The organism is Thalassospira sp. MCCC 1A02898 (assembly GCF_001618185.1).
GTDB classification, from domain to species: Bacteria; Pseudomonadota; Alphaproteobacteria; order Rhodospirillales; family Thalassospiraceae; genus Thalassospira; species Thalassospira tepidiphila.
Genome location: NZ_LPXK01000009.1, coordinates 1 through 57671, shown reverse-complemented (window position 1 = coordinate 57671; position 57671 = coordinate 1). Strand labels below are relative to the sequence as shown.

General features: G+C 55.6%; 51 protein-coding genes and 1 riboswitch. Of the genes, 23 read left to right on the top strand and 28 right to left on the bottom strand.

Annotated features, from left to right (window positions below):
• Nucleotides 1–167: 167 nt before the first annotated feature.
• Nucleotides 168–1694, top strand: coding sequence for a UbiD family decarboxylase (locus AUQ41_RS06955; RefSeq protein WP_063087999.1), 1527 nt, complete (start codon nt 168–170; stop codon nt 1692–1694).
• A 51-nt stretch (nt 1695–1745) separates the two neighbouring features.
• Here the strand turns inward: AUQ41_RS06955 and AUQ41_RS06950 are convergent, their stop codons facing one another.
• On the bottom strand, nt 1746–2339 hold the full coding sequence (locus AUQ41_RS06950; RefSeq protein WP_063087322.1) for a hypothetical protein: 594 nt from the start codon (nt 2337–2339) through the stop codon (nt 1746–1748).
• A gap of 224 nt (nt 2340–2563) precedes the next feature.
• Between AUQ41_RS06950 and AUQ41_RS06945 the strand changes: the two genes are divergently transcribed.
• The gene (locus AUQ41_RS06945; RefSeq protein WP_063087321.1) at nt 2564–3913 is read left to right on the top strand and encodes a TldD/PmbA family protein; all 1350 of its coding nucleotides are present in this window, start codon (nt 2564–2566) and stop codon (nt 3911–3913) included.
• A 90-nt stretch (nt 3914–4003) separates the two neighbouring features.
• On the opposite strand, the gene AUQ41_RS06940 is transcribed toward AUQ41_RS06945, so the two are convergent.
• Nucleotides 4004–6001 carry a methyl-accepting chemotaxis protein gene (locus tag AUQ41_RS06940; RefSeq protein WP_168173420.1) on the bottom strand — a complete coding sequence of 666 codons (1998 nt, stop codon included), beginning with the start codon at nt 5999–6001 and terminating at the stop codon, nt 4004–4006.
• Nucleotides 6002–6314: 313 nt separating this feature from the next.
• Complete coding sequence (locus AUQ41_RS06935; RefSeq protein ID WP_063087319.1) at nt 6315–7262, bottom strand: diacylglycerol kinase family protein; 948 nt, start codon at nt 7260–7262, stop codon at nt 6315–6317.
• A gap of 218 nt (nt 7263–7480) precedes the next feature.
• On the opposite strand from AUQ41_RS06935, the gene AUQ41_RS06930 reads away from it, so the two are divergent.
• Nucleotides 7481–8398: a UDP-2,3-diacylglucosamine diphosphatase gene (locus tag AUQ41_RS06930; RefSeq protein ID WP_008891533.1), complete on the top strand. Its 918-nt coding sequence runs from the start codon at nt 7481–7483 to the stop codon at nt 8396–8398.
• Nucleotides 8395–9537 carry a glycosyltransferase family 1 protein gene (locus AUQ41_RS06925; protein WP_063087318.1) on the top strand — a complete coding sequence of 381 codons (1143 nt, stop codon included), beginning with the start codon at nt 8395–8397 and terminating at the stop codon, nt 9535–9537. The genes AUQ41_RS06930 and AUQ41_RS06925 overlap by 4 nt, the downstream gene beginning before the upstream one ends.
• A gap of 11 nt (nt 9538–9548) precedes the next feature.
• Here the strand turns inward: AUQ41_RS06925 and AUQ41_RS06920 are convergent, their stop codons facing one another.
• Nucleotides 9549–10346, bottom strand: a complete 798-nt coding sequence (locus AUQ41_RS06920) for a hypothetical protein (RefSeq protein WP_063087317.1) — start codon at nt 10344–10346, stop codon at nt 9549–9551.
• Nucleotides 10347–10521: 175 nt separating this feature from the next.
• Here AUQ41_RS06920 and AUQ41_RS06915 point away from each other — a divergent pair, with 175 nt between their 5' ends.
• From AUQ41_RS06915 to AUQ41_RS06890, 6 genes are all read left to right on the top strand, one after another.
• Nucleotides 10522–12330, top strand: coding sequence for an ABC transporter ATP-binding protein (locus tag AUQ41_RS06915; protein WP_063087316.1), 1809 nt, complete (start codon nt 10522–10524; stop codon nt 12328–12330).
• Between the two features lie 62 nt (nt 12331–12392).
• Complete coding sequence (locus tag AUQ41_RS06910; RefSeq protein ID WP_063087315.1) at nt 12393–13124, top strand: lysophospholipid acyltransferase family protein; 732 nt, start codon at nt 12393–12395, stop codon at nt 13122–13124.
• Nucleotides 13121–14413, top strand: a complete 1293-nt coding sequence (locus tag AUQ41_RS06905; RefSeq protein ID WP_063087314.1) for a 3-deoxy-D-manno-octulosonic acid transferase — start codon at nt 13121–13123, stop codon at nt 14411–14413. Before AUQ41_RS06910 ends, AUQ41_RS06905 begins: the two co-directional genes overlap by 4 nt.
• Nucleotides 14406–15377, top strand: a complete 972-nt coding sequence (gene lpxK, locus AUQ41_RS06900; RefSeq protein ID WP_063087313.1) for a tetraacyldisaccharide 4'-kinase — start codon at nt 14406–14408, stop codon at nt 15375–15377. Before AUQ41_RS06905 ends, lpxK begins: the two co-directional genes overlap by 8 nt.
• On the top strand, nt 15370–16269 hold the full coding sequence (locus AUQ41_RS06895; RefSeq protein WP_063087312.1) for a lauroyl acyltransferase: 900 nt from the start codon (nt 15370–15372) through the stop codon (nt 16267–16269). The genes lpxK and AUQ41_RS06895 overlap by 8 nt, the downstream gene beginning before the upstream one ends.
• Nucleotides 16270–16369: 100 nt before the next feature.
• A complete protein-coding gene (locus AUQ41_RS06890) occupies nt 16370–16963 on the top strand; it encodes a hypothetical protein (RefSeq protein ID WP_063087311.1) in 594 nt (197 codons plus the stop codon).
• A 1-nt stretch (nt 16964) separates the two neighbouring features.
• On the opposite strand, the gene AUQ41_RS06885 is transcribed toward AUQ41_RS06890, so the two are convergent.
• From AUQ41_RS06885 to xseA, 3 genes are read right to left on the bottom strand one after another with little or no spacing between them, the layout of a single operon-like run.
• Complete coding sequence (locus AUQ41_RS06885) at nt 16965–18503, bottom strand: gamma-glutamyltransferase family protein (RefSeq protein WP_063087310.1); 1539 nt, start codon at nt 18501–18503, stop codon at nt 16965–16967.
• 15 nt (nt 18504–18518) lie between these two features.
• Nucleotides 18519–19373 carry a M23 family metallopeptidase gene (locus AUQ41_RS06880; protein ID WP_063087309.1) on the bottom strand — a complete coding sequence of 285 codons (855 nt, stop codon included), beginning with the start codon at nt 19371–19373 and terminating at the stop codon, nt 18519–18521.
• Nucleotides 19373–21049: an exodeoxyribonuclease VII large subunit gene (gene xseA / locus AUQ41_RS06875; RefSeq protein ID WP_063087308.1), complete on the bottom strand. Its 1677-nt coding sequence runs from the start codon at nt 21047–21049 to the stop codon at nt 19373–19375. Before xseA ends, AUQ41_RS06880 begins: the two co-directional genes overlap by 1 nt.
• A gap of 115 nt (nt 21050–21164) precedes the next feature.
• Here xseA and purD point away from each other — a divergent pair, with 115 nt between their 5' ends.
• Entirely contained in the window at nt 21165–22448 is a 1284-nt protein-coding gene (purD, locus tag AUQ41_RS06870; protein WP_063087307.1) for a phosphoribosylamine--glycine ligase, read from the top strand.
• A gap of 38 nt (nt 22449–22486) precedes the next feature.
• Here the strand turns inward: purD and AUQ41_RS06865 are convergent, their stop codons facing one another.
• From AUQ41_RS06865 to AUQ41_RS06855, 3 genes are read right to left on the bottom strand one after another with little or no spacing between them, the layout of a single operon-like run.
• The gene (locus AUQ41_RS06865) at nt 22487–23287 is read right to left on the bottom strand and encodes an ABC transporter ATP-binding protein (RefSeq protein WP_063087306.1); all 801 of its coding nucleotides are present in this window, start codon (nt 23285–23287) and stop codon (nt 22487–22489) included.
• Nucleotides 23284–24360: an iron ABC transporter permease gene (locus AUQ41_RS06860; RefSeq protein WP_083952830.1), complete on the bottom strand. Its 1077-nt coding sequence runs from the start codon at nt 24358–24360 to the stop codon at nt 23284–23286. The genes AUQ41_RS06865 and AUQ41_RS06860 overlap by 4 nt, the downstream gene beginning before the upstream one ends.
• Before the next feature lie 40 nt (nt 24361–24400).
• Nucleotides 24401–25426 (bottom strand): ABC transporter substrate-binding protein, encoded by a 1026-nt coding sequence (locus tag AUQ41_RS06855; protein ID WP_083952831.1) that lies wholly within the window; start codon nt 25424–25426, stop codon nt 24401–24403.
• A gap of 225 nt (nt 25427–25651) precedes the next feature.
• A riboswitch (cobalamin riboswitch) is annotated at nt 25652–25855 on the bottom strand.
• Nucleotides 25856–26027: 172 nt separating this feature from the next.
• Between AUQ41_RS06855 and AUQ41_RS06850 the strand changes: the two genes are divergently transcribed.
• Nucleotides 26028–27629: a glucan biosynthesis protein gene (locus AUQ41_RS06850; protein ID WP_063087993.1), complete on the top strand. Its 1602-nt coding sequence runs from the start codon at nt 26028–26030 to the stop codon at nt 27627–27629.
• Between the two features lie 2 nt (nt 27630–27631).
• Here the strand turns inward: AUQ41_RS06850 and AUQ41_RS06845 are convergent, their stop codons facing one another.
• Nucleotides 27632–28549 (bottom strand): AraC family transcriptional regulator, encoded by a 918-nt coding sequence (locus tag AUQ41_RS06845; RefSeq protein WP_063087305.1) that lies wholly within the window; start codon nt 28547–28549, stop codon nt 27632–27634.
• A gap of 194 nt (nt 28550–28743) precedes the next feature.
• Between AUQ41_RS06845 and AUQ41_RS06840 the strand changes: the two genes are divergently transcribed.
• Nucleotides 28744–29478 carry an SDR family oxidoreductase gene (locus AUQ41_RS06840; RefSeq protein WP_063087991.1) on the top strand — a complete coding sequence of 245 codons (735 nt, stop codon included), beginning with the start codon at nt 28744–28746 and terminating at the stop codon, nt 29476–29478.
• Nucleotides 29479–29561: 83 nt separating this feature from the next.
• A complete protein-coding gene (locus AUQ41_RS06835; RefSeq protein ID WP_232308325.1) occupies nt 29562–29828 on the top strand; it encodes an Atu4866 domain-containing protein in 267 nt (88 codons plus the stop codon).
• A gap of 33 nt (nt 29829–29861) precedes the next feature.
• On the opposite strand, the gene AUQ41_RS06830 is transcribed toward AUQ41_RS06835, so the two are convergent.
• Nucleotides 29862–30314 carry a nucleoside deaminase gene (locus AUQ41_RS06830; protein WP_044826992.1) on the bottom strand — a complete coding sequence of 151 codons (453 nt, stop codon included), beginning with the start codon at nt 30312–30314 and terminating at the stop codon, nt 29862–29864.
• Nucleotides 30315–30593: 279 nt separating this feature from the next.
• Between AUQ41_RS06830 and AUQ41_RS06825 the strand changes: the two genes are divergently transcribed.
• The 6 genes from AUQ41_RS06825 (at nt 30594) to AUQ41_RS06800 (ending at nt 36671) form a co-directional block, all read left to right on the top strand.
• The gene (locus AUQ41_RS06825) at nt 30594–31316 is read left to right on the top strand and encodes a gamma-glutamyl-gamma-aminobutyrate hydrolase family protein (RefSeq protein ID WP_063087303.1); all 723 of its coding nucleotides are present in this window, start codon (nt 30594–30596) and stop codon (nt 31314–31316) included.
• The gene (locus AUQ41_RS21035; protein ID WP_063087302.1) at nt 31313–32611 is read left to right on the top strand and encodes a pseudouridine synthase; all 1299 of its coding nucleotides are present in this window, start codon (nt 31313–31315) and stop codon (nt 32609–32611) included. Before AUQ41_RS06825 ends, AUQ41_RS21035 begins: the two co-directional genes overlap by 4 nt.
• Before the next feature lie 5 nt (nt 32612–32616).
• A complete protein-coding gene (gene rsmD, locus AUQ41_RS06815) occupies nt 32617–33186 on the top strand; it encodes a 16S rRNA (guanine(966)-N(2))-methyltransferase RsmD (protein ID WP_063087301.1) in 570 nt (189 codons plus the stop codon).
• 68 nt (nt 33187–33254) lie between these two features.
• Nucleotides 33255–33836, top strand: a complete 582-nt coding sequence (locus AUQ41_RS06810) for a helix-turn-helix domain-containing protein (protein WP_063087300.1) — start codon at nt 33255–33257, stop codon at nt 33834–33836.
• A gap of 112 nt (nt 33837–33948) precedes the next feature.
• Nucleotides 33949–35127, top strand: coding sequence for a CynX/NimT family MFS transporter (locus AUQ41_RS06805; RefSeq protein ID WP_063087299.1), 1179 nt, complete (start codon nt 33949–33951; stop codon nt 35125–35127).
• An 86-nt stretch (nt 35128–35213) separates the two neighbouring features.
• Complete coding sequence (locus AUQ41_RS06800) at nt 35214–36671, top strand: serine hydrolase (RefSeq protein WP_063087298.1); 1458 nt, start codon at nt 35214–35216, stop codon at nt 36669–36671.
• A gap of 18 nt (nt 36672–36689) precedes the next feature.
• Here AUQ41_RS06800 and chrA read toward each other — a convergent pair whose 3' ends face one another.
• The 4 genes from chrA to AUQ41_RS06780 all read right to left on the bottom strand — a co-directional run bounded on the left by chrA (nt 36690) and on the right by AUQ41_RS06780 (nt 40886).
• Nucleotides 36690–37922: a chromate efflux transporter gene (chrA, locus tag AUQ41_RS06795; RefSeq protein ID WP_063087990.1), complete on the bottom strand. Its 1233-nt coding sequence runs from the start codon at nt 37920–37922 to the stop codon at nt 36690–36692.
• A gap of 202 nt (nt 37923–38124) precedes the next feature.
• Complete coding sequence (locus AUQ41_RS06790; RefSeq protein WP_008891503.1) at nt 38125–39600, bottom strand: AMP nucleosidase; 1476 nt, start codon at nt 39598–39600, stop codon at nt 38125–38127.
• Nucleotides 39601–40114: 514 nt separating this feature from the next.
• Nucleotides 40115–40357, bottom strand: coding sequence for a hypothetical protein (locus AUQ41_RS06785; RefSeq protein ID WP_063087297.1), 243 nt, complete (start codon nt 40355–40357; stop codon nt 40115–40117).
• Nucleotide 40358: 1 nt separating this feature from the next.
• Nucleotides 40359–40886, bottom strand: coding sequence for an RNA polymerase sigma factor (locus AUQ41_RS06780; RefSeq protein ID WP_063087296.1), 528 nt, complete (start codon nt 40884–40886; stop codon nt 40359–40361).
• A 344-nt stretch (nt 40887–41230) separates the two neighbouring features.
• Here AUQ41_RS06780 and AUQ41_RS20670 point away from each other — a divergent pair, with 344 nt between their 5' ends.
• Nucleotides 41231–41440, top strand: coding sequence for a hypothetical protein (locus AUQ41_RS20670; RefSeq protein ID WP_143588740.1), 210 nt, complete (start codon nt 41231–41233; stop codon nt 41438–41440).
• Between the two features lie 76 nt (nt 41441–41516).
• On the opposite strand, the gene AUQ41_RS06775 is transcribed toward AUQ41_RS20670, so the two are convergent.
• Both AUQ41_RS06775 and AUQ41_RS06770 read right to left on the bottom strand, forming a co-directional pair.
• Entirely contained in the window at nt 41517–42071 is a 555-nt protein-coding gene (locus AUQ41_RS06775; RefSeq protein WP_232308324.1) for a YqaA family protein, read from the bottom strand.
• A gap of 133 nt (nt 42072–42204) precedes the next feature.
• On the bottom strand, nt 42205–42660 hold the full coding sequence (locus AUQ41_RS06770; protein WP_063087294.1) for a hypothetical protein: 456 nt from the start codon (nt 42658–42660) through the stop codon (nt 42205–42207).
• Between the two features lie 228 nt (nt 42661–42888).
• Here AUQ41_RS06770 and AUQ41_RS06765 point away from each other — a divergent pair, with 228 nt between their 5' ends.
• Both AUQ41_RS06765 and AUQ41_RS06760 read left to right on the top strand, forming a co-directional pair.
• Entirely contained in the window at nt 42889–43392 is a 504-nt protein-coding gene (locus tag AUQ41_RS06765) for a Dps family protein (RefSeq protein ID WP_063087293.1), read from the top strand.
• Between the two features lie 76 nt (nt 43393–43468).
• Entirely contained in the window at nt 43469–44851 is a 1383-nt protein-coding gene (locus tag AUQ41_RS06760) for a diacylglycerol kinase family protein (protein ID WP_232308323.1), read from the top strand.
• 57 nt (nt 44852–44908) lie between these two features.
• On the opposite strand, the gene ftsY is transcribed toward AUQ41_RS06760, so the two are convergent.
• The 10 genes from ftsY to AUQ41_RS06710 all read right to left on the bottom strand — a co-directional run.
• Nucleotides 44909–45844: a signal recognition particle-docking protein FtsY gene (ftsY, locus tag AUQ41_RS06755; RefSeq protein ID WP_008891495.1), complete on the bottom strand. Its 936-nt coding sequence runs from the start codon at nt 45842–45844 to the stop codon at nt 44909–44911.
• Nucleotides 45841–47088, bottom strand: a complete 1248-nt coding sequence (gene mtaB, locus AUQ41_RS06750) for a tRNA (N(6)-L-threonylcarbamoyladenosine(37)-C(2))-methylthiotransferase MtaB (protein WP_063087291.1) — start codon at nt 47086–47088, stop codon at nt 45841–45843. The genes ftsY and mtaB overlap by 4 nt, the downstream gene beginning before the upstream one ends.
• Nucleotides 47089–47315: 227 nt before the next feature.
• The gene (locus AUQ41_RS06745) at nt 47316–48338 is read right to left on the bottom strand and encodes a diguanylate cyclase (RefSeq protein ID WP_063087290.1); all 1023 of its coding nucleotides are present in this window, start codon (nt 48336–48338) and stop codon (nt 47316–47318) included.
• A 150-nt stretch (nt 48339–48488) separates the two neighbouring features.
• The gene (argB, locus tag AUQ41_RS06740; protein WP_008891492.1) at nt 48489–49418 is read right to left on the bottom strand and encodes an acetylglutamate kinase; all 930 of its coding nucleotides are present in this window, start codon (nt 49416–49418) and stop codon (nt 48489–48491) included.
• Nucleotides 49419–49457: 39 nt separating this feature from the next.
• The gene (yihA, locus tag AUQ41_RS06735; protein ID WP_008891491.1) at nt 49458–50120 is read right to left on the bottom strand and encodes a ribosome biogenesis GTP-binding protein YihA/YsxC; all 663 of its coding nucleotides are present in this window, start codon (nt 50118–50120) and stop codon (nt 49458–49460) included.
• Nucleotides 50121–50191: 71 nt separating this feature from the next.
• Entirely contained in the window at nt 50192–51898 is a 1707-nt protein-coding gene (gene yidC / locus AUQ41_RS06730) for a membrane protein insertase YidC (protein ID WP_063087289.1), read from the bottom strand.
• A 45-nt stretch (nt 51899–51943) separates the two neighbouring features.
• Nucleotides 51944–52252, bottom strand: a complete 309-nt coding sequence (yidD, locus tag AUQ41_RS06725) for a membrane protein insertion efficiency factor YidD (RefSeq protein ID WP_008891489.1) — start codon at nt 52250–52252, stop codon at nt 51944–51946.
• Complete coding sequence (gene rnpA / locus AUQ41_RS06720) at nt 52249–52710, bottom strand: ribonuclease P protein component (protein ID WP_063087288.1); 462 nt, start codon at nt 52708–52710, stop codon at nt 52249–52251. Before rnpA ends, yidD begins: the two co-directional genes overlap by 4 nt.
• A 4-nt stretch (nt 52711–52714) precedes the next feature.
• A complete protein-coding gene (gene rpmH / locus AUQ41_RS06715) occupies nt 52715–52849 on the bottom strand; it encodes a 50S ribosomal protein L34 (protein ID WP_007091264.1) in 135 nt (44 codons plus the stop codon).
• 159 nt (nt 52850–53008) lie between these two features.
• Nucleotides 53009–57671: S-layer family protein (locus AUQ41_RS06710; RefSeq protein ID WP_232308322.1), on the bottom strand; the 4663-nt coding region annotated here is incomplete at its 5' end.

The following is a 57671-nucleotide window of genomic DNA, read 5'->3' as shown; positions in this document are numbered from 1 at the left end:
CAAAACCGCAAAATTATGCATCTCCCTGCAACGCAGCATTGTCAAATCATGTAGGGATGGATCGATGCGGTTACAAATGACGTATTTGACAACAGCAAGGTTGTCCCGTTTCGCTCCGCGGCGTATGAAGACAATCAGGTTTCAAAGCTTTGCAGATGACAGGTGCCATGCCCTATCAATCCCTTCGTGACTTCATGGATGCGCTGGAAAAAACCGGCCGTCTTGTCCGTGTCACTGAACCGGTTTCCCCCAATCTTGAAATGACGGAAATCCAGACCCGCCTTCTCGCCGAAGGTGGCCCGGCGGTTCTGTTTGAAAATGTTGTCGGTGATGACGGCAAAAAATATGACATGCCGGTTCTGGTCAACCTGTTTGGCACCGTGGACCGCGTGGCCGCGGGCATGAACCGCAAACCCGAAGAACTGCGCGAAGTGGGTGAAACGCTGGCATTCCTCAAACAGCCTGAACCACCCGCAAGCATCCGCGAAGCTTTTTCGATGCTGCCGCTTGCCAAAACCGTGATGGCGATGAAGCCCAAAACGGTTTCCAAGGCGCCGTGTCAGGAAGTGGTCCTTCAGGGTGATGATATCGATCTTTCGAAAATTCCGGTGCAATCCTGCTGGCCCGGCGAACCCGGCCCGCTGATCACCTGGCCGCTGGTCGTGACCCAGGGGCCAAGTGCTGGCACCAAGGGTGGTGACAAGCGCGATGTGTTTAACCTTGGCATCTATCGCATGCAGGTGTTGGGCAAAAACAAGACCATCATGCGCTGGCTGAAACATCGCGGTGGCGCGCAGCATCATGCCCGCTGGAAACAGGAAAAGCGTGAACCGCTGCCAGCTGCCATCGTTCTGGGCGCAGATCCGGGCACGATCCTTGCCGCGGTCACCCCGGTTCCCGATACCCTGTCGGAATATCAGTTTGCTGGCCTTCTGCGCGGCGAGAAAGTCGAACTGGTCGATTGCAAAACCGTGCCGCTCAAGGTCCCGGCCACGGCCGAGATCATTCTTGAAGGCTATGTCTCGCTTGAGGAATATGCGCCCGAGGGGCCGTATGGCGATCACACCGGTTATTACAACTCGGTCGAAGATTTCCCGGTCTTTACCGTGACCGCCATCACCATGCGCAAAAAGCCGATCTATCTGTCGACCTTCACCGGCCGTCCGCCAGATGAGCCGTCGGTTCTGGGTGAAGCATTGAATGACGTGTTCGTGCCGCTTCTGCAGCAACAATTCCCGGAAATTGTTGATTTCTGGTTGCCGCCAGAGGGATGCAGCTATCGCATCGCGGTTGTCTCGATGAAGAAGGCCTATGCCGGTCATGCCAAGCGCGTGATGATGGGCGTCTGGTCGTTCCTGCGTCAGTTCATGTACACCAAATTCGTCATTGTCGTGGATGACGACATTGATGTCCGTGACTGGAAAGACGTCATGTGGGCGATCTCGACGCGGATGGACCCGGTACGCGATATTACCACCGTCACCGACACCCCGATTGATTACCTTGATTTCGCATCCCCGGTTTCGGGCCTTGGCGGCAAGCTTGGCCTTGATGCCACCAACAAGCTGCCCGGCGAAACCAACCGCGAATGGGGCGAAAAGATCTATATGGATGATGACATCATCGACCGTGTGGATCAGAAATGGGAACGCTATGGCCTGCCCGGATCAGGCAAGAAAATCTGGCGGGACTGAATGACAAAGGCGGGTTTCAAACCCGCCTTTTTTCTGACCTGAAAGCTCTTTCTAGTTTCTGAAAAACATCCAGTGATCACCATCTTCATCGGGCTTTTCGGAATAGAAAAACTGCGGCGCGTCACACATGAAATCATCAACGCGGATGGCGAAATTGCACATATCCGCATCCCCCATAACTTCGGCCATGTATTCAGTACTGTTTTCCTGCCAGCTCAGCACTGGTGGTGCCGTTTCATCAAAGACACAGAGCGCAAACTGCTCGGACTGCTTGAACGGAATGTAACGGATTTCACTGTGATCTTTCGCACCATGGTTGGTGACAAACAACAGTGCGAAAAACGGGCCATCAGGGTTATCAAGGTCAACCCAACCGGCGATGCGATCGAGCACGCCGTCACAGGTAAAATCACCGGTCAGCATCTGATGGCGGTAGTTTCGGGCATATTGCCCCCCTTGCCAGCGCATTTCGTAATAGAACTGTGCGCTTGAAACCGGATCGGTTTCGCCATTCGCATTCAGCTCCCACACGCCATTTTCATCCCAGCCTTTCATGACAGTCTTGCTGTCATCTGCGAATGCAGGGCTGAGCAATCCAATCAGAAAAGCCACACTAAGCCCGGAAAGAATTTTCTGCTTGTTCATCGCGTTCCCGTTTATCTGGCACCAGTAGCACTTGTTTGTTCGACTATAACAGAAAGCCGTTTGAAATCTGTCATTGACCGGGCCTTGCCATTCGGCCCTCGTCCTGCCACCTCTGAAACAAGGCAGGAATTTTAGACCAAAACCAGCTTTTTGTTTCGGGTCTATGCGAAAACGTTCGTGCCCCCTATAACGTAAGAAACACATTCCGATACAAGGGAGCCTCCATGCCCAAGACCGACATGACACTTGATCGCATCAATGACCTTCTCGCACAGGCAAAAAAGGCCGGTGCAGACGATGCCGATGCCGTTTATGTCGAAGGCACATCGCTTTCGGTTGCCCAGCGTCTGGGCAAGATGGAAAAGCTTGAACGTTCCGAGGGGGCCGATCTTGGCCTGCGGGTTCTGATTGGCAAGCAACAGGCAGTTGTATCGTCATCTGATACCAGCGACGCCGCCCTTGCCGAGCTGGTCGAACGTGCGGTTGCGATGGCCAAAAATGCCCCGGAAGATCCCTATTGCGGTATTGCCGACCCAAGTGAACTTGCCGAAACCTTCAATGTCGAAGCACTTGAACTGTGCGAGCCGGGCGAAGTTGATCAGGGCAAACTGATCGAATGGGCCAGCGCGTGTGAAGAGGCCGCGCGTTCGGTCGAGGGCATTACCAATTCCGAAGGATCAGAAGCTGGTTGGGGCCGCCATCAGATCACACTGGCCGCCACCAACGGCTTTGCCAATTCCTATGCCGGGTCGGGCAGCCATATCTCGGTTTCCGTATTGGCGGGCACCGGCACAGGTATGGAACGCGATTACGATTATGACAGTGCAGTGTTTTCGACCGATCTCCGCGATCCGGTCGATATCGGCAAAAAGGCCGCCGAAAAAACCCTGCGTCGCCTGAACCCGCGCAAGGTCAAAAGCACGCAAGTTCCGGTGATCTATGATCCGCGCGTTTCCGCATCTATTGTTGGTCACCTGTCATCGGCGATCAACGGTTCCGGCATCGCGCGCGGCACCAGCTTCCTGCTTGATGCCATGGGCAGCGAAATCTTCGCGCCCCATATCAACATCATTGATGATCCGCATCGCAAACGTGGTCTGCGTTCCAAACCGTTTGATGCCGAAGGGGTCGCAAACCAGAAGCGCCATCTGATCGAAAACGGTGTTCTGAAAACCTGGATCATGGATCTGCGTTCGGCCCGCCAGCTTGGCCTGAAATCGACCGGTAACGCATCGCGCGGGGCCGGAAGCCTGCCAGCGCCATCGACCACCAACCTTTACATGGAACCGGGCACCATTTCGCCCGAAGACATGATCAAGGATATCAAGTCGGGCCTTTACATCACCGAGATGATCGGCAGCAGCGTAAATGGTGTGACGGGCGATTATTCGCGCGGTGCGTCGGGGTATTGGATTGAAAATGGCGAACTGGCCTATCCGGTGTCCGAAATCACGGTGGCGGGCAACCTTAAAGACATGTTCAAAACGGTCGTCCCGGCCAATGACCTGACATTCAAATACGGCACCAACGCGCCGACCCTTCGCATTGACGGCATGACTTTGGCCGGGCAGTAACCGACCTTCACTGTTCCCCAATCAAAAAAAGAACGCCCGGTCCATTTTGGCCGGGCGTTTTGCGTTTGCGTATCTGAAAATCCGGTGTGTCTAGGCCGACCGGATGGCATTGACGAAGTTGTCCGTCGCACCTTTCAGGGTGGCAAAGTTCTCGGACAAAGTGCTGACCGCGGTTAAAACGTCGCTTGATGCTGTGCCTGCATCGTTTACAGCCTGTGAAACCGTAACAATGTTGGAACTGACAACCGTTGTCCCGGTCGCGGCCTGTTCAATGTTAAAGGCGATTTCACGGGTTGCTGCCGATTGTTCCTCCACCGCCGAGGAAATGGTCGCAACAATGCCTTCCATTTCGCTAATCGTTTGGCTGATCAGTTCGATCTGGTTGGCGGCAAAGCCGGTGCGGCTTTGGACACTGTCAACCTGGGCGCGGATTTCTTCTGTTGCCTTGGCCGTTTGGGCCGAAAGGGTTTTGACCTCATTGGCGACAACCGCAAAGCCCTTGCCTGCATCACCTGCCCGCGAAGCTTCAATCGTCGCATTGAGCGCAAGCATGTTGGTCTGGTCGGAAATATCGGTAATCAGTTTGAGAACATGATCGATATTGTTGGATGCCTCGACCAGTTCCTTGATACCGCGCATGGTTTCGCGGGCCTGATCAACAGCCTTTTTGGCGATTTCATTTGAAAAGACAACCTGACGATTGATCTCCTCAATCGAACTGTTGAGCTCCTCAGTGGCCGAAGCAACAGAATCAACATTGCCACTTGCCTCTTCACTGGCCGAGGCAACAGCCGTCGTTTGCTCTGACGCCGAATTTGCGATCTGGGACATGCCGGTGGCCGTTGCCTGTAACTCGACTGCGGCGGCAGCGACCGCTTCGATAATGGTCCCGACACTTGTCGTAAAGCTGTCCGCCGTCTGGTTCATGAACCGCCGCTGTTCTTCCTTGGACCGTTCTTCCTGCGCGCGGGCTTCGGCTTCGAGTTCATCATTGCGGATGGCATTGGTTTTAAACACCTGAACTGCCTGTGCCATCTGGCCGATCTCGTCCTTGCGGGTCTGTCCGGGAATTTCAACGCCCAGATCATGATCGGCCAGCCTGCGCATGATGGTCGTAATCGCAGTGATCGGACGCGACAAGCGATCCCCCATGACCCAGGCCAGAACCATCCCAAGAACGGCACCAGCAATCGATGCGATCAGGATTTCCTTTTCTGCCAGAATGATTTCGGCGACGACCTTTTCAAAAATGTTGTGCTCTGCCACCGCCAGTTCCTGTTTCAGGGCCTCGGCGTCGGCAATGATACCCTCGGATGCTTCGCGCATGGTCCCGTGGACCGTGGCGACAATTTCCAGTTCGTCGGCACGGATCTTGTCGAAGACTTCGCGGTAATCAGCAAACAGGTTCTTGGCATCATCCAGCACAGCTTTCAGGTCACCCGTAAGCGGTTGATTACCGATTTGCCCCAATGCGGCCTCAAGCTTTGCAAATTCATCGGCGGATTTGGCGCCAAAGCTGTCATCCTGACGGCCAATCAGGATATTGGCATACAACCTTGCCAGAAGTGCATGTTCACGTGCCGCGACTGAGCGTTTGAGGAGTTCAAGATCGCCGGTATTCTGCGCATGGGCAACAAGCTTGTCGAGATCGGCAACGATCTTGATCCCGTCAGGTTCAAGGCGATCCAGGATCAGGGAATGGTATTCGTCGCTCAGGTTTTTGGCCGAGGCGAAGCTTGCCAGATAGGCATCAAGCTCTTCGGCGATGTGTTCAATGCGGCTTCGATGTTGTTCGCCAATGAACTTCTCACGGGCGTCATCAAGCATCAGATCAAGCTGCTTGGCATAGGTGAACACGGCTTCGGCATCTGCCGGATCAGCCGTATTGGCAAATTCACGCGCGTGACTGTTAAAGCGTAGGAACTGCGTTTCAATCTCGCTGATCAGCGCGGCTTCTTCAACATAATGGGCATATTCATCCACATCGTGTGAAACAGCAACAAAGGTGAAATACGCAAAGGCAAGTGCCGAAATGAGAATTGCCAGCACCACGGCAAAACCAGCCAGAATTTTTGTTTTTATCTGCATGTCAGCCAACACACCTGAGTTGAGAACCAAAGCAGAGGACCCCGAAACCATCGTCAATCTCCCTGAATGGCGATGATCTTCATCAACGCTGTTCGTCAAATTTCGAAGCAAGTTTCGCGATTCAAAATCCACCCAAATTCCCTCTGATCGGGAGGTACAAGTCACGCGCACTACGTTAAAATCAAGGTGGGGAACAGAAATACAACTTCAAGGACCCGTTGATAATTCATCATGAGTACTTGAAAAATCCCGAAAGTCCGGGCATTTGCCCGAGGCAACCGAACAATCCGTGTAACGACTTTGGGGTGTGCTTTTAATCCGCAGCGATCCGAAGCAGATCAGGTGATGGGTGATCGGTCTTCGAAGACAATTCGGCATAAGCCGGCGGCACCATCAATCGCACAGGATAGGGGGACAAGCTGATCTCGCACGGCAGCTTACCGGCACTTTCCCCGTCAATCTGAAGCGGGGCCGGGCCGCAATGACTGGTGATCGTGATGCGCTCTGCCCGAACCACCGAAACGTCGCTTTGGGCATGCAACCGATTAAGTGTCAGTGCCAGACCATAACGTGACAAGGCCCCGATACCGTTGCCTGGCATCAGCACCACATCAAGGCTGTTGGCGGTCAGGCTGGCATCGGGCGAAATGACAAATGCCCCGCCATAATGTTGCGCATGGGTTACAACCACGCCCGACACCCGATAATTTTCCCGACCGATACTGACTTCAAAATCACGATGACGCGGGAAAAAGATGTTGCGAAGGCCTTCCAGAACATAGGCCCCCTTGCCAATCAGGCGCTTGAGCCGCAGCGAAACATTGGCGACCGTATCGGCATCGGCCCCCATGCCGACCATCAAAAAGAACGCCCGGCCATTGACCAGTCCTGGACGGACCCAGACCATACCGGGATTGTTGATATAGTCGGCAATTGCGCGTGCCCGGATTTCAAGCCCGACTTCAACCGCAAGCACATTGGCCGTTCCAAGCGGGATGATGCCAAGTGGCGGGACCTCGTGCCCGTCAATCTGGGCATCAAGCAATCCGTTTAATGCCTCGTTAAGCGACCCGTCGCCACCGGCAACAAACAAACGTTGATGGGCACGGACCTTGCGGGCCAGTTCACGGGCGTGACCGGGATGGGTGGTTTGCAGCAACTCCACCTTGATGCCGGCATGTTGCAATATCTGGGATAAAAACCGCTGTTTATTGCCACCGGCCCGTGGATTGAAGATGACAGTCACATCCGCATCGGTCATTTGGACCCACTTCTGAAATAAAAATGAAATAAATTTTTCACAGCATCTACCATATGAAATAAAACATGTAACAGTTGCTTTACAGAACTGCGAAATTTCTGTGAACGGGTTATATAATCGAACGATTTGTTTTAAACCGATACTGGCTTGGAACAGTATTCGGCAAGACAAACTGTCGAATTCCAGCCATCCTTTTGGCAGGATACGGAGGAGCGGCAATGACAGCGATGACGCTGCAACCGCATTACCGCACGGTCTGGATTTCAGACGTCCATCTGGGGACACGTGGATGTCAGGCAGACCTTCTATTGGATTTCCTCAATGAAGTGACGGCAGACACTTATTATCTGGTGGGTGACATTATTGACGGCTGGCGCCTTAAGAAAAGCTGGTACTGGCCGGAAAGTCATCATGCCGTGATCACGACAATCATGGAAAAGGCAAAGAATGGCGCCAAAGTCATCTTCGTCCCCGGGAACCATGATGAATTCGCCCGCGAGTTTGTCGATATGACTTTTGGCCATGTCGACGTTAAAATGAACGATATCCACGTCACCGCCGATGGCAAGCGCCTTTTGGTCATCCATGGCGATGAGTTTGACGGGGTCGTCAAATACGCCAAGTGGCTGGCCTATCTGGGTGACACCGCCTACAACCTTGCCATTACACTCAACCGCTATTTCAACGGCGTTCGCCGTCGGCTTGGTTACGGATACTGGTCGCTTTCGGCTTATCTTAAGAACCGAGTAAAGAACGCGGTTCAGTTCATCTGCAACTTTGAAAATGCCGTCGCCCACGAAGCCGCCAAACGCAAGGTGGATGGCGTGGTTTGCGGCCATATCCATCACGCCGAAAAACGCAAGATCGGCGATGTGCTCTATTGCAATGATGGTGATTGGGTTGAAAGCTGTACGGCCCTTGTCGAAGACAAGGAAGGCAAGCTTGAGCTGCTGCACTGGGCCGAAATGCGCCAGATGGCAATGAGCCATTCAAGCCCCGGTCACGATGCGGCAAGCGCCCCGTCGCTTGGCCTTGGCAAATTGATTTCCATGTTTCGTATCGCCCATGAAGCGGGCAACTCTGCATCGGGCTCTTCGAAAAAGGGCAATGATGCACCGATTGGAAAGACTGCATGAAAATACTGATCGTAACCGATGCCTGGTATCCGCAGGTCAACGGTGTTGTCCGTACCCTTGAAACCGTACGGGGCGAGTTGGGTGAGATGGGACATGACGTGCATGTCATCTCGCCCGATCAGTTTAAAACCATCCCCTGCCCGACTTATCCGGAAATCCGGCTGGCGCTTTTTGCCAAACGCAAAATGGCCAAGATGATCGAAGCCCTTCATCCGGTCGCGATCCATATTTCCACCGAAGGCCCGCTGGGTCAGGCCGCACGGGCCTATTGCCTTAAGCGTGGCATTCCGTTTTCGACCGCCTATCACACGCGCTTCCCGGAATATATTCACGCCCGCTGGCGCCTGCCGCTTTCGATCCTTTATCGCGGCATGAAGCATTTCCACGGCAAATCGCAATCCGTCATGGTGGCAACCGAAACCCTGCGTCAGGAACTCTCCGACTGGGGTTTTAACAACCTGCAAATCTGGTCACGCGGTGTGGATCTGGACCTGTTCCGCCCCCGCCCGGACGCCAGTTTTGGCGATTTCCCAAAACCGCACTGGCTGTTTGTCGGCCGGGTTGCGGTAGAAAAGAATATCGGCCATTTTCTGGATCTTGACCTGCCGGGCACAAAGTTTGTCGTTGGCGATGGCCCGCAGCTAAATGAGCTCAAGGGCAAGTATCCCAACGCGCAGTTTCTCGGCAAAAAAATTGGTGAAGAACTGGCAACGGCCTTTGCCGCAGCCGACGTCTTTGTCTTCCCCAGCAAGACGGATACTTTCGGCCTTGTGATCCTTGAAGCCCTGGCATCGGGCACCCCGGTCGCGGTTTTCCCGGTTCAGGGACCAGCCGATATCGTGCGTGGCACCAAGGCCGGCGCCATCGATGCCGACCTGCGCGAGGCCGCCTTGGCCGCGTTGGAACTTAAAAGTGACGATGCCCGCGCATTGGCCGAACAATATAGCTGGCGCAATTCCGCCAACCAGTTCTTGCACAATCTGGCACCGTTTTCCGGTGGGTTTGATGGCGTTGAGGCAACCCGTATTTCACTGGATGACGCGGCAAACACCAGCGCAGCAACATCAAAGGTCGCAGAACCGGATCACGCGCCTGAGACCGCCGCAGGCAAGGCACCTGTTGGGCAACCAGCCCAATAGGTCGCGCCTGATCAGCGATAAAGGCTTTTTCGCAAGGTGCGATATGCCCAAAGACCGTTGAGCGCATCCGTACCCAGCCAGCGACGGAACGGGCGGAGCATCAGATAGACCGGGCGCAAAAGCCTGATCACCTTGCGCAGCGGCACTAATTGCGGTGTGGTTTCGCCAGCAGCCTCGACATAGGCCTGCCATCCGGCGCGCAGTAATTCCGGACGTTTTTTAAATTCACGCTGGATGGAAAAAACAAACAGCAAGATGTCGCGCGCCTGGGCATCAATCACCGGCATGCGGGCGTTCGGGTCTTCTTCGAAATCAATAAAGCCGATCTGATGATCGTCGCGCAGTGTCATATTGCGAAGCAACGGCGCACCATGTGCTACCCCTTCACCATGCAATCTTGCCAGGGCCGCACCGGCGTCGACAACATGGCGACGGATGGCATCATCATTGCCCTTGTCGACATCATCTTCGATGCAGGTTTTAAGGATGCGGCCATTATCGCCAATGGCAATCCAGTTTTCTCCGACATCAATCAGATCCGGGACCAACACACCAAGGGCGGCAAGCTTGCGCAAGGTCGCGGCCTCGCTTTCAAGGCCCTTTTGCCCACCGGGCGATACGGTCGGGCGCAACAATGGAATACCGGTAATATTGGCAGCAAAGCGCTGAACGCTGTGCCAGACTTTATGTTTGGCCGGAACTGCCTGTTTGACCCAGATGCGCCGGTTATCCCAGCGCAGCGGGAAAACCCGTGCACCGACACCCTGGGCCACGGTGCGTTCGACAAGTGCGTGGAGTTGCTCGTTCATTTATTTGTCTTATATGTCGCAGTTGGCAATCTGCTGTTATGCAGACCATTTTTGTGTCCGTTAAAGCGTCTCAGCAGCTTGCCGCCCTTGTCCGAGCGTGCTAGCAACAGCGCGAGTATTTTACTTTTATGATGCCGTATCCATAACGATAGTATCAATTTGATACAATCTGGAAATGGCGAAGAAGGCCGGGATCAAATCATTGCCAAAGAATTCGTTGGATCATACTGCAGAACACTGGGGTACCTGGCCGCTGGTCAAGCGTATCGTGCGAGATGCGGTTGCCCCCTATCTTGGCAAAATACTGCTTGCGCTTCTCTGCATGGCGCTAATGGCCGGGGCGACTGGCCTTTACGCGCTTTTGATGGATCCGATCATCAATGATGTGTTCATCAACAAGAAGGAAAACATGCTGGTGCCCGTCGGGGCGGCGGTTCTTGGATCCTTTGCCCTCAAAGGCTTTGCCAACTATGGGCAGACGGTTTTGATGAGCTATGTCGGTGGGCGTATTCTGGCCGATCTGCAAAACAGCCTGTATGAGCACGTCATTCGCCTTGATATCGGCTTTTTCCACAGCACGAATACCGGCAAGCTGATCACACGCTTTACCAGCGACATCACGTCAATGCGGGCGGCGGTTTCAAACTCGCTGACCGGTTTTGGCAAAGACCTTCTGACTGCGGCCGTCCTTGTCGGCGTGATGTTCTACAAGGACTGGTTGCTTGCGATCATCGCCTTTACCGTATTTCCCGCTGCGATCTATCCGATTGCGCGACTGGGTAAACGCATGCGCAAGGTGTCTGCCAACACCCAGCAACAGATTGGCGAATTCGCCACATTGCTTGAACAAACCTTCCAGGGCATTCGCCACGTGAAGGCATATGGCATGGAGCCCTATGAATGTTCGCGCATGGGCAAGCTGGTGGAAACCGTCTTCAAACTGAGCTTCAAGGCCTCGACGGTTAGCGCGCGTTCCTCCCCCATCATGGAAACGCTTGGTGGTGCGGCGATTACCGCGATCATCATTTATGGCGGCAACCGCGTGATCGACGGAGCAAGTGACCCCGGAAGCTTCTTTGCCTTTATCACGGCATTGCTGCTGGCCTATGAGCCGGTCAAACGTCTGGCCAATATCAACATCACCTTGCAGCAAGGTCTTGCCGCATCCCAGCGCGTCTTCACGGTTCTTGATATCGAACCGGAAATCAAGGACGCACCGGATGCCAAGGAGCTCGCGGTTTCGGGTGGCAACATCAACTTCAAAAACGTTGCCTTTGCCTATACCCCTGAAATCACAGCACTCCGCGAGATTGACCTTGATATCAAGGCGGGCGAAACCGTTGCCCTTGTCGGCCCGTCGGGGGCTGGTAAATCGACCATCCTCAACCTGATCCCGCGTTTCTATGACATTGATCAGGGTGCCATTACCATTGATGGTCAGGATATCCGCAACGTGACGCTTGAAAGCCTGCGCAAGGCAACAGCCCTCGTCAGTCAGGAAATCACCCTGTTTGATGATACGGTGCGTGCCAATATCGCCTATGGTCGCGCTGGCGCATCGGATGCCGAGATCGAACAGGCCGCACGTCAGGCCGCAGCCCACGACTTTATCGGACAGCTTCAACATGGCTATGACACGATTGTCGGCGAACATGGTGTGAAGCTGTCGGGTGGCCAACGCCAGCGTATTGCGATTGCGCGTGCGATGCTGAAAAACGCGCCGATCCTGTTGCTGGACGAAGCAACCTCTGCCCTTGATACGGAATCCGAACGCCATATTCAGGGGGCTTTGGCCGAACTGATGAAAGGCCGGACGACCCTTGTTATTGCGCACCGTCTGTCGACCATCATTGATGCCGACAAGATTTGCGTTGTCAGCAATGGTCGGGTGACCGAACAGGGCAAACACGAAGAATTGCTAGCACTGGGAGGGGCTTATGCGCACCTCTATAACTTGCAATTCTCGGAAGAAAACGGAAACTGATCCGGACAACTTCGGGAATATCGGGCGTGCAGTGGCATAAACGGATCATAAAAAGCGATACAATGCGCAGCACACTGTGCTGGCTGGCGGCGTTTTATGTGCGCCTGATGCGTGCCACAGGACGCTGGCGCACCAAAGGTGGTGACCATCCGGCCCACTACCTGACAGAAGGCAAACCGTTTATCGTTGCCTTCTGGCATCAACGTCTTTTGATGATGCCCTATACCTGGCGATCGGTCGGCGGTGACCGCCCGTTTAACATGCTGATTTCATCACATCGTGACGGGGAAATCATTTCTCGGACGATTGCGCGCTTTGATATCAAGACCATCGCCGGATCGACCGGCAAGGGTAAAGGCGGTGCCGCGGCCCTGCGCCAGATTCTCAAGGTGCTGAAAGCCGGCGAAGTTGTCGGCATGACGCCAGATGGGCCGCGCGGCCCCCGCATGCGGGCATCAGACGGTATCATTCAGGCCGCCCGTATGGCCGGTGTTCCGATTTTCCCGCTGACCTATTCGGCCTCCAACCGCAAGGTCATTCAAAGTTGGGATCGCTTCATTTTGCCCCTGCCCTTTTCACGCGGTGTTTTTCACTGGGGCGATCCGATCTTTGTCGACCGCAGGCTTGATGACGAAGGCATGGAAGCCAAACGGATCGAGCTTGAAAACGCCCTGACCAAGCTCACGCAGGAAACCGATCGTGAACTTGGTCTCGCGGTGATCCCGCCTGCTGCCCCCGATGAACTGCCCAAGCAAAAGCGATCTGCCATCGCGGCGGGGGAAACCGGGTCATGAGCCTGTTTTACGCCTATCGCGCGGCAACCCGCCTGCTTGGTCCGGCGCTAAACCTTTATCTGAACCGTCGCAAAAACCGCGGCAAGGAAGACGCAGGCCGGATCGGTGAACGCTTTGGTCATCCGGGTGCTGCCCGCCCCAAAGGACATCTGGTGTGGATCCATGGGGCCAGTGTGGGAGAATCCCTGTCTGCCTTGCCGGTGATTGATGAAATCCGTCGGCTTTATCCATCGGCATCCATCCTGGTGACGACCGGCACGGTCACATCGGCGACCATGATGCATGCTCGCCTGCCCAAGGGCGTCATTCACCAGTTCGTCCCGATTGACCGTCAGGTTTGTGTCGCGCGTTTCCTGCATCACTGGAAACCTGATGTCGCGCTTTGGCTTGAAAGCGACTTCTGGCCAAATCTTCTGACCAAGGCCAAGAAGGCCGGTGTCAGCCTTGCATTGCTCAATGGGCGCATTTCGGAAAAAAGCTTTAAGGGATACTCACGCTATCCGTCTTTTATCCGGCCGGTTATTTCTGCGTTTGATCTGATCCTGACCCAAAGCCGCGACGAAACCACGCGATTTGAAAGCCTCGGTGCGACATCGGTCCGGGCTGTTGGCAATCTTAAATTTGCCGCCCCGCCCCTGCCTGCCGATGAAACTGATCTGGCCAAGCTTCAAGAACAGATTGGTCATCGTCCGGTCTGGCTCGCCTCAAGCACCTTTAAGGGCGAAGAACACATTGCCGGCGACGTTCACAAAAAACTCGCCCGCGATCATAGTGGTGTGCTGACCGTCATCGTGCCGCGTCATCCCGACCGCGCCGATGATATCGAAGCCGATCTGGTCGCACAGGGCCTGCAGGTATCACGCCGAAGCCTTGGCCACGACATCACACCGGGCACTGATGTCTATCTTGCCGATACCATGGGTGAACTTGGCCTGTTTTATCGCATCGCGCCAATCGTCTTTATGGGCAAAACCCTGTCTGCGGGTGGCGGACAGAACCCGCTGGAACCGGCACGACTGAACTGCGCTATTTTGCACGGCCCGGATATGAGCAACTTTGCCGCCATCAGCACCGAAATGCTGGCAAACGGCGCCTGCCGCCCGGTGACCGATGCCGATGATCTTGCACGACAGGTTGCCGCCCTGCTTCGCGATCCTGACTCCACAGGGAAAATCGCCAAAGCCGCACTTGATTACGCAAACTCCAAGGCCGAAGTGCTGGATCGAACGCTTGATGCCTTGCGCCCGTTGTTGGCGCAAAAGGGCATCAAGGAGGCCCGCGATGCGTGATCCGGAATTCTGGCAGCATGACGGTGTCATTTCCAAACTTCTAAGCCCGCTTTCTGCTGCATGGCGGGCGGGCACCTGCTTTCGCAAACTGACAACCACGCCGCGCCATCCTGGCTGCCCGGTTTTCTGCGTCGGCAATTTCACCGTGGGTGGTGCCGGAAAAACACCAACTGCGGTCGCACTTTACAATCTTCTGACAAGCCTTGGCCGCACGCCGCATTTCGTCAGCCGCGGCTACGGCGGTTCCCTTGAAGGTCCGCACCGCGTCAATCCGGGCGTTGATACCGCGGACAAAGTCGGCGACGAACCACTTTTGCTGGCCCAGCATGGCCCGGCGTGGATTTCACGCAATCGTGCCCTTGGCGCCGAAATGGCGGTTGATGCCGGTGCAAATGCGATCATTCTTGATGACGGATTGCAAAATCCAACCCTGATCAAGGATTGCAGTTTTGCTGTGATCGACGGCAACTATGGCATTGGCAATGGCCGCGTCATGCCGTCCGGCCCCATGCGCGAACCGCTGATCAGCGGGCTGGAAAAAGTGCGTGCCATCATTCTGATCGGCGACAAGACGCCCGACTTCATCACGCGCCTTCCGGCTTCCGTTCCGGTGTTGCGCGCATCGATTGAGGCGATCAACGCGGGTGATTTCAATCAATCCCGTGTTCTGGCGTTTGCCGGGATTGGCCAACCATCGAAATTCTATGACAGCCTCCGAAAGGCTGGCGCGCAAATCATCCAGACACGTGATTTTTCAGATCACCACCCCTTCACGGTGCAAGAGCTTGGCGATCTGCGTGCTGAGGCAGAAAAGCTTGATGCCAGACTTGTCACCACCCAAAAGGATCTGATGCGCTTGCCATTAACGGACCGGGACGGCATAAGCAGTCTCGACATTCGTCTGGTGTTCGAGGCACCAGATCAGCTCGCAAAGATTGTGACATCAGTACTTGCCGATGGATAAGAACAGCCAACTTTACAAAATGCGCCAGAAATACATCTCCCACCCGCTTCAGGGTTTCGGGGCGTATCTGGTCTACTGGATGTTTGCGCTGATGCCCGTGGACATGGCATCGGCGGTTGGCGGTTGGCTTATGCGCACCTTGGGCCCCAAAGTCGGTCAGACCAAAAAGGCACGCAACAATCTGGTTGCGGCGTTCCCGGAAAAATCCCCCGAAGAGATCGAGCAGATCATTGTTGGCATGTGGGACAATCTTGGTCGTTCGGCTGCCGAAATTCCTCATCTGCATAAAATGCGCCCGGGTGGACCGCGCATCGAGATCGTTGGCATTGAAAATGGCCTTGCCACCAAGACCGATGAAAAGCCCGGCCTGTTCTTTTCCGGTCACATCGGCAACTGGGAAGCGACCATGTGCATCGCCGAGGTGCTTGATATGGACATGATGAGTGTCTATCGCGCGCCGGATAATCAGTGGGTAGAAGGCCTGTTCATGCGGGCGCGCAAAACCTTTAAGGGGAAACTGGTCAAAAAGGGGCCGGAAGGCGCACGTAAACTCACGCGCTATCTAAAAGATGGCGGTCATGCCTGCATGCTGGTCGATCAAAAAATGACAGATGGTATCGCCGTGCCGTTTTTTGGCCGGGATGCGATGACAGCCCCGGCACTGGCACAGTTTGCCCTTAAATACGATGCGCCAATTATTCCCGTGCGTTCAGAACGCCTGAGTGGTGCGCATTTCCGCGTCACGTTCTATCCGCCACTTGAAGTCACCAAAACCGGCGACCGCCGCGCCGATACTCTGGCTATCATGACCGATGTGAACGCCACCATGGAACACTGGATCCGCGAACGGCCCGAACAATGGCTTTGGCTGCATCGCCGCTGGCCGAAGTAAATCCGACTGGCGTTTTGATCTGGCATTAACCGAATAGGAACCCTGTTGGCGCAGACTGGCATTTCGTCCGCTGTCGAACGCGTCTTCGGAGCCCGCCTTTTTGCGCCGCTTGCTGATCATTTTCTGTCTTATTCTGGCCGGCTCGATCTTTGTCGTCTGGCCGACAATGGCGCTTGACCAGGACGACACGACCATTCGTGAAACGGCACGCGACATCCGGTTGCGGATTTCCGAGCTTGATCAGCAGCTTAAGGAACATCTGAAGCGTGCCCTTGAAGAATTCGGCAGTCGGCAAGTCGAATGCACCTCTGATCAACCCCGAAAGTCGTTGTCGCAATGTATCGAAGAAGATGCGCGCGATCTGACGCGAACAACCATCACAATCGCCTCGGCCGGGAAGGATGATAAAAATCTTCTTGATGATCTGGCCGACACCGAAGAACGGTTTGCCCTGTTCACCCGCGAGATGAACAAAACCAATGATCTTCTGGCACGCGCAGGTGCAAGGCTTTACCTCAACAGTCTTGATGTTGCACCGGAAATGGACCAGTTGCGCCGTGATGTGATTGTCTTTGTCGAACGCAAACAGGCCTATGAACTGCGTACCAAACAGGCGCTTCTGATCGCAACGGTTGCCATCATTCTGATCGCGATCTTTTCACTGATCTTCGCCGTTATTCAGCGTTTCAGATAAATCAAACAATGATCTGATGACCATTGCGTCGCCCATCCCCGGTCGCCGAAAGCATATCGCCCGCGCGATTGACCTTGGCCGCGTGCACGCCGCCAAAGAACATGTCCTCGCAATCCCAGCGCTGTTGATTGCCAAGGCTGAGCCCATCAAGCAAAGCGTCATCAAATCCGGGCTCGACCGATAACAGTTCATCTTCAACATGCATTCGGGGTGCTGAAATCGCCCCGTGCAGGGTCATGTCAAACGCATCGATATTAAGCAACACCTGAAGCATGGTCGACCGGATCCGGTTTGACCCGCCAGAGCCCAGCGCAACCGACGCCCCGTCCTGCCCAAGATAAAGCGACGGGGTCATCATCGATGTCATGCGAACACCACACGGCCAGTTATGGAAACCATCCGGCGACAGATCGGCTTCGCCCAGCATGTTGTTCATCATGATCCCGGTGCCCGGCACAACCCGCCCAGATGTTGAGCCGTTTGAAATCGTCGCCGCGGCAAGATTACCGTGCTGATCAACCACCGAAATATGGGTTGTGCCATTCTGACTAAGCGGGCGTTCGCCAATCATCAGACGATAACGTTCGCATAGCTCGTCAGCCAGGATTGCCGGGCGTGCACCATATTCGCCGCGTGCCAAGCCGGTGGCATGAATGATCCGCGATACCGCTTCAAGATGGCGTTCCGAGCCAAAGGCGCCCAATGCCATTTCCCGCGCAAGCTTAAGGCCAAAACCGACCAGAACCCCACCCGATGCCGGTGGCGGGTTCAGGACAAACCGCCCCTTGCGTCCGGAGACCAAAAGTGGATCACGCAGAAGCACCCGATAGCCCGCCAAATCCTGTGCTGTCAGATATCCGCCATGCTCGGCACATCCGCGCACAAGGGCGGCACCAAGGTCGCCTTGATAAAATCCTTCTGCCCCGTTCTCGACCAGATAGTTGATGCTGTCTGCCAGATCGGGTTGCCGATGAAGCACACCGGCATCAAGCAGCTCAAACTCATCGGCACCGGTTTTGCCTGCCTTGCCAAACACCTTGCGGCTTTCGGCGCAAAAGCCCAAAAGCGGCTCGACAATCCCCATGACATAGCGTTGAAAGGCATCAAGTTCGACGCCATCGCGCGCCGCACGGATCGCCGGCTCCGCCAGTTTTGCCATCGGCAGTTTGGCAAGATCGTCATGGACGGCAAAAAGCCCCGCCACCACACCCGGCGTTGCCACCGATCCATAGCCACCATGAAATTCCTGGGTTACGCCACCGGCAAAGGTCGCAAGGCGGCTTTCAAATTCAAGGTTTTCACGCGATCGCTTTTCAAGCGGGGTTTCGACAAAGAAATCATACAGCCTTGGCGTTTGCCCGGCTGGCCTGGCCATGACAAACCCGCCGCCGCCAAGCGATGCCAGAACCGGCTCTGCCACACAGGCGGCCCACATCGCGGCAATAACCGCGTCAAAGGCATTGCCACCCTCGTCAAGCACACGGGCCGCCGCATCTGCGGTAACGGCGTGTCCTGCGGCAACGGCCCCGTGGGTTTTCATGGCTTGTGTTTCCCGTTACTGACTGGCGTTCGCGGTCTTTTGCGCTTCTTCCATCGGTGGCACCAGCAACTGTGCATCAACCCGTGCCGCCCCGACATTGACCCGCCAATCCAGATGCGGCCCGGTCGCACGACCTGACTCACCGATTTTACCGATCAAATCGCCCTGTTTGACGACGTCGCCGACCTGCACATCAATTTCCGACAGATGCAAAAACGCCGACACCACACCAAGCCCATGATCGATAAACAGTGTCGCACCGGAAAAATACATATCGGGATGCGCCAACGTCACAATCCCATCCGCCGGGGCAACAACCGGGCTTCCGGTCGGAAGCGCAATATCAACACCCCAATGCGGTGCGCGCGGTTCGCCATTCAGAATGCGTTGTGATCCATAAACCCCGCTGATCGGGCCAACGGCTGGCCAGATAAAGCCGTTTTCGAGGAAATTCTCGGTAAACCGTTCGGTGCGTGCTTCGCGGGCCTGGCGTGAATCATCCTGAATGCGGCTGATAACTTCCGGATCGGGCGTCACCATTTTGGTTGCCAGCCCGTCAATCCGTTGAACGTTGAATTCGCGATCACCGATCTCGTAACTGAACGCCTCGACACTGCCATCGGCATGCCGGATGCTGACCCGTGCCGGGCCTTCGTAATCGCGCGCGAACCCCAAAACAAACCGGCCATCGGGTGCTATGGTATCAATCGCCTCGTCATCCAGAAGCACTTCCGATCCGGCATCTGTCTGCCCGAACACAATCCCGCCCTGAACAAATTGCCCCTGATAGGTCGGCTCGGCCGCCTGAACAGAAAGACTAACCGCCAAAAGGCCCGCTGCGGCCAGCATGCCGGAAATGGTCATACGCATTACAGTAGGCTCCCTTGTCTGTCATCGTCTTTGGGACTTGGATTTTTCTTCTTCGCCGGTTTGGGTTTGGCGGACTTTTCGGGCGCAGATATGGCGGCGTTTTGATCTGCGATGGTAGCGCTATCATCCCTGCCCGGCACGGGCTTTGACGTCGCAACACCTTCGCCCGCCGTCACCGGGGTAATGCCATCGCCCATCTCAAGATCATAAGTCTGACCTGTGACGAGATCGGACGATTTACCAACAAGATTGCCGTCCCCGTCGCGCACAACGGCAAACCCGCGTTTCAACACATTGCGATAGGAATAGCTTTCCAAAAGCCGGTCATAGCGTGCAAGTCCCTCTGCCTCACGCGTCAGCGTATTGCGAACCGCCCCCTGCAAACGCGCGCCAAGATCAATGATCTGTTTGTCGGCGCGGGCAATGTCGCGTTTGGCGTCACTGGGCCGAAGGCCCGCAGTTGCCCGATCAAGGCGGGATTTCTGCATCTGAAGGGCGGATTTCATCGCACCATCCAGACGCAATGCCGCATTTTCCAGACGTCCGCGCTTTTCTGAAAGCTGTTCACGCGGGCTGACCAGTCGGGCACTTGCCTCGTTCAATCGTGCGCGGGCTTGTTGCGTGACATTGACGGCTGCGCGCGGCAAACGATCTGCCCAGTTATCAAGGGTCTGGCTGCGTTCCTCAAGCATGCGTTTGGGATCGCCCAAACCACGGGCCAGACTTTCAAGCGCTGTTTTCTTTTCAACGCCCAAACGCCGGACGGCTTGGGCCAGACGAAGGCCGTCTTCCTCGACCTGACCAATCAGCTCGACGCGGACCGGTACGGCCTTTTCCGCCGCCCCGGTGGGCGTCGGTGCCCGCAGGTCCGAAACAAAATCAATCAGGGTGGTATCGGTTTCATGGCCGACCGCCGAAATTACCGGAATATCAGACTCGGCCACAGCACGGGCAACGACTTCTTCGTTAAACGACCACAAATCTTCAAGCGATCCGCCACCGCGCGCAACAATCAGAACATCCGGGCGCGGGATCTGGCCATAAGGCAGAAGATCATTAAAGCCCCGCACGGCTTCGGCCACCTGTTCGGCCGCCCCCTGCCCCTGCACAAGCACCGGCCACAGCAAAACCCGGCGCGGGAACCGATCGCGCAGGCGATGCATGATATCGCGGATCACAGCCCCGGTTGGCGATGTGACAATGCCAATCACATCAGGCAGGAACGGGATCGGCTTTTTGCGGTCGGGATCAAAAAGCCCCTCGGCGGCGAGTTTCTTTTTGCGTTCTTCCAGAAGCTTTAAAAGCGCGCCTTCTCCAGCGACTTCCATCGTCTCAATCACGATCTGGTATTTTGAGCGGCCCGGGAATGTCGTCAGGCGCCCGGTAACGATGACTTCCATGCCGTCTTCGGGAACAAGGCCGAGCTTGGCCGCCTGCCCGCGCCAGCAGACGCCATCAATCACCGCCTTGTCGTCTTTCAGCGCAAGGTACATATGCCCGCTGCTGGCGCGTTTGAACCCGGAAATTTCGCCGCGCACCCGCACGAACGAAAACGCATCCTCCACAGTCCGCTTCAGCGCGTTTGACAGGTCGGAAACCGAAAATTCGGGCGCATTTCCCGATTTTACAGGCGTTTCGGGAACCGGGGCATAAGGGTCGAACAAATCTTGCGTCATCAAGGGTACTTTATGCTAAAAGCCCGCCTAATAATTTTGCGGGGTGGCAATTGGGTCTAGCCTAGTTCATCGCGCATGGACCATCAAGCAATCGGACAAGTCGAAGGATAAAGTCATGAAGGTTCTGGTCGTTGGCGGCGGCGGACGTGAACACGCATTGTGCTGGGCAATTGCGCGCAGCCCGCGCATTTCCAAACTGTGGTGTGCACCGGGCAATGCCGGTATCGCGGATTCGGCAGAATGCGTTGCGATTTCCGATGGCGACATTGATGGTCTGGTAAATTTTTCTAAGGACAACGCAGTTGATTTGGTCGTTGTCGGCCCCGAAGCCCCGCTTGTTGCGGGCCTTGTTGATGCACTGGATGCCGTGGGCATCAAATCATTCGGCTGTTCCAAGGCAGCCGCGCAACTTGAAGGCTCCAAGGGCTTCATGAAGGACATGGTGGCAAAGTTCGGTGTGCCGACCGCTGCCTATGGCCGTTTTACCGATCCCAAAGACGCCAAGGCATTTGTCGAAAAGCAGGGCGCACCGATTGTCGTCAAGACCGATGGTCTGGCGGCGGGCAAGGGTGTGACCATTTGTATGACAAATGACGAAGCCTTTGCTGCGATTGAAGAATGCATGGTTGGCGGCAAGTTTGGCGATGCTGGCGCGGAAATCGTGATCGAGGAATTTCTCAAAGGTGAGGAAGCCTCATTTTTTGCTGTTTGTGATGGCGAAAACGTCATTCCGCTGGTCGCAGCCCAAGACCACAAGGCGGTTGGCGAAGGCGACACCGGCCCCAATACGGGTGGCATGGGTGCTTATTCCCCGGCCCCGGTCTTTACCGATGCGGTCGAAGCCAAGGTCATGGATCAAATTATCATCCCGACCGTCAAGGGCATGGCCAACGAAGGCCATCCGTTCAAGGGCGTGCTGTTTGCCGGTCTGATGATTGACGATGCGGGCAACCCGAAGCTGATCGAATACAACATTCGGTTTGGCGACCCGGAATGTCAGGTGCTGATGACCCGTCTGAAATCAGACGTGCTTGATATCCTTGAAGGGGCTGCCACCGGTACCCTCGATAAAGTCAAACCGGAATGGCACGATGAAACCGCCATGGTCGTTGTCATGGCCGCCAAGGGGTATCCGGGATCCTACGAAAAAGGCACCGAGATCAAAAACGTTCCGGCGGCGGACGCCGTGGACAAGGTCAAGGTCCTGCATGCCGGTACCAAGATGGATGGCGACAAGCTGATTGCGACCGGTGGCCGCGTTCTTGGTGTGACCGCGCGCGGTGCGACGGTGACCGAAACGCAGAAACGTGCCTATGAGGCGGTTGATGCGATTGATTGGGATGGTGGTTTCTGCCGCCGCGATATCGGCTGGCGCGCGGTTGCCCGCGAACAGGGCTAAGCCGCAAGCAAACCAAGCTACCAAAATCGAAGACCGGGTTACGCAACCCGGTCTTTTTTTATGGCCAAAGATTTCTGGTTTCCGGCGTGATAGCGGATGTGGCAGCGACCCTGATCATCGATCTCGATATCGGCGGCAACCCCGAAAACATCGCGAAGGTTTTGCGATGTCAAAATCTGTTCGGGTGTACCAAGTGCAATCAGCTTGCCACCATCCATCATCGCAATCCGGTCACAAAACATCGCCGCATGGTTCAAGTCGTGCAAAGCAGCCACCACGGTTACCGGCAGTGCACTCACCAGTTCAAGCAAGCCCAGCTGATGATGGATATCAAGATGGTTGGTCGGTTCATCAAGCAACAAGAAATCGGGTTGCTGGGCCAAGGCACGGGCAATGTGAACGCGCTGCTTTTCACCGCCCGAAAGCGTATGCCACATCCGGTCCGCAAACGGCCCCATTTCAACACTGGCAAGGGCTTCACACACTATGGCGTCGTCGTGCCCTGACCATGGTGTCAGCAAACTAAGGTACGGCGTTCGACCAAGCGCGACGGCATCGCGCACGGTAATACGGTCGATGGTATCGGCCTGTTGTTCGACAAAGCCGATATGACGGGCAAGGTTGCGCCGACCGATTTTCTTCATCGGTTGGTCCCCCAGCAATGCCTGCCCGGTCGACGGCGCACGAATACCGCCCAAGACCGACATCATACTGGTTTTGCCAGATCCGTTTGGCCCGATCACACCCAGGAACTCTCCCCGTGTCACGCGAAGCGACACGTCGCTGATGATTTTTTTGAATCCGGCATTCCAGCCGACATTGCGTAATTCAAGGCTCATCGCAATACCCGCCCATGACACAGGATGATCGCAAAGGCCGGTGCACCGATCAGCGCCGTGATCACCCCGATGGGCAGGACCTGACCATCAAGAATGATGCGCGATACAATATCGGCCGCCACAAGAAACACCGCCCCGATCAGGGCCGATGCCGGCAACAGAAATCCGTGCCGTGTCCCGACAAAGAACCGTGCGGCATGGGGAATAACCAATCCGACAAAGCCGATGGCCCCGACAATACTGACCATGACGGCCGTCATCGAGGCGGCAATGGCAATCAACACCACATAAACCCGACGCACCGGCACACCAAGGGATGCCGCCGATTCCACGCCAAAGGTAAAGGCATCGAGCGCCCGCGAATACCAAAGGCAGACCAGCAAGCCGATGACGGCGACCGGCAGCGCCAGATAGACATCAGGCCAGCGCACGCCGCTTAGATTACCAAGCAGCCAGAACATCACCCCGCGTGCCTCGTCCGCCGTGGCGGCCTTGGTCACGATGAATGACGTTAATGCGTTAAACAGTTGCGATCCGGCAACCCCGGCAAGAATGATGGCACCGGCCCCGCGCCCGGCCGGAATGGCCAAAAGGGCGACAAACCCGAATGCCACCAGCGCACCGACAAAGGCACCAAGCGACAGGGAAACCATCCCCGCGCCGAACCCCAGAATGGCAACGCTGACTGCACCGGTCGATGCCCCGGCCGATATGCCCAGCAAGTACGGATCCGCGAGACTATTGCGCAAAAGCGCCTGCAAAACCGCGCCCGATAGCGCAAGGGACGCCCCGCAGGCCGCGGCCACCATGGCGCGCGATATCCGGTAATTCCAGATGATCCCGGCATCAATCGGATCAACGTCATAGCCCGCCTGCCAAAGATGATTGGCAATGGTCTGAAAGACGGTGCCAAGGGGAATGTGCGTTTCCCCCTTGGCCGCGGCCATCGCGATGACGCCAACAAGCAAAACCAGGGCGCCAAGACTGACACCGGCCCGCACAAGATATGCCCGCCCCGCCAGCGATTGCCGAGGTGGCTGAACCGGCTGCTGCACTGGCGTTGTTTCAAACATTGAATTCTCCGGGCATATCAGGTGCCTTTGGCAGTGCAGGTCAGTTCGAAGCACTCAGTCTTTCGACGGCTGCGGCAAGTGTTTCAATACCATTGATCAGGCGGATGGTCGGATCCATCGACTGGGCGTCCATCACCACGATATTGCCATTGCGCACCGCCTTCATCTGACTAGCGACCGGATCGGTTTTCAGGAAATCCATCTTGACCTGCCAGTCATCGGCCGGAAAACGCCGACGGCCCATTTTACCAATCACGATGATATCAGGATTGGCGCGCGCAATGGTTTCCCAGCCAACGGTCGGCCATTCTTCATTACTGTCGATAATGTTGCGAACACCAAGTTTACCTGCGATATAGCCCGCTGCACCGTTTTTGCCCGCCACATAGGGATCACTGTTGATTTCAGGGCTGGAAAACCAGAAGACGGCAGAAACATTGTCATGGCCGCTTGCCGTCACACGCGCCAATGAGTTCGCCTGACGTTCCTTCAAGCTGGCAATCAGTGCGTTGCCGCGATCTTCGACATCAAAGATTTGCGCCAGATCGGAAATCTCGCGATAAATCAGATCCATGGTGAAGCCTTCATGCCGCACCCCGTCACCGCCACCGGCATTGTCCTTGCCGACACAATCAGCAGGTGCTGTGTAGACCGGAATGGACAGTTCGTTGAACTGTTCGGTGGTGCCGACGGTGCCCTTGGGCCCGACATGCCACTGATACTGGGTGGCAACCAGTTGCGGCTTTTGCGCGACAACGGTTTCGAACCCCGGATCATTGTCGGCCAGACGCGGCACAGATGCGTTGACGTCCTTGAATTCATCCATCACCGGGCCAAACCAGACACCCGTACCCTTGACCTTGTCGGCCAGGCCCAACGAATAAAGAATTTCGGTCGTACTTTGGCCCAGCGACACCACGCGATCCGGGGCCGCATCAAATTGCAACATAGTCCCACAGTTCTCGATACTGAGCGGATATTCGGTTGCGGACGCAAATGAAACAGAAGAAATAAGACCAGCGGCAAACACCCCGACCGCCAGTACACGTTTATCGTGATTGATCACTTTTAGTTCCCTCTTGCTGATGCGTTGATCCGGGACCGCTTTGGATGATCCAGTTTCAATACATCGTCAAATGTTATGTTATAACATAACATCACTTTTGCTGCTGTCAATGGACTGGCAAAAGTGTCAGGAGATGGCGGAAGATGCCGGCCTTAAAGCTTAGAAAACCTGGGCTAAACTGTTGGGCCAAGACACGTACCGACATTCTCCGGGGCACCCCGCCCGGTCCGTCGTCTTCGTGTCGGCAGGTCTCCTGGCTTACGGGTCAACGCATTTTCCCTGGCCTTCCCGGGTTGATCCCAGTGGCATTGGTCAGAAAAATGCTCGCCGCCTACAGTTGCGGGGGCAGCTTCGGTTAATGAGCCAATATTCGGCCCATCTCGAATTCCCTTTATCCGATATTCGGATACCGACACGTCACGGTTAGATTAAACCAAAAACACGGTCAAGGAAATTGGCAGACCACCAGCGGCATTAACGCCAAGGCTCCATGCATAAAAAGCAATTGATACGACCTTGAATTTGCCATGTTTCATCCCGATTACCTCCACACTGCCGGGTATGCTTTCCCGACACCTCAAACCACAGGAATGTGATGAACATGACGACTTCTGTTGAACGCAGACGCTTTTTGAAATCCATCGCGGCAGCCGGTCTTATCCTGCCGGGAATGTCGATCTATCAGCATGCTTTGGCAGATGTCGACGGCCTTGATCTGGGTTCGGCACAGCCGTTTGATTTTGCCGATTTGATTGCACGCGCCAAATCCATGGCCACATCGGCATATGAAGCACCCGTTGCGCCAAACCCGGAAATTGTCGGCAAGATCGATTACGACACCCATGGCAAGCTGCATTACAAACGCGACCATTCGCCGTTTTCCGATGGATCAGGCACCTATCCGCTGACCTTCTTCCATCTGGGTATGTATTTCGCCAAACCGGTGCATATGTATCTTCTGGAAAGTGGTCAGGCACGCGAAGTGATCTACAAGCCCGAATACTTTGACATGCCCGAAGACAGCATTGCCCGCCAACTGCCCGCCAATAGCGGCTTTGCCGGTTTCCGCCTGCATGAAAATCAGGCACGCGATGACTGGAAAACCCAGGACTGGGCAGCGTTTCTTGGCGCATCGTACTTCCGCGCCATTGGGGATGAAGGCCAGTATGGCCTGTCGGCGCGCGGCATTGCGGTTAATACGGCGACCTCGGTTCCCGAAGAATTTCCCGATTTCCGTCAATTCTTTATCGAACCAGCCAAAAATCCCGAAGACCCTGTGACGGTTTATGCCCTGCTGGATGGGCCCAGCATCACGGGTGCTTATAAATTCCTGCTTTATCGCGGCGAAGGGGTCACGATGGATGTCGAAAAACATCTGTTCTTGCGCAAAGACATCGAACGGCTTGGCATCGCACCGCTGACCAGCATGTTCTGGTATTCCGAACAGAACAAATCGTTCCGCTTTGACTGGCGTCCGGAAGTACATGACAGCGACGGGCTGGAGCTTTGGACCGGCGGCGGCGAACGCATCTGGCGACAGTTGAACAACCCGGAAACCATCCGCGCATCAGCGTTTGGTGACAATAACCCGCGTGGTTTTGGTCTGATGCAGCGCGATCGCGATGTGAAAAACTATCTGGATGGTGTGCGTTATCACCGCCGCCCCAGCCTGTGGGTCGAACCGCAAGGCGAGTGGAATGACGGTGCGGTTCAGTTGATCGAAATCCCGACCGACGATGAAATCCACGATAACATTGCCGCCTTCTGGGTCCCGAATGGCCCCGCCAAGGCGGGCAACAGCTATCAGTTCAAATACCGTCTGTACTGGCAGGCCCATAACCCGTTCCCGGTCAAGGAACTGGCAACCGCAACCGCAACCCGCATGGGCCGTGGCGGGGAGCCCGGCACCAACCGGCCCAAGGACGAAATCAAGTTTTCCGTCGAGTTCGAGGGTGAGGTTCTGGGAACGCTTGCCTACGGCGAATTCCCCGAAGTGGTTGTGACATCCTCCCGCGGGGAGATTGTGCGCACCAAGATCGAACCGATCATGGATACCCGCATCTGGCGGGCGGCCTTTGACCTTAAGGCCGCGGGCACAGATCCGGTTGACCTGCGGATGTATCTGAAACGCGGTGACGGCCCCTTAAGTGAAACCTGGATGTTCCAGCACCTGCCGGCCGTTGGCAACCAGCAACAGGGCTAGGGTTAGTGCGGGGCCATATCGGCAGACTGGCTGGCCCCGCCCTGCCCAAGGATCGACATGACATCGCGGATTGGCGGTGCGCCAAACATGCGGGCATATTCGCGACTGAACTGTGACGCACTTTCATACCCGACCGCATAGGCCGCCGATGCGGCATCCTTCATTTCGGCCAGCATGATCTGACGCGCCGTGGTCAGGCGGAGCCGCTTTTGGTACTGAAGCGGGCTCATGGCTGTCACCTGCTTGAAGTGGTGATGGAAGGACGACGGGCTCATATTGGCGCGATTTGCCAAGTCTTCCACCTTAAGCGGCTTGTCGAAATTATCCTTGATCAGTTGAAGCGCTGCCGAAATCCGCTGCATGTTGCTGCCGCCGATGGCAAGACCCGCAATCGCCGCCCCCTTGGCGGTACATAACAAGCGGTAATGCACTTCGCGCATCAAAAGCGGCAACATCACCGGCACATCATCGGGACGATCAAGCAGCTCAACCACCCGCAAGACAGCATCGGTCAGGCTTTCGGTTGTCTTTTCGACAAAAAGCCCGCGTGTACTTTCGCCGTCTGCACCCATCTTGATATCCATGTTGGCAACAAGTTCGCCGAGGATCTTCGCATCCAGATCAAGTGACAGGCTGCGATACGGCGCATCCTTGGCCGCCAGGGTCACATGGCCAACAAGTGGCAAATCGACCGACGCGGCCAGCAGTTGGCCGGGCTCATAACGATAAAGCTCATCCCCCAGCGTGACTTCCTTTGCGCCTGAGATAATCAGACAAAGGCAAGGCTTGTAGATCGTTGGCACCTTAAGGGTCGGACCGGTTGATCGGAACATCCAGACCGGCTCAACAGCCGTGCGCACCGCACCATCCGCCTCGCAGTATTTGTCAATCAGGCCACACAGCTTCTGATAGCTATCCATTGCAAAACCCTTTGTTTTCCATAGGCCCACTATACACGCGCCCGCACGCGGACAAAGCACTCAATCTTCGGTTTGGAGGATTAGGCAATCCAATTCGAGTTCTGTGTATTCATCAATCGGGGATTTATCGACAGAGTAAGCGCCACGAACAAACACCGACACACCAACCCAAGGAGCATGTCATGTCGAACCCGATCAACCATGTCGAAAACAAAACCGTTATCATCACCGGGGCCAGCAGCGGCATTGGCGAAGCCACCGCCCGCCTTCTTGCATCCCGCGGGGCGAATGTGGTTCTTGGCGCACGCCGCACAGAACGCCTTGATGAGATAGCCACCGAAATCGAAGCTGCCGGCGGCCGTGCCATGGCCCGTTCGGTGGATGTCACCAACGCCGATAGCGTCGAGGCACTGGTTTACAACGCAAACAACCTTTATGGCCGCGTGGATGCGATTTTCAACAATGCCGGCGTGATGCCGCTTGCCCCGATGTCGGCACTGAAAACCGACGAATGGGACAACATGATCAACGTCAATATTCGCGGTGTTCTGAACGGCATTGCGGCGGTTTTGCCGCTGTTTGAACAACAGGGTGGCGGTCATGTCATCAACACCGCGTCCATTGCAGCACACAACGTATATTCAAGTGCTGCCGTCTATTGCGGAACCAAATACGCGGTCTGGGCGATTTCCGAAGGCCTGCGTCAGGAAAGCACCAATGTCCGTGTCACCACCATCTCGCCGGGCGTGGTCGAGACCGAACTGGGCCACGATATTTCCGATCCGAACAGCAAGGAGCTTCTGACCCAGTTCCGTCAGGTATCTCTTACCCCGGATGCCATTGCCCGTGCTGTGCTTTATGCCCTTGATCAGCCGGCAGATGTCGACATCAACGAAGTCATTGTCCGTCCGACAGCATCGGCATTCTGATGAAAATCATTCTGCAATCCTTGTATTTTCTTTCCGTGCTGGTGGTGTTCGCATCACCAGCATGGCCCCAACAGGAGGCCGGTATGAACAAAAGCGCTGAAATCGCCCCGCACCCATATGTCGGCATGTGGGTGACCAAGGATGGTCATATCCGCCAGGAACTGCGTGCCGACGGCCGCTATGACGAGACCCGAGGTACACGTCAGTCGGCCTATCAGGGCGACTATCAGGTTTCGGGGAACTACATCACCTATCAGGATGACACCGGTTTTACTGCCGATGGCTATTTTGAGAATGATGTCCTGTATCACGGTGGCATGGTGATGTTCCGTGAAGTGCCGGAAAACTAAGTTCCGACGCTGACCAACCGAACAATCAAATCCCTAGCGCAAGCTGCCAAAGAAATCTTTCAGAAGCTTGGCAGCCTCGACCTCGCCAATGCCACCATAGACTTCCGGACGGTGATGGCAGCTTGTGCTTTCAAACACGCGCGGGCCATGATCAACGCCACCACCCTTGGGGTCATATGCCCCGAAATAAACCCGGCGCAGACGGGCAAACGAAATGGCGGTCGCGCACATCGGGCAAGGTTCAAGCGTGACATACAGATCGCAATTGGGAAGCCTCGGTTCGCCCTTGGCCCCGGCAGCGGCCCGGATCACGAGGATTTCGGCGTGTGCCGTTGGATCGTTCATTTCCTCGGTCAGGTTTCCGGCACGTGCCAAAACCTCGCCGCTATCAGCATCGACTAGAACGGCACCGACGGGCACCTCGCCCCGACGCGCGGCAGCACGGGCTTCTTCAAGCGCCATATCCATATAGCTGTCTGCACTCATGATCTTTCCATCCCGCTTGGGCCATCTGACAAATCAGGTGATTTATCAGGGCTGATCTTGTTTTTACTTCATTTTAGGGCGTGTATGTTCACAGTGCTACCAAGCAGATAATGGGTCAAGCCATCATCTGGCGGGTTGCTGGTGAAGCTTTACTGGCGACGGCCCGCAGAAACGCATGGACCATCCGCGTGAATTGCCGTTGCCCTTATAGGGTTACACAGGTAGTTTCCGCGTGACTTTATTCGCGAACCTGTCACCAGCATCAAGGCTATTTCGATCATGACCACGCGCAAGCCGATCATTGGTATCACACTCGATTCCGAAGAACCGGGGGGCTATTCCAAATTCCCGTGGTATGCGCTGCGTGAAAACTATGCCGGTGCGGTGACCGAGGCGGGTGGCATTCCAATGCCTTTGCCCCACGAGGTGGAACTGGTTCCCGATCTGCTTGATCTGATTGACGGGCTGGTCGTGACCGGTGGCGCGTTTGATGTGGATCCGAGCCTGTTTGGTGCGACGGAAAAACACGACACGGTTGTCACCAAGGATCGGCGCACCAAATTTGAATGGGCGATGGCCGAAGGCGCGCTTAAGCGCGACATGCCGGTTCTGGGCATTTGCGGCGGTCAGCAGCTTTTGAATGTTATTCTGGGCGGGTCGTTGATCCAGCATATCCCGGATGCAGTTGAAAACTGCCTGCCCCACGAACAGCCGAACCCGCGCAACGAGCCCGGCCATGATGTCACGGTCGAGCCCGATACGCTTCTGGCGAAGATCGTTGGCAATGTGAAAAACCTTTCGGTCAATTCCGCCCACCATCAGGCGGTGGCGGGGGTTGGCCCGGATGTGATCATCAATTCCTATGCGCCAGACGGCGTGATCGAGGGGATTGAGCATCCGAAATATCGTTATTGTCTCGGGGTCCAGTGGCATCCCGAATTCCATATCAGTTCGGGCGATGCGAAGATTTTCGACGCCCTGATTTCCGAGGCCCGCAAATGAGCGACAAGAACACCACCCCGGATGACAACAAGCCCGAACGCATTGCCAAGCGCATCGCGCGCTCAGGTGTTTGTTCCAGGCGTGATGCCGAACGCATGATTGCCGAGGGGCTTGTGCGCCTGAACGGCAAGAAGCTTGATACCCCGGCGGTCACCGTGACCGACGAAGATGAAATCATCGTCGATGGCAAGCCGCTGCCGGAAAAGGAAAAGCCGCGTCTTTGGCGCCTGTTTAAAAAGCGCGGTCTGGTCACCAGCCACCGCGATGAGCAGGGCCGCGACACGGTGTTTGAACATCTGCCAAGTTACGTTCCGCGCGTGATTTCGGTTGGTCGACTGGACTTGAACTCCGAAGGGTTGCTTTTGCTGACCAACGATGGCGAGCTTGCCCGTTATCTGGAACTGCCCGCCACCGGCTGGGCGCGGCGGTACCGCGTGCGCGTGCATGGGCAAATTGACCCGGCCAAGCTTAAACAGCTTGAAGACGGTGTCACGGTCGACGGGATCAATTATGGCTCCATCCATGCCGAGGTTGACGTTCAGAAAGGCACCAATGCCTGGATGACGGTCACGCTTCGTGAAGGCAAGAACCGTGAAATTCGCCGTGTCATGGAACATCTTGGCTGGCCGGTCACGCGCCTGATGCGCGTGTCCTATGGCCCCTTCCAGTTGGGCAATCTGGCGCCGGGCGAGTGCGAGGAAATCACCGGCAAGGTGATGAAAGAACAGCTCGCTGCGTTCTTTAAGGGCGACTATTCCAAGGTTTCCGAAAAGAAATCAGTTGCCCGTGGCGGCACATCGCGCCCGAAGGCCCCGCGCACCGTATTTGGCCAACCAGCACAGCGCAAACGCCCGCAAGGTGGCCCGAACGCCGCAGCCCAGAATGCCGAGGCCGACGAACAGCGTGAAACCCGCGAACGTCCGTCTGGTGGTGCTGCACGGAAAGGCCCGCGCATCGGGGCTGCCCCGCGTGCCGGTGGCCGTGGCAAACCGGCTTCTGGCGGGGATCGGCAGGAACGCGATATGCGCGAAGAACGCGGATCATCACGCCCGACCAACAAGGGTCGTGGCCGTTACAGTGCTGAAGGCAAAGCTGCCGGTGGGCGTGATGGCGGTCGTGATGGCGGACGGGGTACTGGTGGCCGCGAAGGCAAACCGGGCTTCATCGAAGGGCGCGGTCGTGGAAAGCCAAATGGCAAACCATCGGGAAAACCTGCTGGTCGTTCCGGCGATACCACACATAGTGCGCCCGGTCGCAAGCCGTCCGGCAACCGTCCGCGCGGCAAGAAGGACTAAGCCGCATGCGGATTGTCGGTGGCACCCATCGTGGCAGGCTTCTGAACGCACCGGAAGGACGCGATACGCGCCCGACCCTTGATCGGGTGCGCGAAGCCCTGTTTAGCATCCTGTCACACGCATCGCGCTGGTATGAGGATGACTTTAATCCGCTATATGATGGCGTGATCCTTGATGCCTTTGCCGGATCCGGTGCGCTTGGCCTTGAAGCCATTTCACGCGGCGCGGAACGCGCAGTGTTCTTTGACAATGACCGCAAGGCGATTGCGATCATCGAACAAAACATCGACACCCTTCGCATTGCCGATCAGGCAAGTGCACGACGTGCTGATGCCACCAAGCCACCGCGCGCAAGCACACCGGCCAGCATGGTATTTCTCGATCCGCCCTATGGCAAAGACCTGATCGATCCCAGCATCACGGCCCTGGCCCAGGCCGGGTGGATTGATGATAACACCCTGATTGTTGCCGAACGCGATCCACGCGATCCAGAAATCGCGCTTGACGATTTTTATCTGTGCGACAGTCGCAAATATGGCCGCTGCCAGATTGATATCGGGCGCTTTATCGCCTGATTGCGGCAAAGCTGCCCGTCAGCGCATTCTGTGATAGATTTGACTACCTGCACTACCGGTTGATCGTCATGAAACGTCTGTCCAATAGTTCACCAGACAAGGAATTTGGTCGCCTTTTGCGCCAGTGGCGGCGCGCAAGCGATATCAAACAATCGCGTCTGGCCGATATTCTGGGCGTGACGCAGGCAACCGTTTCACGGTGGGAAAGTGGCGCGCAAAGCCCGGCCCCGCTGCAATATGGCCTGATCCATCAAATGATGACGCGCAAACGCAATTTCCGCCTTGATCAGGCGATCAAACGGCTGGTTTTGCATTCATCCCAGCGTGTCCACCTGATCGAAGACAGATCACACCGTCTTCTTTGTTTATCGCGCCCGCGCGAAAACGAATGGCAACGTGACAGCACGCCGCTGCTGGGCACCTCGCTGTGGTGCTTTGCTACCCCGGAAATCGCATCAGCCGAAAAAAGCCTGCATGACCTTGGCTGGCACGAGGATCAGACCGATAACCTGACCTTTGAAAACTCCCGCCGGGAGGGCGCACCGCTGCGGATTGTAGATACCTATATCCTTTGGGAACGGTTTTTCCTGTCTGACGGCACGGCAGTGCGCCTGACCACCGGGTTTGATCAGAAGCCGGTTCATATCTGATACGGATCATCTGCGCATATTTTACCGGCGCATATTTCATACGTGGCATTCTTCTCAGAATATCGGTAATCAGTGCCTTCAAGTGCACCGTCCTGCCCCACGGAACTGATCCATGCCACCCATCACCGCCGTTATCATTCTGTATGGACTTGGACTGACCGCATCCATGCAGGTCGGTCTGATTGGCCCGATTGCGCCTGACTTGCGCGCAAACTTCGGGCTTAGTCAGGCGGAGTTCGGACTGGTGGCGTCCCTGATCACCGCAGCAGGCGCGCTGTGTGCCATACCCGCCGGGGTATGGGCCGCACGGGCCGGGCTGCGGAGGTCACTCGTCCTTGGCTGTATGATGATGATTGTGGGCGCGCTGATCTTTGCCACCGCAAGCGTGAGCAGCCTTCTATATGTCGGGCGAATTGTCACCAGTGTTGGCTATCTTCTTATTGTTGTCGGCGCGCCAAGCTGGATGGCGGCCTTCACAAATCCCAAGCTTGTTGCCATGGCCATGAGCATCTGGGGCACCTTCATCCCGGTTGGCATTGCCCTTGGCAACTGGGTCAGTGCGGCTGTGGTGACATGGATGGATTGGCGGATCGCTGTTGGTGCCTGCACCCTGCCGGTTCTGGTTTTGCTGCCGCTTCTTGCCCTGATGGAAAAACCCGAAATCGGAACCGCACGGCGATCACTTGTTGTCGGGGTGGTCGGTGTTTTGAAATCCCGTTCCGCCCTTCAGGTGGCGCTAACCTTTGGTGCGTTTGCGGGTGCAACGTCGGCCGCTTTGGCGTTCATGCCGGCCATGCTGGCAGACAACCTTGATATTGGCATTACGCTGTCGGCCGGGATCATCGGCACAACCGCAATTGCCGGAAATATTGTCGGCAGTGTCGCCGCCGGGACTGTTCTGGGCCGTGATGTTGCTGGCCGAACCATTCTGATTATATTTTTGCCGATGATGGCGGCTGCCATTTCGACCCTCTATGTCAGTACCTCTCTACCGCTTAGCGTCACCGCGCTGATTATATTTAACGTCTGTCAAGGCATGGTCGCCGGAACGTGCTTTGCACTTTTGCCAAGGATCGCCAAGGACGGCCTTTCCATGCCCGCCCTGCAGGGCATGCTGGCCCAGTTCGCCGAGATTTTTGTCGTCCTTGTTCCCCCGTTTGCCGGGGCGATGATCGATCAAAATGGCTGGGCCGGGGCGGCTGTGGTTCTGGGTGGTTTTTACTTTGCAGGCTTCCTGATTACCCTGAAAAAACCGGGCATAGCAGCCGCCATTAGACAAAATTCATCTTAGAACTATACGATACGATGGCTTGACCTATCCGGCGAAGCAGGCGACCCTTCCCTCCCACACAAATCAAAAAGATTCAGGGAAGTGGAATGCATTTGATCAAAGCCATCTTTATCGGACTGGTATTGATCGGCATTTCCGTTCTTGCTGTCTTCTTCATCTGGCTGGCCCCGGTTGGGGCTGCCTATAGCGCCAAGATCATGTGCTCCGCCATCTTTGTCGATGGCCTGTCATCGACACGGGCGCGCGATGTTGATGTTCTTGCCGACAACAATGCCCTTTTATCCCTGATCACCACCAATGTGGATCTGCGCAACCAGACTGTCAGTGCGCATGCCTTCGGGTTCCGCAAACGGTTTGCCGTTTATCGCCCCAACCTTGGCTGCACGCTGGCAGACGATCTGGACCATGTCGCCCAGTTGCGCAATTCGACCCCGGTCATGCGACCGGTCACACCGCGTCCGCTTCTGACGACACCGCCACCCGCCAATGTTGACCGCCGGGCTCTTAACAACATCCTGTTTGACGTCATGGATGAGCCGGGCCTGCATCCGGAACGGCGGACACGCGCGGTGGTGATTTTGCATGATGGCGAGGTTGTCGCGGAACGCTATGCCGCGGGCATAACAGCCGACACACCGCTGCCCGGCTGGTCGATGACCAAAAGCGTTTTCAACGTCATCCTCGGTCGCATGCAGTTCGAAGGCATGATGCCCGACATCCAGGACCCGGTTCTGATCAACGAATGGCAGGCAGAGCCAAACGACCCGCGCGCAACCATCAATTACGATGATCTGCTTCGCATGCGAAGCGGGCTTGAGTTCGATGAAAGCTACGCCAATCCGCTATCGGATGTGGTGCAGATGCTGTTTATCGAACCTGCGGCGGCGGGTTATGCGGTATCCATGCCGCTGGAAAACACGCCGGGCAGTGATTTCGCCTATAATTCCGGGGCAAGCAACATCCTGTCAGCGGCCATTCGCAATCTGAGCGGGTCACGTTCGACCTATCTCAGCCGACCGACAGAACTTCTGTTCCGTCCGCTTGGCATGAGCAGTGCGGTGATCGAAACCGACCCGGAAGGCTATTTTATTGCCTCAAGCTTCATGCATGCATCCGCACGCGACTGGGCCAAGATCGGCCAGTTGTTCCTGCAAGACGGCGTGTGGGAGGGTGAACGCCTGCTGCCCGAAGGATGGGTCGGATATTCCACCAGCCCCGCCGCAGAAGACCCGTATGGTCTTTATGGCGCACATTGGTGGATTGATCTGCCCGGCAGCCGGAACGAGGATGGCACCCCCCGTAATGACGTGCCGCAGATCCCCGATGACGCCTATTTCGCGCTTGGTCATGATGGCCAGTCGCTTACCGTCATTCCGTCCAGAAATCTGGTGGTGGCGCGTTTCGGCGTCACCCGCAATTCCGGCGCGTTCAAGCTGCGTCAGTTCATTGCCGATCTGAGCGCCATTTTCCCGGCGACTTCAGATACCCCGGCGGATGCGCCGATCGGATCGGACGCCACAACGGCCGGGACAAATGACGGCTGATTGCGCCAGTTGGTGCAATCACAAAAGACCCGTCAGATAACCAACCACAGCACCAGCACCGACCACGGCCCAGACCGGGGCAATCCGCCATTGCAGGATTGCGAAAACCAAAATCACGCACCCGATATCAAAGATATCAAGATTGGCACCGGTCCAGATCGGGTCATACAACACCGCCGCCAAAAGGCCGACAACGGCGGCATTGACCCCCATCAATCCGGCCCGCATCGACGGGATATGCCGCACACGATCCCAGAAAGGCAAAAGTCCGACCACCAATAACCATGCCGGCAGGAAAATCGCGATCAATGTCACAAGGGATGTGGTGGCACTGACCCAAAGCCCTGTACCACCGGACCCGGTATGCAGGGCCGCCCCCAAATAGGCGGCAAAAGTAAAGATCGGACCGGGTACGGCCTGGGTTGCACCATATCCCGCAAGGAACGTTTCGGCATCCACCCAGCCCGGTGTCACCACAGCATTTTGCAACAGGGGCAAAACCACATGCCCGCCGCCAAACACCAGGGCACCACTGCGATAAAAGCCGTCAATCACGGCAAAAAGCCCGGTGGGATCAAGCTTTGCCAAAATGGGCAACAGAACAAGCAGAGCAAAAAATGCGCAAAGGGCCGCGACCGCCCCCTTGGCCGAGCGCCGCGCAGGGCCGGGATCGGCATCCGCGTCGACCCTGTCCCGCAGCAGCAAAAAGCCCGCCAGCATCCCGCCAAGGATGACGCCAAACTGCGCCATCACCGTTTCACTGGCAATCATGATCACCGCGGCCAAGACGGCAAGAATGGCACGGGGAACATCCGGACACAGGCTGCGCGCCATGCCAAGCAGCGCATGAAGGACAACCCCGACCGCGACCAGTTTGAGGCCGCGAATGATCCCCTCGACTGTGCCAAGATCAAATCCGACAAACGCCATGCCAAGGGCGGCCAATGCAATCGCGGATGGCATGGTAAATCCAAGCCAGGCGACCAGTGATCCGCGCAAACCACCAAGCGCCATGCCAATGCCCATACCGACCTGCGAACTGGCAGGCCCCGGCACGAACTGGCAAAGTGCCACCAGATCGGCATAGCGCGCATCACTCAGCCATTTGCGGCGCGCAACGAACTCTTCACGAAAATAGCCGATATGCGCAACCGGCCCGCCAAAACTGGTCAAGCCAAGACGCAGAAAGATCAGGAAGATTTGCCAAAGACCAACACCGCCAATCGGCAATGGAGGTGCTGGGTTATCCATCGGACTTTTTGTGGTTTTGTTTTGTGGCGTTGCGTTTGGCATATGATTGTCCTGCCCTACCCCTGATTTTGCCTGACCATACGCAATCGCACAAAGGCGGCAAAGCCAAAATCGGGACCACAGCCATTCGTCACAATTCCATAACAAAACCCCGCCTGTGGCGATCTGCCGCAGGCGGGGTTTTGGTTTGATCATTCACGCCTTAGCGGAAGGCTGGTTCGTCCAGGGAACGCAATTTGCGCGAATGGAGCTGATTGACGTCCTGACGGAGCGTATCAATCGTATCCAGACCCACCTGCAAATGCTGACCGATACGCTGGCGATAGAAATTGTTCGCCATGCCGGGCAGCTTCAATTCGCCATGAACCGGTTTGTCCGACACACACAAAAGCGTGCCATACGGTACGCGGAACCGGAAACCGTTGGCGGCAATGGTGGCACTTTCCATATCGACTGCGATCGCACGTGACTGGTTGAGGCGAACAAACAGTTCGCTATAACGCAGTTCCCAGTTCCGGTTATCGGTGGTTGCCACCGTGCCGGTCCGCATGCGGGCCTTCATTTCACGGCCCTTAAGGCCGGTGATTTTGGTGACCGAGTCAGCCAGGGCGACCTGCACCTCGGCAATTGGCGGCACCGGAATCCACAGCGGCAGGTCCGAATCAAGCACGTGATCGTCACGGACATAACCATGTGCCAAAACATAATCGCCAAGCAGCTGGCTACGCCGCAATCCGGCACAGTGCCCCAACATCAACCAGCAATGCGGCCGCAGAACGGCAATATGGTCGGTTGCCGTTTTGGCGTTCGACGGCCCCACACCGATATTGACCAGCGTGACACCAAGACCATCTTCGCGGATCAGGTGATAGGACGGCATTTGCGGCAGTTGCTTGACCGCTTCACCGCTTTCAACCCAGCCCTTCGGCGCGTTTTTGCGCACGCTGACTTTCGGCCCCGGCTCGACAAACGCGACGTAGGGGCTTTTCGGGTCATCAAGCTGTGCCTTGGCGAATTCGATGAATTCATCGACATAGCGCTGATAGTTGGTGAACAGAACGAACTTCTGGAAATGTTCGGGGGCTGTTGCCGTGTAGTGACGCAGGCGTGCCAGCGAATAATCCACACGTTCACCGGAAAACAGCGACAATGGCTTTGGCCCCGGGGTCGCGTTCGCACCGTAATGAACGCCATTGGCGATATCATCATCGGTCCGCGCCAGATCGGGCATATCAAAAATCAGCTGCATCGGGCGGATATCGTTCGGACCGATACTGTCGGTCGCCGTTTCAACCAGAAACGGCAACGGAATGGGACGGTCCGACACCCCCACCACGACCGGAACGTCGTGGTTTTTGAGCAGAAGTTCGATCTGCTCGCGGTAATATTCTTCAAACAGGTCGGGCCGGGTCAGGGTCGTTCCATAAACACCCGGATCGCGCGGTGCGCCAAATGACAGGGTGCTTTCGACATGCAGCTTTTCCGGCGGCACTTCAATGCCGAGATACGGATAATAGGCACGTATCGGGGAAGATTGCTGACCTTGACCGAAACGGTTAAAGGCCTCTTGGACGGCATTGGCACCGGTCGCATATATATCCTTGATGCGCGCAAGTGCCCGGTCGGCGTCCGTGAATTCAAACAGATCGCGTACCGATCCATGGACTTCTGAAACCATATTGGTTGCTCCTTTTTGTTATTGTTGTTTGGGTCTTTTGCCAGATCACGAAGCATAAAACAGCGACGGATCAATGACAAAACCCCTTGGAGCGAGAGATTTATCACCGCTCGCCCGGCTTCTGACAACCGAAAACTTTGCCATCACTTTCAATCCAGACGTCAAAACGCCTGATTTGTGGGTGTCGGAAAGTTTATAATTCGCACCTTTCCCGGCATTTTCAGAAACTTATGAAATATATGTCGGGTTTATTTTCAAAAATTCCAAATGACAGTTTTGAGGAGACCGTCATAACCCGCACGGGTTGCACGCAAAGCGGGCGACATGAAACGGCCGGTATTCTGAAAACAGGGCAAAAAAAATGCCGAAACCGGGGGACGGTTTCGGCAATTTCAGGGAAGGGCCTTAGACGTTGAGGGAAAAGACGATCAACCCTGATGTTCTGTATTTATATGACCAATGGTCATTTATGTCAATTCTATTTGATGCAAGATGAAGTTTTCTCACTTCCGCATCAATTCAGGACATCTGAATTATCCGCTATGCTCTGCAATCTTTTAAGCCGTCTGCGCACAGTATCCTCAGATGTCCACTGGTCACCACAGTCGGTAACTTCAAGCTTTTTGACAATTCTGGCAGCGCGCGGGTCACTCTCGACCAGGCTCTCGATGTCCTGTTTTTCTTCGTCGTCTTCAAGCGTCCCGCGTACATAGCCAAGAATGTGATCTTTGCCATATATCGCAAGAACCAGGCTCATATCATGCGGCCTCCGAGACATAACGTGATGCGTGTTCACGGGCTTCGATTCGACCAACCGATGCGCGCAGCTTGCGGCGTGCACGGCCAACACGGGATTTGACCGTCCCAATCTCGACACACATCTGTTCTGCAGCATCCTGATAGGACACATCATCAACAGCGGTCAGCATGATCGCCTCGCGCTCCTGGGCCGGCAGATCTTCAAGCACCCGGTCAGCATCACGAAGCTGCAAACGCGCCATCTGATTGCTGCCATGGCCATAGACGTCGCCAAGATCATCCCAGTCGACCTGCGGGCCACGCGTTTTTTCACGACGTTTTCCGGAAATGAACGTGTTGAACAGAATACGGTGCAACCAAGCCTTGAGGCTGGTGCCTTCTTCGAACTGGTCCTTTTTGCTGATGGCTTTCAACAGCGTGTCCTGGACCAGATCCTGAGCCATGTCGTTGCTGCCAGTCAGACGATATGCATGACGGCGCAGTGCAGGCACATGGTTTTCGATTTCGTTCATCACTTGTTCAGACATCACAACCTCCTTGTTCGGATGACCTGACCCTAACAAACGAAAATAAAATTTAAAGTAAAATCGTATGTTTCACTTAGGCAATACAAGTATGTCACCCAATATACATAGAAACATCAACTGACTTACTTAACTCTCATTAATCAACATGCTCAATATACCTTAGGAACTCATTATAATTACTTTACGTTACTTACGCCCATGACTTCAGTGATGTCGATTCAGCAAGATGGTTGTGTTACGGAGAAAACAGCGGTAACGTAAGTTACTCCAAAATTTTGGAACGCTTTGATTTTCAACGACTTCGGACGGTTTTAAGAACCTCTGAAATTTACAGGAAACCCCACGTGCCTACGTCGAAGAGAACAGAAAAGCTCCAGATCATGCTTGATGATGATGAATTGAAATTCATCGATGACTGGCGTTTTGATCATCGGATGCCGACCCGAGCAGCCGCAATCCGCGAGCTCATTCGTCGTGGCCTCGTCGCAGAAGACGTCGATGACCCCGATACCGAGGGTAAAAGCACCACCGATTTCCGCATCGAGACGGAATAAAAAATTTGATTTTCCCAAAAAAAAGACCCGGCGAACTGCCGGGTCTTTTTTATTTAGGCGTGTTTTCGGACCAGTTTCAGGTCGCATCTTGCCGTAAATCGGGTTTGCGCCCCTCGAAAATGCGGGCGATTCCTGCACCAAACCCCAAAACCAGCAACCACAATCCGTAATATCTGATCGCACGCGATGCCGTGATCGCAATCAGAAACAACCAGATCGGATAGGATGTCGCCCCTGCGGCCAGGGCAGCAAGCTGCATCGGGACCGGTGTAATACTGATCGCAAAGACCACCCAGAATCCGCCTTCGGCAAATCGGCCTTCCAGATCTTCGAATTCCTGCTGCCCGCCGACCAGATCAATAAGCGGCTGGGCAAGGTCATCAAACAAAACCCACGCCAAAAGATATAACGCCACCGCACCAAGCACACTGCCTGCCAGTGTTACGGATGCCACAATAAACCCGCGCGTCCGTGAAGCCGCCATGATCGGGGCAACGATGACTTCGATCGGAATCGGGATGATCGTGGTTTCAAGAAACGACGCGACAGAAATCCCCCCAAGTCCCTTGCGTCCCTCTGCAAGTTTGGCGAGGCGGGACTTGGCATATGCCAACCCGTTTTTTATGCGCATTCCTGTTTTTTGATTATCGCCCGACATATTCTAATCCTTGTTGGCGGTCCTGCCCCAAAACAAAAGCAGCCCGCCCGAAGCCGGGCGGGCTGCTAACCTCGGACGTCATCCGCCGAGTTCAGGTTGTGACGTCTTATTCGGCGGTCTGAGTATCCGAGATGGCCTTCTGCGCATCTTCAAGCGCATTTACAGTGTTGGCCTTTACATCTTCCCAGGTATCCGCAGATGCATCCTTGGCATTTTCAAGGGCATCGCTCAGCTCATCGCTTGCGCTGTCCCAGGCCTCAGCCATTTCTTCGACAGCATCTTCGCTGTCATCCTTAACTTCGGCAGAAACCTCGTCGTACTGTTCGCCAAGCTGTTTGGATTTGGCGTCAACCCAGGCAAGGAAGTCTTCTTTCTGCTCGAACGTAAAGTCTTTGGCTTCTTCGTACTGGGCTGCAATTTCGTTGCCCAGCTCATTGACGTCGGACTTCACTGCATCGTCGGTCGCCATGGTGTCCGAGCTGTCAGACCCGGCATAAGCCGGCGCCATTACAGAAACAGACATAAGTACAGTACCGATCATCAGCATATTCTTGTTCAACATCACAACCTCCTTATTAAACAAACACAGCACAATTACTTGCACGCTGCTTATCATTCACAACGGATGGTGCGAAAGAATGTTCCAATTGTGTTGATTTTATTTTCTGGAACCTTCTGGCGGAATGCACGTTTCATCTGCAAGCGCCCACAATACGAAACGGGGTACAGCGCAATAAAGAATGCGCAATCCGATTTCACGGGCACGCTGTAAACAAAAGGAGTTTTAGTTATGGCACATAGCAGTATGCAGACCATTGCGAAGGAAGTTCCCGTCGAGACTGGCGTGGACCGCAAGGATCGTCGCGAACTGGCGAAAATGCTGACCAAGATCGTTGGCTCGTCGCATGTACTGTATGCCAAAGTTCGTGGTGTTCACTGGAATGTGGTGGGTCCGGCTTTCTATTCGCTCCACAACATGACCGAGGAGCATTACGAGGACCTCAATACCGCCATTGATGATATGGCGGAACGCATCCGCGCCATCGGCTTTACGGCGCCAACGGGTCTCAGCGAGATGATGGAAAACTCGTCCATCAAGGATCAGACCAAACTTCTTTCGACCGAAGACATGGTCAAGGAACTGGTCGAGGATCACGAAAAAATGGCCCGCCTGCTCCGTGACGGGGTGGCTGCCGCCGAGGAAGTTGATGATGTGAAAACCGCCGACATGCTGACCGAGCGGATCGGTGTTCACGAAGAAGCAGCATGGATGCTGCGTGCAACGATCTCGTAATCATGCCAATATGATATGATGAACCGGCGCCTTCGGGTGCCGGTTCTTTTTTGTGCCCCCAAACCAACGGTACAGCATGATGAAAAGCTCTGATCTGACTGGCAAGGTCCACTTGCTGCTGACGAAGTCGAAACTCCCCGACGAGTGGCGTGATAACGGCGCACAGCCGCTGCGCAATGTGTTCGAAGATGCCGGTTACAAGACCGAGCTGACGCTGTGCGATAACCCTGACGTCATCAAGGAACAGATCAGCACCAGCTGTGCACCGGGCGATATCGTCGCGGTCGGCGGTGGTGATGGCACCATTAATGCGGTCCTTGATACCGTGATTTCGCAGAAGGTCGTTCTCATCCCGGTACCGCTTGGCACGGCAAACGATTTTGCCCGCACCCTGACATTGCCTGACGATCTGATTGATGCGGCGCGCGCATCCATCCACGGTCAGGTCAGAATGCTTGATATCGGCAGCGTGAATGACAAAAGCTTTATCAACGCGGCCAGCATTGGCGTACCCGCCGATGCGCGCAAACGCATCAATCCCGACCTCAAACGCACCTTGGGGGCCATCAGCTACGCGGTTGCCAACTGGCAAAGCTGGCATGAAATGGATCCGCTTGATCTGACCATCACGTGCGGCGAAGACGCCCCACAAGCTATGAAGCTGCGTCAGGTCACCATCACCAATGGCCGATATTTTGGCGGTGGATTGCGCCCTAGCGAAACCAAAAGCCCGGAAGACGGTCTTTTGCACATGTTTGCCATTCGCGACAGTGTCGACACGCTAAGTGGCCTTGATATCGCAGCCGAGCTGTTATTTGGCTCTGTCGATGACAGCAGCTATGCGACGTCAATTCAGTGCGACACAATCAAGGTCGATGGCGAAGACGGTGCGCCCATTCTGGCCGACGGCGAAATCATCGGCAAACTTCCGGCCAAATTTGCCATCCGTACCGCTGTTCTGCCAGTCTTTGCCCCCAACAGCTTCGTCGACGAGGTTATCAATGACGGGGAGGCAAAGACCAAAACCTTGCCCCAGCAGAACGAGATTAATGACGTCATGCGCGACACGATTGATTTCGCCGTACGTCTGGAGGCGATCTACCCTGTCGCACAGAACAGCGCGCTCAAATCACTTTGCCATGACGCGGCAGGCCATTTGCGCAGCCATGCCCGCCAGCTTGAACTGGGCGTGCGTCCCTTCGGGATCAATGCCGCCTCCCCCGACCCGGACCTTCAGAACCTTGAGGAGCTCCGCGACAAGGTCATGGGCTGGTTGCTGGGCAATGCCGACACACGCCTCGCCAATGGCCTGAAAGCACGGGCGGACACCCTGACAACGGAAATACACGCGATCTCGTTGGACAACCAACCGACTGAGGTCTCAAAGGCCCTCGACGGGCTGGCAACGGAAATGGTCGATTTTTCCAAAACGCTGGATCGTATCGCCAAGGATCTCTGAATTACAAAAAGACCGCCAAATGGCGGTCTTTTTTGGGCTTTATTTTGTATCTCTTGGTTAGTCTTCCAGACCAGCAAGACTTCTGGCAAAGGATTTGGCCTCGAACGGGCGCAGATCTTCAGCAGATTCACCCACACCAATCGCATGCACCGGCTTGCCGAACTTCTCGGCCAGTGCGACAACAACACCGCCCTTGGCTGTGCCATCAAGCTTGGTGACGATAAGACCCGACACATTGGTTGCCTGACCAAAGGTTTCGACCTGTGAGTGCGCGTTCTGGCCCGTGGTGGCATCCAGCACCAGAAGCGTGTCATGCGGTGCCGTTTCATCGCGCTTTTTAATCACCCGGACGATCTTTTTAAGCTCGTCCATCAGATGGGCCTTGTTTTGCAGGCGACCGGCGGTATCAATCAGCAACAGGTCATAACCTTCGCGCTGGGCCTGCTCGATCGCATCAAAGGCAAGGCCTGCGGCATCCGCACCCGTGTCACGTGCAATCACCGGGCAATCGGTGCGTTCACCCCAGACTTTAAGCTGCTCGACCGCAGCCGCGCGGAACGTATCGCCAGCTGCCATCATGACCTTGAGGCCCTGGTCCTTATAGGTCTTGGCAAGCTTGCCGATGGTCGTGGTTTTACCCGATCCGTTCACACCAACCACCAACACCACATGCGGTTTCTTGCTGGCATCAATCACCAGCGGCTGCGCGACCGGCTCAAGGATCTTGGCAACTTCTTCGGCGATGAATTCCTGGATTTCGGCGGAATCGACTTCCTTGTCAAACCGGGTCTTGGACAGTTCCGCGCTCAGTTTTGCGGCAGTTGTCACGCCAAGGTCGGATGTGATCAGAAGGTCTTCAAATTCTTCGAGCGCGTCATCATCAAGACGGCGCTTGGTGAAGATATCGGAAATGCCGGTGGTCAGTTTTGAGGAGGACCGTTTCAGCCCGTCTTTCAGGCGGCTAAACCAGCTTTTTTTCCCCTCTTCACTCATCCCGCAAGCTCCGCTATCAGTTTTCCATCTTCAAGGCCGGTGACTTTGGCCTTTGCTATCGTGCCCGCTTCTATCACGCGATCCAGCAGAACGGGAGCAAAATGCTCCGTATGGCCGGTATTTTCCTTTTCAACCAACACATTCTCGGTCATGCCGATGCGCGATTGCAGGAACTTGTTCAGCTGTATCTCGCCCGCTTCGCGAAGGGCACTTGCCCGTTCCTTGCGCAGGTCCTTGGGCACTTGCGGCATCTTGGCCGCCGGCGTTCCCGGGCGCGAGGAATACGGGAAGACATGCAGATAAATCAGGCCGCATTCATCAACCAGACGCAGGGTATTTTCCGCCATTTCATCGGTCTCGGTCGGGAAACCGGCAATGATATCAGCACCAAACGTCACATCCGGGCGCAGATCGCGGACCTTTTTACAAAAATCGACAACGTCCTGGCGCAGATGGCGGCGCTTCATGCGCTTAAGCACCATGTCGTCGCCTGCCTGCAGGCTGATATGCATATGCGGCATCAGGCGCGGTTCGGTTTCGATCAGACGAAACAGGTCTTCGTCCACCTCGACCGGGTCAATTGATGAAATGCGCAGACGCGGCAGTTCCGGCACCTGTGCCAGCAACCGGCGCGACATCTGCCCCAGTGTCGGCTTGCCGGGCAAATCATGGCCATAGGATGTGATATCGACCCCGGTCAGAACCACTTCGCCATAACCATTGGCCACCAGTTCACGGACCTGGGTAACGATTTCCCCCATCGGCACACTGCGCGAATTACCACGGCCATAGGGAATGATACAGAACGTGCAGCGATGGTCACAGCCATTCTGGACCTGCACAAAGGCGCGCGCGCGTCCCTCAAAGCCCGATACAAGATGGCTTGCGGTTTCTTCGACCGACATGATGTCATTGACCACGACGCGTTCATGTTCGGGCATCATGAAGGTTTCAGCCTTCATCTTGGCGTCGTTGCCAAAGATGCGATCAATCTCACCCATATTGGCGAACTTGTCGGGATTGACCTGAACAGCACAGCCGGTAACGAAGATTTTGGCGTCCGGGTTTTCGCGGCGCAGACGGCGGATGCTTTGACGTGCCTGACGTTCTGCCTCGGTCGTGACGGCACAGGTATTGATGATGATTGCATCATCAAGTCCGGCATTTTTGGCATGGTCGCGCATCACCTCGGATTCATAGGTGTTAAGGCGACAACCAAATGTGACGACGCGCGGCTCTTTCATGCTCGGACTTCTGCGATCCAAAGTTCGGTTTTGGGAATTATTCCGCCAGCGCAATTCAAAAAGGATGCTGCAAGTGCGGAACGCCCGGCAAGGACATTGATCCTTGCCGGGCGCTGGTTACATACGCTTTTGAACGCTTCAATGCAAGTCCGCGGCCCTCATGGCACACATGCATCGGGCGCGCAAATCATCGTCTGTCACTGATATCAAAGGTTGGAAAAGGCTGCTTACGCCGCGAAATTGCGGTTACGGCCTTCTTTTTTGGCCCGGTAAAGCGCGCCGTCGGCCCGGTCGATCAGTTTCGCGCCGCCTTCCTTGGCGACATATTGCGCAACACCAATCGATATGGTCATCTGACCAAACGAGACACCTGATTGCTTTGCCTTGATTTCACGTTCGGCAATGCGTTTGCTCATATCGTCTGCCAGTGACATGGCATCGACCAGGGGCGTCTGAGGCAGCAGGATGGCAAACTCGTCACCACCATAGCGCGCGACAACATCGCGCCCCTTGATATTGGCCTTCAACATCGACGCAATCAGGACAAGGATTTCATCCCCGATGCGGTGACCAAAGCGGTCATTGATCGCCTTGAACTGGTCAAGGTCGACAATCATCACACAGAATGGCTCGGGGTATTTTGACGAGTCGTGCTCTGCAACAAGCAGGTTGAGCTGTTCTTCGAAATACATCCGGTTGGAAACACGCGTCAGACCGTCGGTATAGGATCGTTCGCGGGTTTCTTCGAGTTCGCGTTGCAGCCGTTCGACCTTGCCAAGATACTGATCAAGGCGCTGATGCAGGCCTTCGACCGTATGTTGCATCTCGTCGGTCTTTTCGATGATCTCGCTTAGAACCGGGCTGACCTGCTGATGATCCTTAAGCGTCTCAAGAGATCGCGTCAGCAGCGCACCATAATCCTGAAACCCGCTTCGCGCGGTTGTCAGACATTCATCGCTGCTTTCAACAAGCTCGGAAAAATCTTCCATCCCGCGCTGCAGGAAATCTGCGGCCTGACGGTCAAAGATATAGCGGTAATACAGCTGAAGAAGCGTGTCCTCGGCCAAGGGTTCCCCACTGGCCTGCACAGCATCGATGACGCGCAGGATTTCGGGGTTTTCCTCGGCAAAATAGACAAACCAAACATGATACAGTTCGGGTGTCGGGCGCAGGCCGCGCTCACGCAACGCCTTAAGGGTCGCATCCGCAAAGTCCCAATGACGGGAAATCTGTTTTTCCGCTGTGGTCACAACGGGTGCTCCGGGCTTGTTTTCATTCGCAAAGACAATGCGTTATGCGCTTAATGCATACCGATTTGCCTCAACATACCCCAAATTGCCCTTCGGAGCCAGATATAGGTCGAAATAAACTAACCTAAAGTGGTGGTTTGTTATCGACCTTTAGTTACCTCTGATCATTGTGCCTGCACCGCGTTCGGTGAACAGTTCCAGCAAAACTGCATGTGGTGCGCGACCATCAACGATCACGGCGGCTTCGACCCCGTTTTCAACGGCATCCATGCAGGTTTCGGTTTTGGGAATCATTCCGCCCTGAATGGTGCCATCCGCAATCATTGCATTGATGTGGGCGGTGTCAGCGTCCCGTACAAGGTTCTTGTTCTGATCAAGGATCCCTTTTACGTCGGTCAGCATGTAAAGACGGCTGGCACCAACGGCCTTTGCAATCGCACCGGCAGCCGTATCGGCGTTGATATTATAGGTCTGACCGTCTTCACCAACGCCGATCGGCGAGATCACCGGAATAATGTCGGTATCGATAAAGCAATCAAGCACGTGCGGATCAACCTTCACCGGTTCGCCGACAAAGCCAAGATCAAGAACCTTCTCGATATTGCTTTCCGGATCACGTTTGGTCCGCGTCAGTTTGCGCGCGGTAATCAGGTTGGCATCCTTGCCGCACAGACCAACGCCAACGCCGCCTGCGGCATTGATGTTTGATACGATTTCCTTGTTGATCTTGCCGGCCAGAACCATTTCGACAACATCGATGGTCTGCTGATCGGTGACACGAAGGCCATCAACGAATTCCGACTGGATATTAAGCTGCTTGAGCATCTGGCCGATCTGCGGTCCGCCACCATGCACAACAATCGGGTTCATGCCGACCTGTTTGAGCAACACCATGTCCTGGGCAAACAAACGCGCCAGTTCAGGATCACCCATGGCATGGCCGCCATACTTGACGACTATTTTCTGGCCGTTAAAGCGGCGCATAAAGGGAAGAGCCTCGGAAAGCACCTGGGCACGTGCCAGCATGCGATATGCGCTGGCTTCCGATTGGTCTTCTTCAGAACGGGTTTGGTCGTTCATGTCACTTCCCCATATTGTCGCTTTATGTGCCTGCCGGGATCAAAGCAGGGTGGATATTTCTGCCCGCAATTCGGCAAGGCCGGTATTCTTCTCGCTTGAAGTCGCAAAAATCTGCGGCAGGGCTGCCGGGTGTTTGATCAACCCGTCGACCACTTCCTTGATGCGTTTTTCAAGCTGTCCCTTTTTTAACTTGTCTGCCTTGGTCAGCACAACCTGATAAGGCACAGCAGCCTCATCAAGCAGCTTCATCATATCCAGATCAGCCTTCTTGAAGCCATGTCTGGAATCAATCAAAACAAACACACGGCGCAGCGTTACACGCCCGCGCAGGTATTGTTTGATCAAAGCATGCCACGTATCAACGATATCCTTGGGTGCCTGGGCAAAGCCATAGCCCGGCAAATCCACGATATAGCATGCACCATCAAGATCGAAATAGTTCAACTGCTGGGTCCGGCCCGGCGTGTTTGACGTACGCGCAATGTCCTTACGGCCGGTGATCGCGTTGATCAGGCTGGACTTGCCGACGTTTGAACGCCCGGCAAAACAGATTTCTGTTTTGTCTTCCGGCGGCAGTTGTTCGAGCTGTGCGACGCCAAGAACGAAGTTAACCGGGCGGCTAAAAAGCTTCCGCCCGGCTTCGATCACTGAGTCTTCATGCGTCGGTATTGCAGTTGCCGACGGCAGGTTTTCTTGTGTCATCGTCTTTCCTTCCCCGATCTGTCGGGGATGCTCCCCGAAGGGAAGGTCAACCCGTGAAGGGTAGATGGGGATTAAATCCCCATCTTGTACATGATGTAGCGCTGCTGTGCGATGGACAGCAGGTTGTTCCACGCCCAGTAAATCACCAGACCTGCCGGGAAGCTTGCCAGCATGAAGGTAAAGATGAACGGCAGGAACATCATGATCTTCGCCTGGGTCGGATCAGCCGGCGCCGGGTTCAGTTTCTGCTGCAGATACATGGTCACACCCATGATCAACGGCCAGACACCAATCATCAGCATCTGCGGCGGATCCCACGGGATCAAACCGAACAGGTTAAACAGCGAGGTCGGATCGGGTGCCGACAAATCCTGAATCCAGCCAAAGAACGGCGCATGGCGCATCTCAATGCTGACAAACAGAACTTTATACAGCGCAAAGAAGACCGGGATCTGCACAATGATCGGCAGACAGCCCGAAGCCGGGTTGATCTTCTCACGCTTGTAAAGCGCCATCATTTCCTGCTGCTGACGCTGACGGTCGTCCTTGAACTTCTCGCGCATCTCGGTGATTTGCGGCTGCAGCTTTTTCATCGCACTCATCGATTTGTACGACTTGTTGGCCAGCGGGAACATGATCGCCTTGATGATCACGGTGATGATCAGGATCGAGACGCCAAAGTTGCCAACCAGATGATAGAGATACTGCAGGAACAGGAAGAACGGCTTGGTTAGGAAGTAGAACCAGCCAAAGTCAATCGCGAGATCGAAGTTGGTGATCCCGTAATCCTCGGCATAGGTATCAAGCAGGGTCACTTCCTTGGCACCAGCAAACAGGCGCGTCTCGGCAGCGCCTTCGCTACCGGCCGCAATCGTGCGCGGGGCACCAAGGTAATCGGTCTGATACTTGTCGGCGTTTTCCGCAACATGGTGGCTAAAGCGCGTGGTCATTTCCTCGTCCGAGGAAGGCGCCAACGCAACCAGCCAATATTTGTCGGTAATGCCAAGCCAGCCACCGGTGGTTTTCTGTTCGATCGCACCGTCATCCGCCAGATCGTCATAGTCGATCTCGGTGAGCGTACCGTCGATCACGCCAAGCGGACCTTCGTGCAGGATATAGAACCCGGCAGTCTGCGGCTTGTTCTTGCGCGAAATCAGGCCATAGGGATACAGAACGACATCGCCGCCGGTATTGTTGACCACCGACTGGTTGACGGTGAACAGATAGTTCTCGTCAATCGCGATTTCACGTTTGAAGGTCAGGCCTTCACCATTGTCCCAGGTCAGGGTGACCGGGCTGTCTGGTGTCAGCAATTCTTTATCAGCAGTCCACTGGGTGTCGCTGCTTGGCAGTGCCATACCGCTTTTCGCACCGACCCAGCCGAACTCTGCGAAATAGGCATCGTTGCTGCCGGTCGGGTTCAGAACGTGGATCAGCGGGCTGTCAGGTTCTTCGGTCTCGCGGTAATCCTGAAGCTGAATGTCGTCGATCACACCGCCGACAAGACGAATCGAACCTTCGACACGCGGGGTATCAATCTTGATTCGTGGCGATTTGGCCAGCGCGTCTTCGCGCTTAACAGCCGGAACAGTGGGTTGACCACCCGGTACGGCCGGACCGGATACCTGCGGCGCGTTGGTTCCGTCCGCATTAAGCTGTTCGCGAACCTGCGCTTCACGAACCTGAGGACCAGGCTCGGGCGCAAAGAAGAATTGCCACCCGATAAGAATCACAACTGCTGATGCAATTGCTACCCACAGGTTACGTTGTTCGTTCATCGCCTCTTTCCGCTTTTTTCAGCCAGCAGGTGCCGACCGCATATTCTATTTACATGACGAAAGCGCCGGGGACCGGTTTTCACCATCCGACGACGCTTTGTTCTGTTCACAGCCACATCCGGGCACGGGATCATAACCATGACCACCCCATGGATGGCAACGCATTATCCGTTTAAATCCCATCCAGCCGCCTTTTAATGCACCATGACGGGCCAATGCTTCGAGCATAAAAGCCGAACAGGTCGGCTGATAACGGCACGACCACCCGATATATGGCGACAAAAACAGCTGATAGCCGCGAACTGCGACTTGAAGAAGACGGGCAAAAAAACCGGGAGCACGCATGAATGTCATTTTCCCGGGCCTCCTGCCTTCGTCGAACCGGCTGACTTGCTGTTAGCGCGTCCTTTTTTCGGACGACGCGCATCAGGCGCAGACGGCTTGGCATCAGGAACCCGACGCAGGGCAAAACGCATATCATCAATCAGCTTGTCAAAAGGCCGATCAATGGTCTGCGCACGACCGATCACAACATAATCCCAACCGGGCAATGCGTGTTCGCTCATCAATTGCTCTGCCACAGCACGCAAACGCCGCCGAACGCGATTGCGGACGACGGCCTTTCCCACCTTTTTGGTGACGGTAAACCCGACTCGTACGAGTCGGTCTTCACCGGCGTATTCTGTGTCCGGTTTGATCCCCGGCCGCGGTGCGCCCTGCAGGATCAATCCCTGTGTAACCCATTTCCGGCGGGTGCCCGCAACACGGAGAAACTCCGCCCGCTTTTTAAGGCGTTCCACCGAAACGGTCACGACATTAGGCCGACAGACGCTTGCGGCCCTTGGCGCGGCGTGCGGTCAGCACACGGCGGCCACCGACGGTCGCGCTGCGGGAACGGAAGCCGTGGCGGCGTTTCCGTACGAGTTTGCTTGGCTGGTAGGTGCGCTTCACTGCACTTACTCCGTTCTAAATAAGGTAATCCGATAAAATTCGAGGTCCGCTGTATAGGGCTTCATACCAGAGCTGTCAACTCGTGACAGGGCATTTACCCCCAGAAAACCGGCAATGCCGCCGGGATTTCGTCCCGACGGCATCCGAAATGCGAATTCGTCACCACTCGATACGTTCGACATTGGAGAATGTCAACTCGGAACCGTCAGAAAACACGATTGTTCCCGACGAATCGGTGGACAGTTCAAGGGAGTGTCCCTTGCTTTTGGTAATCTCGCCCTCATCAAGGACAAGGGTCCAGTCGCTCGAGTCGATATTGCTTCCACCGGCCCCGTGCAATTCAATGGTATCGGTGGTCCATCCGTTGGCACCGCCATCCACATGATCATTGCCATCGCCCATGTTGAAGATGAACAGGTCCGACCCACCCCCGCCATAGAGGCTGTCATCGCCAATACCGCCGATCAGGGTGTCATCCCCCTCACCGCCCAGCAAGATGTCATTGCCAGCCCCACCAAGCAGCATGTCACTGCCTGCACCACCCAGAAGGCGGTCATTGCCGTCACCACCATCAAGGCTGTCGTCACCACCGCCGCCATCAAGCGTATCGTTGCCAGCACCGCCACTGAACGTGTCTTCGCCCCAACCGGCGCTCAAGGTGTCGTCCCCGGCACCGCCGTCAAACACGTTGTCACCGCCATCCGCATTGAGGATATCGTTGCCATCGCCGCCATAGAAGGTGTCATCGCCCCACGCGCCGTGGATCGAATCATCACCACCACCGCCCCAGACGGTGTTGTGGCCGCTCCCGGCATCAATGCTGTCATTGCCATCTCCAGCCGAAATGGTGTCCTTGTCGCTGCCGGTGGTGATGCTGTCATCCCCACTGCCTGTATCGATGGTATTGCGGCCTTCGCCAGCGGTAATGGTGTTATTGCCATCGCCGGCATCAATCACATCGTCGCCCGATCCGGTCATGATGCTGTCATCACCGATCCCGGATGCGATGGTGTTTTTGCCCTCGCCGACATTTATATAGTTGTCACCATCCCCGGCACTGATGGTGTCGTTGCCACTTCCGGCCAGGATGCTGTCATCTCCCGACCCGGTCGTGATCTCGTTCCGACCTTCACCAGCACTGACATAGTTGTCGCCATCACCGCCCAGAATGGTGTCGTCACCACTTCCGGCATAGAGGCTGTCATTACCGGCGCCAGTTTCGATATAGTTTTGGCCTTCACTGGCATAAACAATGTTGTCACCGGCACTGGACCTGATCGTGTCACGGTCGCTGCCACCTGTAATATAGTCATTGCCGGTGCCGCCATCGATGGTGTTGCGACCTTCGCCCCCGTGCAGGGTATCGTTGCCACCACCGCCATAGATCGTATCGTTACCACCATCACCGGTGACGCTGTCATCGCCATCCCCGGCATAGACCACGTCATCACCATTGCCAGCCCAGATCGTATCGTTCCCGGCATTGGTGCTGATGGTGTCATCCCCATCATTGCCGCCAACCGTGTCGTTCCCGGATCCGGTTTCAATCACGCCATCATCGTTCGGGTCCCAGATGACTTCGTCGTCGTCCTGAACGGGATCAAAGGTCACTTCAAGGATGGCTGTGGTAGTTGCTGTATCGTCGCCATCGCGCGACTGGACCGAAACAGTCAGCTCAAACGTGCCGGCATAATCACTGGCCGCCGAAATGGTCAGGCCCGACAGCTGTGCCGATGTCAGCGTCCAGGTGCCGTCGCCATTGTCGGTACCGGCCGACAAGGTCGCGCCCTCTGGCACGCCACTGACGGTAACCGTCAAGGTCTCGCTCGCATCCGTGACCGCAGCGTCAATATCAAGCGCAACGGCGGTTCCTTCATCGCCACTGGCATCCTCGACTTCAAGGGTCGGGGTATCCGCCACACCGGCAACATTCACCGTGATCGTATCACTCACACTGCTGGTATCGCTGCCATCGGTCGAGGTCACCGTGACCGCAAGGTCAAACGCGCCGGAATAGTCATCCGAAGGCGTAATTGTCAGGCCTTCAAGGTCGCCAGCACTCAGCGTCCAGGTGCCATCGCCATTGTTGGTACCGGCCGAAAGGCTCGCCCCGTCTGGCACGCCGGACACCGTAATCGTCATGGTTTCAGAGCTGTCACTCAGCCCGGCATCAATGGCAAGCGCGATGTCCGTGTCTTCGTTGCCAGAAATATCGGACACATCAAGGCTTGGCGTATCCGCCACACCGCCAACATCCACTGTAATGGTATCGCTAATCGTCGAGGTATCTGTGCCATCGGTCGAGGTCACAGTGACATCCAGATCAAACGCGCCTGAATAATCCTCCGCCGGTGTCAATGTCAGCCCTGCAAGGTCTGCCGCTGCCAAACTCCAGGTCCCATCACCGTTATTGGTACCCGCAGACAGGCGCGCACCTTCCGGGACACCCGAAATTGTCACCGACAGCACTTCCGATGCATCGGAAAGCCCCGCCTCGATATCAAGCGCAATATCACTGTCTTCCGAACCCGACGCATCCGACACATCCAATGTCGGCGTATCGGCAACCCCGGCAACATCGACCGTGATCGTGTCACTTACACTTGCAATATCCTCGCCATCGGCAGAGGTCGCCGTAACACGCAAATCGAACGACCCGCTGAAATCCTCAGCCGGGGTCACAGTCAAACCGTCAAGCTGCTCAGGGTTCAACGTCCATGTGCCATCACCGTTATCGGTACCTGCCGACAAGGTTGCACCTTCCGGAACGCCAGAGATCGTCACCGTCAGCGTTTCAGAACTGTCTGTAAGACCTGCATCAAGATTGAGCGTGATCGCTGAATCTTCGTTGCCAGATGCATTACTGACATCCAGCGTCGGTGCATCCGCAACACCAGTCACGTCAACCGTAATAGAACCGGTCGTGGTCGCAACGTCTTCGCCATCCGCAGAAGTTGCCGTCACGCCGAGGTCGAAGGAACCGCTGAAGTTCTCAGGCGGCGTGATTGTCAAACCATCAAGCTGCTCAGAGCTTAGAGTCCATGTGCTGTCACCATTATCGGTTCCAGCCGACAAGGCGGAACCTTCTGGAACGCCGCTGATGGTCACAGTCAGTGATTCACTTGAATCCGTAAGACCAGCATCGATATCGAGTGTGATCGCACTATCTTCAGAACCGCTTGCATTTGCGACATCAAGTGTCGGCGCATCGGCAACACCGGCAACGTCAACCATGACGGTGTCGGTAACCGATGCGATATCAATCCCGTCCTGCGTGCTGGCGGTAATTTCGAGATCAAAACTGCCACTGAAGTCGGACGGGGGCGTAACGCTGAGACCTTCGAGTTTATCACTGCTAAGAGTCCAGGTGCCATCACCATTGTCTGTCCCGGCCGATAGCGTCGCGCCTTCTGGCACACCGCTAATCGTTATGGTCAGCGTTTCACTCGAATCCGCCAAACCAGCGTCAATGTTCAAGGCAATGGCGCCGTCTTCATTGCCGCTTGCGTCGGAAACATCCAACGTCGGTGCATCCGCAACGCCAGTGACGTCAACCGTAATAGAACCGGTCGCGGTCGCAACGTCTTCGCCATCTGCGGAAGTTGCCGTCACACCGAGATCGAACGAACCACTGAAATCATCGGGCGGTGTGATTGTGAGACCTGCTAGCTGATCCGAATTCAACGTCCAAGTTCCATCACCGTTGTCGGTACCAGCCGACAAGGTCCCGCCGTTCGGAACGCCGGAGATGGTAACTATCAGAGTCTCGTTGGCATCCGTCAGCCCGGCGTCGATGTTCAGCGCAATGGCACTGTCCTCAGATCCGCTTGCATCGCTGACGTCGAGCGTCGGTGCATCGGCAACGCCAGTAACATCGACGGTGATGCTGTCGGTGGCAGCCGCAACATCCGAACCGTCAGCCGAGGTTGCAGTAACCCCAAGATCGAACGAGCCGCTGAAATCACCGGGCGGCGTGATAGTCAAACCTGCAAGCTGCTCAGAGCTCAGCGTCCACGTGCCGTCACCATTATCATTACCGGCCGACAAGGTCGCGCCGTCCGGGACTCCGGAAATGGTCACGTTCAGTGTTTCGGAACTATCCGTGAGGCCCGCATCTATGCTGAGCGCAATCGCACCATCTTCGTTACCCGATGCATCCGACACATCCAGTGTCGGCGCATCTGCGACACCGGTAACCTCGACGGTAATTGTGCTATTGCCACCACTGGAACCACGCGTCAGACGGATCGGATCGGCGGTAGAAGCGACAGACTCTCCGTCTCTTGATTGCGCAACCACCTTAAGATCAAACGAACCGCTGTAGTTTTCCGGTGGTGTGATCGTCAATCCGGACAGGTCATCGGCATCAAGTGTCCAGGTACCATCACCGTTGTCTGTGCCAGCCGACAATTCCGCACCATCGGGCACGCCACTGACGATGACACTCAGTACCTCACTGGGATCCGTCAGCGCGGCATCAATATCAAGGGCAATTGCAGTGTCTTCAAGGCCTTGGGTATCAGAAACGTCAAGCGTCGGTCGGTCTGCAACCCCCTCGACATCAACAATAATTGTCTCACTGCTGCTGGCGATATCAGATCCGTCGGCAGATTGCGCCGTTACCTCAAGATCAAACGAGCCGCTATAGTTTTGCGGTGCCCGAACTCTCAGTCCATCGAGTTGATCCGGGCTTAGCGTCCAGGATCCATCACCGTTATTCGTACCTGCGGTCAGGGTTGCACCGTCTGGAACGCCAGAGATTGTCACAGACAGAATTTCACTCGAGTCCGTAAGGCCTGCATCGATATCAAGCGCAATGGGC

What these genes read in the sequence shown, in the direction of transcription:
- AUQ41_RS21035 (WP_063087302.1), top strand. Translation starts at nt 31,313, where the DNA reads ATGAGCGACAAGAACACCACCCCGGATGACAACAAGCCCGAACGCATT.
- AUQ41_RS06945 (WP_063087321.1), top strand. Translation starts at nt 2,564, where the DNA reads ATGCCCAAGACCGACATGACACTTGATCGCATCAATGACCTTCTCGCA.
- AUQ41_RS06765 (WP_063087293.1), top strand. Translation starts at nt 42,889, where the DNA reads ATGGCACATAGCAGTATGCAGACCATTGCGAAGGAAGTTCCCGTCGAG.
- AUQ41_RS06925 (WP_063087318.1), top strand. Translation starts at nt 8,395, where the DNA reads ATGAAAATACTGATCGTAACCGATGCCTGGTATCCGCAGGTCAACGGT.
- AUQ41_RS06905 (WP_063087314.1), top strand. Translation starts at nt 13,121, where the DNA reads ATGAGCCTGTTTTACGCCTATCGCGCGGCAACCCGCCTGCTTGGTCCG.
- AUQ41_RS06850 (WP_063087993.1), top strand. Translation starts at nt 26,028, where the DNA reads ATGACGACTTCTGTTGAACGCAGACGCTTTTTGAAATCCATCGCGGCA.
- AUQ41_RS06760 (WP_232308323.1), top strand. Translation starts at nt 43,469, where the DNA reads ATGATGAAAAGCTCTGATCTGACTGGCAAGGTCCACTTGCTGCTGACG.
- AUQ41_RS06825 (WP_063087303.1), top strand. Translation starts at nt 30,594, where the DNA reads ATGACCACGCGCAAGCCGATCATTGGTATCACACTCGATTCCGAAGAA.
- yihA (WP_008891491.1), bottom strand. Translation starts at nt 50,120, where the DNA reads ATGACACAAGAAAACCTGCCGTCGGCAACTGCAATACCGACGCATGAA.
- yidC (WP_063087289.1), bottom strand. Translation starts at nt 51,898, where the DNA reads ATGAACGAACAACGTAACCTGTGGGTAGCAATTGCATCAGCAGTTGTG.
- AUQ41_RS06805 (WP_063087299.1), top strand. Translation starts at nt 33,949, where the DNA reads ATGCCACCCATCACCGCCGTTATCATTCTGTATGGACTTGGACTGACC.
- chrA (WP_063087990.1), bottom strand. Translation starts at nt 37,922, where the DNA reads ATGGATAACCCAGCACCTCCATTGCCGATTGGCGGTGTTGGTCTTTGG.
- AUQ41_RS06790 (WP_008891503.1), bottom strand. Translation starts at nt 39,600, where the DNA reads ATGGTTTCAGAAGTCCATGGATCGGTACGCGATCTGTTTGAATTCACG.
- xseA (WP_063087308.1), bottom strand. Translation starts at nt 21,049, where the DNA reads ATGACGCAAGATTTGTTCGACCCTTATGCCCCGGTTCCCGAAACGCCT.
- lpxK (WP_063087313.1), top strand. Translation starts at nt 14,406, where the DNA reads ATGCGTGATCCGGAATTCTGGCAGCATGACGGTGTCATTTCCAAACTT.
- AUQ41_RS06830 (WP_044826992.1), bottom strand. Translation starts at nt 30,314, where the DNA reads ATGAGTGCAGACAGCTATATGGATATGGCGCTTGAAGAAGCCCGTGCT.
- AUQ41_RS06915 (WP_063087316.1), top strand. Translation starts at nt 10,522, where the DNA reads ATGGCGAAGAAGGCCGGGATCAAATCATTGCCAAAGAATTCGTTGGAT.
- rsmD (WP_063087301.1), top strand. Translation starts at nt 32,617, where the DNA reads ATGCGGATTGTCGGTGGCACCCATCGTGGCAGGCTTCTGAACGCACCG.
- AUQ41_RS06785 (WP_063087297.1), bottom strand. Translation starts at nt 40,357, where the DNA reads ATGAGCCTGGTTCTTGCGATATATGGCAAAGATCACATTCTTGGCTAT.
- AUQ41_RS06810 (WP_063087300.1), top strand. Translation starts at nt 33,255, where the DNA reads ATGAAACGTCTGTCCAATAGTTCACCAGACAAGGAATTTGGTCGCCTT.
- AUQ41_RS06845 (WP_063087305.1), bottom strand. Translation starts at nt 28,549, where the DNA reads ATGGATAGCTATCAGAAGCTGTGTGGCCTGATTGACAAATACTGCGAG.
- purD (WP_063087307.1), top strand. Translation starts at nt 21,165, where the DNA reads ATGAAGGTTCTGGTCGTTGGCGGCGGCGGACGTGAACACGCATTGTGC.
- AUQ41_RS06895 (WP_063087312.1), top strand. Translation starts at nt 15,370, where the DNA reads ATGGATAAGAACAGCCAACTTTACAAAATGCGCCAGAAATACATCTCC.
- AUQ41_RS06955 (WP_063087999.1), top strand. Translation starts at nt 168, where the DNA reads ATGCCCTATCAATCCCTTCGTGACTTCATGGATGCGCTGGAAAAAACC.
- mtaB (WP_063087291.1), bottom strand. Translation starts at nt 47,088, where the DNA reads ATGAAAGAGCCGCGCGTCGTCACATTTGGTTGTCGCCTTAACACCTAT.
- AUQ41_RS06800 (WP_063087298.1), top strand. Translation starts at nt 35,214, where the DNA reads ATGCATTTGATCAAAGCCATCTTTATCGGACTGGTATTGATCGGCATT.
- AUQ41_RS06950 (WP_063087322.1), bottom strand. Translation starts at nt 2,339, where the DNA reads ATGAACAAGCAGAAAATTCTTTCCGGGCTTAGTGTGGCTTTTCTGATT.
- AUQ41_RS06885 (WP_063087310.1), bottom strand. Translation starts at nt 18,503, where the DNA reads ATGAAAACCCACGGGGCCGTTGCCGCAGGACACGCCGTTACCGCAGAT.
- AUQ41_RS06775 (WP_232308324.1), bottom strand. Translation starts at nt 42,071, where the DNA reads ATGCGCATAAAAAACGGGTTGGCATATGCCAAGTCCCGCCTCGCCAAA.
- AUQ41_RS06910 (WP_063087315.1), top strand. Translation starts at nt 12,393, where the DNA reads ATGCGCAGCACACTGTGCTGGCTGGCGGCGTTTTATGTGCGCCTGATG.
- AUQ41_RS06935 (WP_063087319.1), bottom strand. Translation starts at nt 7,262, where the DNA reads ATGACCGATGCGGATGTGACTGTCATCTTCAATCCACGGGCCGGTGGC.
- AUQ41_RS06940 (WP_168173420.1), bottom strand. Translation starts at nt 6,001, where the DNA reads ATGCAGATAAAAACAAAAATTCTGGCTGGTTTTGCCGTGGTGCTGGCA.
- AUQ41_RS06835 (WP_232308325.1), top strand. Translation starts at nt 29,562, where the DNA reads ATGAACAAAAGCGCTGAAATCGCCCCGCACCCATATGTCGGCATGTGG.
- argB (WP_008891492.1), bottom strand. Translation starts at nt 49,418, where the DNA reads ATGAACGACCAAACCCGTTCTGAAGAAGACCAATCGGAAGCCAGCGCA.
- ftsY (WP_008891495.1), bottom strand. Translation starts at nt 45,844, where the DNA reads ATGAGTGAAGAGGGGAAAAAAAGCTGGTTTAGCCGCCTGAAAGACGGG.
- AUQ41_RS06920 (WP_063087317.1), bottom strand. Translation starts at nt 10,346, where the DNA reads ATGAACGAGCAACTCCACGCACTTGTCGAACGCACCGTGGCCCAGGGT.
- AUQ41_RS06780 (WP_063087296.1), bottom strand. Translation starts at nt 40,886, where the DNA reads ATGTCTGAACAAGTGATGAACGAAATCGAAAACCATGTGCCTGCACTG.
- yidD (WP_008891489.1), bottom strand. Translation starts at nt 52,252, where the DNA reads ATGACATTCATGCGTGCTCCCGGTTTTTTTGCCCGTCTTCTTCAAGTC.
- AUQ41_RS06880 (WP_063087309.1), bottom strand. Translation starts at nt 19,373, where the DNA reads ATGCGTATGACCATTTCCGGCATGCTGGCCGCAGCGGGCCTTTTGGCG.
- AUQ41_RS06770 (WP_063087294.1), bottom strand. Translation starts at nt 42,660, where the DNA reads ATGTTGAACAAGAATATGCTGATGATCGGTACTGTACTTATGTCTGTT.
- AUQ41_RS06930 (WP_008891533.1), top strand. Translation starts at nt 7,481, where the DNA reads ATGACAGCGATGACGCTGCAACCGCATTACCGCACGGTCTGGATTTCA.
- AUQ41_RS06860 (WP_083952830.1), bottom strand. Translation starts at nt 24,360, where the DNA reads ATGTTTGAAACAACGCCAGTGCAGCAGCCGGTTCAGCCACCTCGGCAA.
- AUQ41_RS06865 (WP_063087306.1), bottom strand. Translation starts at nt 23,287, where the DNA reads ATGAGCCTTGAATTACGCAATGTCGGCTGGAATGCCGGATTCAAAAAA.